Here is a 57,671-nt window from a genome sequence, read left to right on the forward strand (position 1 = left end):
TTTTATAAAGTTCTTCCTCTCCTATCGGTGTGGACCCCGCGGGCTTTTGCCCGGTTTGAGCGTTCTCAGCGGCAGTAGGAGTATTCGCTTGCGGTTTCACCCCTTTCTCTTCGCTCATAGGAGGGGAAAGATTGCTCGCGCAGATATTGATGAATTTCAAATTCAGCTTATTCTCGTCGATCAGAATGGCCAAATTGGTCTGATCCGGGGAAACCCCTAAGACCCGATCGGACAATCCGCCGACGACGAAGACGGTAAATAAGATGGCAAAGATTCTAAAACGATTCGGACCCATGGCGTACTTCCACCTAGACTATCGGTTAGAACGAAAAAATTGCCTACTTTTTTTGGGTCAAAGCGAAGAGATCCGACGGATCGCTTCCGCAACGTCTTCCTTTTTACCGAAGGCCGAAAGCCTGAAATACCCTTCTCCCGCCGGTCCGAAACCGGATCCCGGGGTCCCGACCACCTGTGCCTTGTCCAGCAGACGATCGAAGAAATCCCAAGAGCTGAGTCCCTCCGGAGCCTTTAACCAAATGTAAGGCGCGTTGACTCCTCCGAACACGTCATATCCCGCTTTTTGCAATCCTTCCCGGATCGCTTTTGCGTTGGACATATAAATTGCGATACTTTCCTGGATTTCTTTTTTTCCCTTTGCGGAATACACTGCTTCCGCCGCCTTTTGAGTCACGTAGGAAACCCCGTTGAACTTCGTAGTATGACGACGACTCCAAAGGGAAGCGATGGAGACTTCCTGCCCTCCTTTGGTCCTACCCTTCAACTCCTTCGGAATTACGATGTACGCGCAACGCAATCCTGTAAAACCGGCCGTCTTGGAAAAGGAACGGAACTCGATGGCGACTTCCCTTGCCCCTTCGATTTCGAAAATGGAACGCGGAACCCCCGGTTCGGATACGTAGGCCTCGTATGCGGAATCATACAATAGGATGCTTCCGTTCTTTTTGGCGAATTCCACCCAACCCTTCAAAGACTCTTTGGACGCGACCGTACCGGTGGGATTATTCGGATAACAGAGATAAATCAGGTCGGGGCGCTCTTTCGGAAACTCTGGTTGAAATCCGTTTTCCTTGGTCGCAGGCATATAGATCAGATTCGCATAACGTCCGTCCGGTCCCGCCTCGCCTGTACGTCCCGCCATTACGTTCGTATCCACATAAACGGGATACACCGGATCTCCGATCGCGATCTTCGCGTCGGTGGAGAAGATCTCCTGAATGTTTCCGCAATCGCATTTGGATCCGTCGGAAACGAAAATTTCGCTTTCGTCCAGTTTGACTCCGAGAGGAGCATAGTCGTTTTCCGCGATCGCTTTTAAAAGGAAAGAATACCCCTGTTCGGGACCGTAACCGTGAAATCCTTCGGAGGTTCCCATTTCCCGGGAAGCCTGAACCATCGCCTCCACCACGGAAGGTACTAAAGGAAGAGTAACGTCTCCGATTCCCAGACGGATGATTTTTGCTCCCGGATTTTTTTCCGAATAGGCTTTCACTCTCCTTCCGATTTCCGGAAAAAGATATCCTGCTTTTAATTTCAGATAATTTTCATTGATATTCGCCATAATCCTTCCGCTATTCCTTTTCCTCGTCGTTGTCCCGGATAGGCCGCCTTCCGGAAAAGCCTTCGTCGTAGCCGTGCTCGAACAAAAGATCCTCTTCCCCCAAATGCCAGCAATAATAACCGCGTCCGTTGTCGAAGTCTACGAGCCACAAACCCTTAACTTCTACTCCGAGATCGCGGATTTTTTCCGCCCAATCGATCAATAATTCCTCTAATTGCGCCTCTTTGGCTTCCTGCTCGTTCTCTCTCAGGATTTCATCCTTGAGTTCCCTGTGGAGCTCGTTTACGGAAGAATAATATTCTTCCGTAACGGAACGGACATAAGGCAGAATTTTACGGGCTTCTTCGTACGTCCAGATTTTACGTTCCATCTACGAATCCGATTCCCTATTAGAATTCCGACGAGGACATTCCCGACTTAAATCGCCGTACTAAAGCTTTATTCCGAGAGAAAGGCAGAGCAAAGTCATCCTACTCACCACTCCGTACTTAGCCTGTCGAAAATACGCGGCATTCGGAAGGTCGTCTACGTCGGTGGAGAGTTCGTTCACTCTCGGTAGAGGGTGCAGTATGGTGGTGTCTTTTTTAGAAGCGAGTATGAGTTCCTTGTTCACCTTGAAGGATTCTTTCAATCTCTCGTATTCCCGATGGTCCGGAAATCTTTCTTCCTGGATGCGGGTCACGTAAGCAACATCGCATTCCCAGACCTTCTTAATGTCCTCGCTTTCTTCGAACGTGATCGGAAATCCGGAAAGCCCTTTTTTATAGGACTCCGGCAGAGACAACTCGGGCGGAGAAATCAGATACAGATGCACCCGATAATGCCGGAGGAGGTTGATTAAGCTGTGGATGGTGCGGCCGTATTTTAGATCTCCGATAAAGGCCAGAGTCAAACCGTCCAGTTTTCCTTTTTCGGAAATGATTGTATATAAATCCAGAAGTGCCTGGGTGGGATGCTGCCCCGCCCCATCGCCGGCGTTGATGACCGGAATTTTCACCGCTCCTGCGGCAATGCGGGAAGAACCTTCCACAGGATGGCGGATCACGGCGATATCCGCGTAAGCTTCCACCATTTTCATGGTGTCATACAGAGTTTCTCCTTTCGAGATGGAGGAGAACTGAAAACCTACGGTCGAAATCACTCTCCCTCCCAAACGTTCCATAGCCGCTTCGAAGGAAAGTCTGGTCCGAGTGGAAGCTTCGAAAAAAAGCGAGGCCAGCAATTTTCCTTCCAGAATTCCGAACGCCTTCCCTGCCTCGATGAACCGTTCCATTTCACGGGTTTGGTCCACTAGAAAATCCAAGTCTTCTTTAGAGAATTGTTCCGTATCTAGAATATTCTTGTGATCGTACGCCATTCCGAAGGCCAGGATGCGATGGGCCGAATGGTACGCAAGAGATTTAGGTTTTTCACCTCGCTTCCCGATCCGTTTCCTTGCGCAGCAGAAAAGAACGACTTAGCGGTGGATTTTTCCTTTTTTGGAAAATCTCTGAAACACGGAAAGAACGATCGGAACGTAGATCAAGCTCCCCAAGGTTCCGAACCCGAGCCCCCAGCCCAAAGCCAAAGTCATCGGAACAAGAACGGGATCCGTTCCACCCAATCCGTACGCGGTGGGAAGGATCCCCGCTACGGTAGTCAAGGTCGTAAGAAGAATCGGTCGAAAACGTCTGCGACTAGCTTCCAAAAGTATGGAATCCAAGGAATCCTCGGATCCTTTTTGGATGGAATCGATACAATCCACCAAAACGATGGAAGCGTTTACGAGAACGCCCGCAAGTCCGATGATCCCGATCATAGCCAAAAAGCTGATCGCCTTCCCCGAAAGAGGAAAGCCGATCACGATCCCGGTAATTCCCAAAGGGATCGTACTCAGGATCAGGAAGGGACGCCAGAAACTCTGCATCGTCAACGCGAGAATCGCGAAAATTCCGAATAACGCCAAGATTCCGGCCTTACCCAGGGATTCCATGGAACGCTGGGTATCCTTCTCCTCTCCCCCGAAGGCGAGGGAAATCCCGGGATACTGCCTTTCGATCAGAGGCTTGAATTCCTGGATGATTTTGGAATTCGCCTCGTGAGCCGTGATCTTTTCCGTTTTTACGTCCGCATTGACCGTGATCGCTCTTTCGAAATCCCTGTGAGAAAGGAGTTCGGGAGAATCGACGAGTTCCATTTTGGAAATCTTAGCCAGGTGCGTGATGTTTCCGGCCTTATTCCGCAAAGGAATATGTTTGATTTCCTCCGGATCCTTTCTAAAATCCTGATCGTACTGGACTCTCAGATAAATCTTCGTCCTTCCCTTTCGAACCGTGCCGGCTCTTTCTCCGTCATAGGCCGCCCTCAGAGTGTTTGCCGCCGCAAAACTGGAAATACCCGTAAAACTTTCCAATCCTTCATCCAGACGAATTTGCATTTGCTTTCTTCCGTAACGATAATCGTCCCGGATAGAATGGACGCCCGGAATCGTCTTCAGAAAGTTCTGGAGTTCGAGGGAGACTTTTTCGAGCTGTCCATAATCTTTTCCTAAAATAGAAACCGTGATCGGTGCACCGATCGGAGGAGCCGCACCGAACTCCTCCATATAGACTCCGACCAACCCGGGAGTTTTTTTGAAATCCGATTCCAGAGAAGCCAGAATCTCGCTCGCCTTACGTTTCCGATCCGATTCCGGAGTCAGATATACCAGGACGACTCCCAAGTTTTCTCCGAATCTGGAAAGCGGATCGTCCGAATCCGTTTGTTGCACTCCTATCTTTATGGAGTAACTTACGAGTTCGTTTGCGGGAATCTTCCGGATCACCGTCTCCATATACTTCATTTTCTCTCTCGTTTGATAGATCCGGTACGAACTAGGAAACTCCGCCTTTACCGTAAAAATCTCGATGTCTTCTTTGGGGAAGAGAATGAATTTCATTCTACCCAAGGCAAAAAAGGAAAGTAGAATCAGAATTACGATAATTGCGAAAGAGGAAAATTTATGGCGCAGGCAAAACGCGATAAAATCGGAGAACTTCTCCTCCATCCGATGGAAAAAAGAATCCAGATTCTTCCGGAGACGGGACGATCGTTGTAACTCCTCCGGAGTCTTTGCGAAGACGCTGATCCTTGCCGGCAAAAACAGAAAGGATTCTAATAAACTCGCGGTCAAAGCAACGATTACTACGAGAGGGATCTGCCATACGAATTTCCCCATAATTCCCGTCATAAACAACATGGGAAGAAAAGCGGCTACGGTAGTCAGATAGGATCCGAAGATCGGAACCGTCATTTCCATCGTTCCCTTGACGGAAGCCGAAAAGGAATCCATATTTTTTCCCAAATAGGTATAGATATTCTCCGAAATCACGATGGAGTTATCCACCAACATACCCAAAGCGATGATCAATCCCATCATGGAAATCATGTTAAAGGAAACGTCGAAAAACGGGATCACCGCGAAAGTCATCAACATAGAAATGGGAAGAGAAAGAGAAGTCAGTGTGGCCGTTCTAAAATCCAAAAATAGGAATAGAATCCCGAAAACGATACAGAATCCGATGAGAGCGTTGGAGGAGACGACATCCAAGCGTTTCGAAGTCCGCTTGGCCTCGTCGCTTAACGTTAAGGTTTTTATTTCCGGAGGCACGGTTGCGGAGAGTTCTGACAATCTCTTTCTCACCTTGTCCGCCGTATCGATGGCATCCGACCTTTCCTTTTTCACCACGGACAGAATCAGTCCTTGCTCGCCGTTCGCGATCGCAAGAAAGCGAGGGTATTCGAAAGTATCTTCCACTCTTGCCAGATTTCCGAGAGGAATCTTGGAAAAGAAATCGTTGGTTCGGATCGGGACTTTGTAAATGTCCGAAGGCTCCCGAAATTCCCCGTCTATCCTAAGATCGAAGGCTACTTGCGTTTCGACCGAGCCGACAGGAAGGTTCACGTTTCGGTTTCGGATCGCGTTTGTAACGTCGGACAAATCCAATTGATACTGCTTGAGGCGATTCGCGTTGACTAGAATATGCCATTCTCGATCCCTCTTACCGAATACGTCCACGCGAGCCACTCCCGGAATTTTTTCGAGCTCCCTCTCGATAAACTCCGCCGTGGTGTGTAGCTCGATCTCGTTTTTTCCTCCAAAAACGGAGAATTCCAAAATGGGATAGGAGCTGGATTTGCGTTCTGTGATTTTCGGTTTTTCCGTGACTTGGGCGGGAAATTCGGACGTAGCACTGTCTACCGCCCTGCGAATCTCATCCAGAATTTTTTCGGGATCCTTCTCCTCCAAACTCACACGCACGTCTATGTCCGAAGCGGAATTCCGGGAAAAAGAACGGATCTCATCGATTCCGTCTATCTCCTTGATTTTTTCCTCGATCGGATACGTGACCCTCAATTCCACATCCGCCGGAGCAGCGCCAGGAAATTTCGTCGTGATCACGAGTTGCTTCATGTCCACATTCGGAAACGTATCCCGACGAAGTCCCAAGAGAGAGACCAGACCGGCAAGAAAAACGAAAGCAGTCCCTAAATATAAAAATAACCGATTTCGAATAAAGGATTCTATAATACCGCGCATTGCCTTTCGTCCAAAGGCCTAATTTCGGAAACTTGCCGTTCCAGTCAAGGGAAGAGAAAGAAATTTCAGTTCTCGACTTTAGTCGGAATACTGATTCCGACTAAAGTCGAGAAGAAGAAGTCGAGATGGGGTGTAGGTCTCCCCGCCCTTCCTGGGCGGGGGCCGGTGCGGTGGTACCCTCGAAGCGGCAACCGCACTCGCGTAACATATATTTTCCCCAAAGGAAAGTCCTTTTTAAAAAATTCCCTGCAGGACCTCCTACAACAAAGAAAATTGAAAAAAGGGCTTACAAAAACATCCTTTTTCCGATCGGCATTTCCACGACTCGGTCCTAAATCAGTCCCTTCCATTGACTCCAGGCTTGTCTCCAAAACCCTTTGTCCCAAAATTCGCCGACCGTCTCCATCTGTTTCGGCAGTCGATTCCACGGAACTCCAGGAAACCGATGATGGATTCTGTGATAGTTGAAATGCAAAAACCAGCGACTAAGACGATCCGGAAGCCGTAGGTTGTATGCCGAATTCTTATTGTCGATTTCCTTCGCATAATGATATGCGTTATCAAAGAAAGACACGAAGAAAGCGCGTAATAATAACAGAATCAAAAGAATCCAAAAATGGGTTCCATATAGCCAAAAAGAAACGGAATATAATAAAAACGTGAATAATAAATCTTTTCGAGCCTCCGAAAGGATCTCTGGCTTCAGCACCCATTTAAAGAAAGCATCTTCAATCGGATATCGAACCGTCTTCTGCGAGATTCTTTTCGACCAAGCTGAAGGAAGAAACAGAACGAAACCGATTCCTACTTCGAATAGGTACGTAGCGAACGTGATTCTGAAATAGTAGTTCAGACTTTGCATCCATCTCGGGCGACCGGAGTCTGCCTCGAAGAATTCGATTCTATCCCCCGCCTCGCGATTGAATTTATGATGCATCAAATGACTAGCCTTCAACACCACGAATTGTGTACCGAATAAGATTGAGAGAACTCGCCCCCAAAATTGGCTTTGGGATCGGTCGTTGGAAAAATTACCGTGAATACTTTCATGGATCAAATTCCAAAGCAGATAAGAGAAAGGACCGCTCACAACGGCGAAGAAGATCCCGATACCGACCATGCCCGGGAAGAAGTTCAGCAAGACAGGAATCGAAAAATGTAGGCTTCCGAAAAAAAGAATCAATCCCCACGCAATTCGAATGTTCTGCCGCGTTGGAAGCTCTCGAATTGGGTTCATGGTCGAAACAGACATCTATCGATCTAGATCCGGAAAAAGGCTTTGCAAAGCAATCATTTCGAAGGAAAAAATTCTCCCTTTTTCCGAGCCTCCCGTCCAATGATACAATATGATAAAAATGAAATCCGTCCTCTTGGTCGTTTCTACCATACTTCTGTCTGGTTGCTTCCCTTTGGATCCCGACCGGAATCTATCTCCCAGTTACAAGGACGGACGATTCAGAAATCTAGCTCCCGATGAGGAACTGAACGGTAAATCTTTCTTTTCCGTACTCAAATGGAAACTTCTCGGCCCTCGCGACCCCCTCGCCCTTCCGAATCTAGACAAAGAACCTCCTATGGTTTTGGAAAGAACTCCTTCCAGCCTTTTAGCCAAGGACGGAACTGTTAAAGTGGTCTGGTTCGGGCACGCCACGGTTTGGATTTCCGTGAATTCGGGAGGAAAAACGGTAAATATCCTCACCGACCCCATATTCGAATCTCCTCTCTTAGTGGACCGTTGGGTCCCCCTTCCGATATCGAAGGAAACGCTTCCTCCTGTGGATCTAGTCGTAGTCAGCCACGCACACCGGGATCATTTGGATCGACCCAGCCTCAGATATCTTCGGGAAAAGAACCCGGGGTTAAAGATTCTTCTGCCTTCCGGCATGAAGGCTTTTTCTTCGGATGAAAAATTGGGTCTTGTGCAAGTGCAGGAAATCGGACAAGTAACACGGCAAGATTCCGTAAAAGTCACCTTTCTTCCCGCGTATCATTGGAGCCGAATGGGAATCAATGATACGAACCAGTATTTCTGGGGAAGCTACTCGATCGAAGCCAACGGAAAACTTCTGTATTTCGCTGGAGATACCGGATATTCCGTTCATTTTAAAGAAATTGCAAAGATGTTGGGAAAGCCGATCGACTTAGCCCTGCTTCCCATAGGTGCATACAAACCTAGGTGGTTCATGAAATACGCCCACATAGGACCTGACGAAGCCTTAACTGCCTCCTTAGATCTGAACGCGAGATCCTTCGCGCCTATCCATTGGGGAACCTTTCCTCTCGGAGACGATCTTCCCCAGGAACCCTTAATGGATCTGAAAGGAAAATTGAATTTTCCCGAAATTCCGGATATTAAAGGACTAAACCCCCTCTATACGGGAATTTCTTGGGGGAATAAGAACGGAGTTCGAGTTCTACCTTGGACCATAGGCAGTGGGATAGATTTAGAATAATCAACATTCGGAAAATAAATAGCCGTCCTTTTCTTTCTCTGAATTCTGGTATTTTCACAACGGAGACGACGGTTGTAAGATATGAAAAATATTTTTTTCCCAAAAGTGAATTCAAAACCTTATTTCGCTTATTATATAAGCGCGATTTTCCTAGGGGCTCTGATATGCGTGCCTGGAACAAATGCGAAGGAATCCGATGCACCTACGGTTCCTATGGCAATAGCTGAGGAAAAACCCGAGGAAGACGTATCTAAAACGAAGAAGGCGGAAAGGCGGGTAGACGAACGCAAAGGAACCTGGACATTCCAATGGGGTTACAATCGAACCTCATTTTCCCAAAGCGATATCAACTTCCGGGGTCCCGGGTATCATTTCACTCTCAAAGGGGTGGATGCCAGGGACAAACCGCAAAGCGTGGATTCCAGCTATGTAAACATCAATCTATGGGAAACACCGCAGTTTAACTTCAAATTCGCGTACTACATTACGAATCATTTTTTCATCTCTTTCGGAGAGGATCATATGAAATACGTGATGACTCCCGGTCAGGCCGGGACCATTTCAGGATACATAGATCCGTTGGCGATCCAACGAGCACGGTTCGGGACTTCTCCGGAATCCGCCGTTTATCTCTATACCTTTCCGAATAACCTGAACCAGTTCGCCGGATACCACGGTGGAGGGCAGACTGTCAATATCACTCCGGATTTTTTGAAATTCGAACATACCGACGGATTGAATTTCTTCTTCATCGAACCCGGTTTTACGAATTCCTTCTGGGTTTCCAAGGACGGACAACACGCATTCAGCTTGGTAGGTTCCGCCGGCGGTGGGCCGGTGGTTTGCCGTAGCGATGTCCGTCTTTTCGGAGAAGGAAAGAACAATCACTTCCACTTGTCCGGTTACGGAGTCACGGCGTATGTCGGAACAAGACTCGACTTCTTCCGTTCCTTCTTTATCGAAATCGGAGGAAGAGGGGGATACATAGATCTTACGAACATCCTTACCAACGGTAGAAGTAAAGACAGAGCGACCCAGAATTTCGATTTTATGGAACTGATCGGGTCGGCAGGTATCAATTTTTAAGGAAGGGATCCGATTTGATTTCCGGTCTGCAAGGTTCTATTCGTAAATTGGAAGTGAATACCGTTCATTTGGACGTACAATCGATCACTTACGAAATTACAATTTCCTTTAAAACGTATCTGGAATTAAAGGAGAACTTTAAGGCCGAAAAAAAGGACGTGAGACTGCACATCTACCATTCGATGACCGAGCGGGGGCAGCGCCTCTTCGGTTTTCTTCACGAACGGGACAAGGAATTTTTTAAAGTGATCAAAGGATTGCACGGGATAGGAGAAATGACCGCCTTAAAAGTGCTTTCCTTCTTCACCCCTTGGGAATTGTACGGAATCGTCTCTTCCGGCCAGGCCAAAGATCTGGAAAAAATTCCCAAAGTTCGGTCCAAAACCTCGGAAAAGATCTTTTTCGAGGTGAAGCAGAATAAGAAAAAATTAGAACTTTTTTTGGAGGGAACTCCCACGGATCCGATTCCCTCGGAATTCGGACCGAGTGTCCTTCCCTCTCCTGCAGACCGCTTCAAGGAAACCGCAATCCAAGCATTAGTTCAGCTCGGGTTCGACGATAAATCCGCTGCAAAAGAAGTCGAAAAACACCTCAAAAAACAATCGTTTACCGACACCGGCGAGCTCATCCGGGAAATCTTAAAAAACCTTTGATCCTCAAATTCCGATAGATATAAAGCCCGGACTCCAAATCATCCCCAATCCGAAATACCTACCAAAGAGACAGAATCCCCCGACCTGGAACCCCTTCCTAGCCCCCCCTTTTTCAAAAATCGACAGGAGGAAAAGAAATGAGTTGACAAAATAGTTCAAATTCAAAGCATTAAAACATGAATCATTTCCCTTCTTGATAAGGAAAATGATAGGAGAAGAAACAATGTTAGAAGCGCTTCTTTCCACAAAGGAAGACTTAGTTCCTTTTTTACTTCGGATTATTTTGGCCGTGGTGATCTTTCCCCATGGAGCCCAAAAACTTTTCGGATGGTTTGGCGGTTACGGCTTCAAAGGCACATACGGATATATGACGCAGCAGGCAGGACTTCCTGGAATCATAGCGGTTTTGGTGATTTTAGGAGAATCTTTCGGATCGGTCACCTTGCTACTCGGATTCTTAACTCGTTTTTCCGCGATTAGCATCGGCATCATTCTATTGGGAGCAACCCTTCTCGTCCACAGACAACATGGATTTTTCATGAACTGGTTCGGGGCACAGCAAGGAGAAGGTTACGAATACCATATTCTTGGAATCGGAATTGCTGTCGTTCTCGGGATTACCGGCGGCGGAATCTATTCCTTGGATCTTTGGCTCCAGGGATTGCTCTAACGAGAAAGTTCGGAAAATCGCTTCGGAAAATTCCGTTGCGGGCATTGGGGTCTCCCCGCCCTTCCTGGGCGGGGGCCGGTGTGGCGGCACCCTCGAAGCGGCGGACCGAACGCGTATAGCACATGCTTTCCCCAAAAGAAAGTTCTTTTTAAAAAATTCTCTGGCGGAGCTCCTGCAACAAGGAAAACTGAAGAAAGGCTTACGAAAACATCCTGTTTCTGATCGACATTTCCAGGATTCTCCCAAGAGCCCACTTCCCTACCGGAACATGAGCGCGGGCCAAAACCCATATCCGGGAGCTCCTGCAGCACCGACTCGATCCTAAGCATCTCACTCCCGATTCCTGGCACCTAATAACGATAGACAGGAAATTCCGGGCGAAAATCCTTAGAAAAAGCGATTTTGTATCCATTCATCAACCCCAATAAAAAGGCCAATGCATGAAAATTCACGAGTACCAGGCGAAAGAAATCCTGAGACGCCATAACGCGAAGGTTCCCTTCGGCGTAGTTATCGATCAAAAATCAGACGGAGCAAAAGCATACGACGAAGTTTCCGGAAAAACCGGAACTCCAGTCGTTGTTGTGAAAGCTCAGATTCACGCCGGAGGGCGTGGAAAAGGCGGAGGAGTCAAGGTAACCAAAACCAAAGAAGACGCCCTCGCCGCAGTCGATAAGATCCTAGGAATGCAATTGGTAACTCCTCAAACCGGACCGGAAGGCAAAAAAGTCCTCAAAGTCTATTTGGAGCAGGGAATTAATATCGCAAAAGAATATTATATAAGTGTCCTGCTGGACCGTTCCATTCGCAAGACCATCATTATGGCGTCTACCGAAGGAGGAATGGAGATCGAAGAAGTTGCGGAAACCCATCCGGAAAAAATCCTGAAAATCGCCGTTGATCCGGGAATCGGACTGCAACCGAACCAGGCTTCCCAACTCGCTTTCGACCTCGGCTTGCCAGCCGAATCCCACAAATCCTTTAAGGCTCTTTTGACTTCCATATACCAGGCATACATCAAAGAAGACGCCTCCCTCTTGGAAATCAATCCTCTGATTTTGACGAAAGAAAACGAAATTATCGCCGGAGATTGCAAGATCGACTTGGACGAAAACGCTCTTTTCCGCCACCAAGATAACGCGGCTTTCAGAGATATCTCCGAAGAAGATCCGCTCGAAGTAAAGGCCAGCGAATACAATATCAATTACGTAAAACTGGACGGAAACATCGGTTGTATGGTCAACGGAGCCGGATTGGCGATGGCGACCATGGACATCGTAAAATTGGCCGGAGCGGAGCCCGCTAACTTTCTAGACGTGGGCGGTGGAGCGAACGTAACTACGGTTACGAACGGATTTAAACTCATCCTCGGAGATCCGAACGTAAAAGGAATTTTCGTAAATATTTTCGGCGGGATCGTACGTTGCGACAGAGTAGCAAACGGAATCATCGAAGCCGCAAAAGCGGTAAACATCAACGTTCCGTTGGTGGTGCGCCTAAAAGGAACGAACGCGGAAGAAGGAAAACGGATTTTGAATGAATCCGGCTTGAACATCATCGCGGAAGAAGACCTACGCACTGCGGCCAAGAAAGTGGGCCAATCGATTCAATAAGGAAACGGACAAAAAGGTTATAATCAAGAATGGCAGTATTAGTAGATAACAATACCCGAGTCGTAGTCCAGGGAATCACGGGAAAAGAAGGATCTTTTCACGCAACCCAAATGCTGGAATACGGTACGAACGTAGTCGCAGGTGTGACCCCCGGAAAAGGAGGCACAACCACTGATTTGGCAGGCAAGGCGGTTCCCGTATTTAACAGCCTCAAAGATGCGATTGCAAAAGAAGGTGCCAACGCCTCCATTATTTTCGTCCCCCCTCCCTTTGCGGCGGACGCGATCTTAGAAGGAATTTTTAACGAAATCCCTCTGGTCGTTTGTATTACGGAAGGCATTCCTACCCATGACATGCTCAAAGTGTACAGCGCTCTTCGCAGTTCCAAAACCCGTTTGATCGGACCGAACTGTCCGGGGATCATCTCTCCGAAATATAGCGTAAAAATGGGAATCATGCCCGGATTTATCCACCAAGCTGGAAATATCGGAATCGTTTCTCGCTCCGGAACCTTGACTTACGAATCCGTAGCGCAGTTAAGCCAGCATGGACTGGGACAATCCACCGTAATCGGAATCGGAGGGGACCCTGTTCCCGGAATGAACCACACCGAAGCGATCAAACTTTTGAACGAGGATTCCGAAACCAAAGGGATCGTCATGATCGGAGAAATCGGCGGAACCTCGGAAGAAGAAGCGGCAGCTTATATCAAAAACAACGTGAAAAAACCCGTCGTAGGGTTTATCGCAGGCCAAACGGCTCCACCGGGCAAAAGGATGGGGCACGCGGGAGCGATTATCAGCGGTGGAATGGGAACGGCATCATCCAAAATGAAAGCCATGACCGAAGCGGGCATCCATGTCTGCCAATCCATCGCCGAAGTGGGCGAAAAAATGAAGAAAGCGATCGGTTAATACCGGTCTAAATTCGGGATCAGAATCGGAGGTCTACATGAACCAGCGCCAAAAAAATTCGAAACGTTCTTCCCTCGGCTTGGCCGGTCGGGTTTTCGCGTATGGAACGATTCTGATCCTATCCCAACTCGGGATTTCCGCCCAAACGGTCACGAAGCAGTTGAAGCTTTCCACAGAGGAAACGGTAAAACGTTCCCTGGAAAGCAACTTCAACCTGCAGAATCTTCGTTATGAATTGGTAAAATCGGATTCCGGTTTTTTAAAGTCCGAATCCAAGTATTCTTGGAAAATCGTGAGCGATAACTCCTTCAACCAGACGATCTTACCGTTCAACCAAAACAACGTCTTTACCGGTAACAAAATCTCGAACGATACGATCAAGGGCGGGATCGAAAAGACCATCCGGACCACAGGGACATATTTCAAACTCGAAGCGGGAAACACCCGATTCGACTCCAACGCGTTCGAGGACAAGAGCAACCCGTTTACCGCGAGTTTCTCCGGATTAGGCCTTCCCCCTTTGTATACCGGCTTTATCCGACTCACCTTTAGCCAGGATCTGCTGAAGAACTCCTTCGGATTACAAAGCCGGAACGAGGAAAAAATCCTGACCAAGCAGGGAGAAATCGCGAGAAACCAGGTTTCTCAGCAGATTTCACAAGCGATCGTGGACGCACTCCTGGACTTTTGGGATTATTCCATCAAATTGCATTCTCTAAAAACGTACAGGAAACTTCAAGAAAACGTAAAAGACATACGTAACCTCACCATGCGTAAGCAAAGCTTGGGATTGTCCGAATCCTTCGAGGTAAACCAATGGAATTCCCTTCTGGCCCAGGCGGATAGCCAGTTGGAAACCGCAATCGTGCAAAAGGACGAAGCGAAGAGAAAGCTGGCTCGTAACTTAAGACTGGACGATAATACCGAACTTTCGGAAGAAACCGACCTCTTAGAAGACATACCTTCCAAGCCGGATTATACCGCGGACCTCACGGTCGCGTATCAAAAAAGAGCGGATTACCAAAACGCTCTCCGACAAAAGGAAATTGCGGAAGTTCTCTTAAAGAACGCAAAGAACGACCAGCTTCCTAGCTTGACGGTTTCCGGTTATGCGGCTTCCCAAGCACAGACCCTCGTTTCTCCGGAAAAAAACTATAGCGATCCGGCGGATGGGGTCGGCTCCTTAAAATACAAGGATTACCAGACCAAGGTGGCTCTCTCTTATCCGATCTTCGACAAAGGAGTGTATGCCGGTCGCCGGGATTCCGAGATCGGAGTAAAGCAAGCCAATCTTCAGGAACTGGATATCAAGAATCAAGTGCGGGACGATGTCCGCACCAGGATCGATTCCCTCGAAGCGAGCTACCGGATTTATAAGAATTCCATCATTACGGAACGGGAATCGCAGAATTATTACAACGGAGTTCTAAGATCTTTCCGCCAAGGAAGGATGGATGCCGTTTCCGTAAAAAACGCATTGGACACTCTGGTAAGAGACCAACTCAGCCTGACCCAAGCGAAAGTGAACTTCAATATCGATCTGATGCGTTATTACATCGCGAAAAATACTTTGTTGGAACGCTTCGATTTGGACGTGGACAAACTACTTCCGAATCTTCAATAAACTGGAAGAACCGAAACCACTTTTGAAGCGCGGATTTTTCCTTTCACTCTTCGGGATCGCGGCCCTTATCCTTCTGATCGTCTTGGCTTGGAAGTTTTGGCCCAAGCCTTCGGACACGATCTACGAGAATTTTAAAAAAGGAAAATGGGAAAAAGTGGTCCGTTCCGTAGGAACTCTTTCCGAACCTTCTCCTTACGATCTATTCTACGCTTCCCAGTCCCTTGTCTCCTTCAACTCCGAGCTCAAAAAATTGGAACCCGCGGAACAAAACAAGGAAGCGACCCGATTCTCTAATATTACAAAAATCGGATTCCTTTCCGTAGGAGAAGGTGCCGGCTTTCCTGTCTTCGAGGACGTTTTTTTAACCAAGCTCCCGCGCGGGGGATTTTTACGGGAAAAAGCTCTGGCGTTCCGACTGGAATCCGCGTCCGATTGGGAAGAAGAATCGAATTTTCTAAAATACCTGAAGGAATTCCTAAAATCCGATCCTCTCGTTCTCGGTGCGAAATATTCGGTTACACTTAGGAAAGCTCTAAAGCGTGAAATTCCTCTGACCGAACCGGACAAAAAGGAAGCCGAAGAGCGACTCGGATTTTTGAGCTCGCAGGAAGATTCCGTATTTTTTACGGGAAGACTGAAAAACACCGGAGAAAACACCAACCTTCGGACCGGGCCCGGAACGGAGAACCCTGGCCGCGCCCGATTGAAAAAAAATCTGACTCTGTACGTGTTGGATAGGGATCCTCGTTCGGAAACGATCGGAGGGAAAAAAGGAAATTGGCTTCAGATCTATGTTCCCGAACTCTCCGTCACCGGTTGGATTTTCTCCACCTTTACGGCGGAAGATCCCTATCCTCAGGAAAAAGCGGAGGCCATGTTGGCCGGATTTTCGCAGTCGGAAAAAAGTACAGCATGGGATTTCGCGTTCTGGGAGCCGAACCAACCGCCGCCCGGATTTCACGGAGAATATTTGAAAACCGACAAGATCGCACTCGATGGAGATTACGGAATCGTACTATATAGATCCCAAAACGGAAAATATACGGAGATCTGTAGATTGGTCGAAGAACCCTTCCGTTCCCTGGAATTTGTCTCAGCCAGCCTCAGCGGAGAAGAGCCTGTTCCTATCTTTCGACTTTATGCCGGACAACCTGGATCCTGGAAGCCCGGATTTCAGATCGACTTGGAACGGGATAGCATTTCGATTAACAGAAATAGATACGTTACGGGAAATTCCTCCGGCAAACGCCGTTTCCGGATCGCGATTTCATCTTCGAACTCCGGATCCGCCTCGGCCTCTCTGCTCCTCGGAGAAACCGTGGCATTGCAAGGGATCCGCCCGGAAGAGGATTTTTCTCCGGAGGAAGAGACCCGATACAAACTTTGCCTTCTTCAACCGGAAAAACGTTCCGATTCCAATCTAGCGGCCTTTCGGTTCGAATTTCATTTCTAAGGGCAGGAATTATATTAGGAGATTCAACTATGCCTACTTACGACTACCGCTGCAAAAACTGCGGCCAAACTTTCGAATACTTCCAATCCATGAAGGACGATCCGATCAAGACCTGTATCCTTTGCGGTAAAGGGGAAGTCGAGCGTCTGATCTCGAACGGAGGTGGAATCATCTTCAAGGGTTCCGGATTCTACGTCACGGATTATAAATCTTCCGGGAATTCCTCTAACTCTTCTAACTCCTCCAATTCCTCGTCCGGTTCGTCCGAATCCTCCGGCTGAACTTGGGCCGTTTAGGAATTTTAGCGGGAGGAGGAGACCTTCCGCAAATCGGAATGCGCGAAGCCTTAGCGGCCGGAGAAGATCCGCTGTTTCTTTCCATCGCGGAATCGGATTTTACTCCCGGCGACTATCCGGACCGGGTCGTACCCATTCGCATCGCGAAGATAGGAGGATTGTTAAAATCCTGTAAAGCGAACGGAATCGATCGCCTCCTTCTATTAGGAAAGGTCAAAAAGGAAATCATATTCAAAAGTATGAATTTCGATCTGAAAGCCATCGCTTTATTGGCGAGAATGGTAAACCGGCACGATTATTCCATTTTCAAAACGGTGGCCGAAGAATTCGAAAAAGAAGGGATCCGGATCCTCTCCCAAAAAACGTATCTGAAATCTCTTCTTCTCCCGCAAGGTAGGTATACGAAAAAAGCCTTGGACAAAAGACAGTTGGCCGATGTGGAATTCGGAATGGAATATGCGGAGAAAATCGCTCATTTGGACATAGGCCAGACGGTCGTCGTATTGGATAAGTCCGTATTGGCGGTGGAAGCCGTGGAAGGAACGGATTTGGCGATTCGACGCGGAGGCTCCTTTGCCAAAAAGGACAAGGCGGTCGTATGTAAAAGTTCCAAACCTAGCCAGGATGACCGGTTCGATCTTCCCACCGTTGGCGTGGAAACCCTGAAAACGATGAAGGAAAGCGACTGCGAAATCCTCTCCTTGAGGGAAGGAGAAACCATCGTGGTGGATCCTCCGGAATTTATTCGCCTTGCCGAAAAACTAAAAATACATATCTTGAGTATCGGCCGTGGTAACCTCTCGAAAATCAATAGCACCCAAAAAAGACTCCCCGAAATCCAAAAAGTCCCCCGCAAAGCCTAGAGTTGGCGCGGGGGATTGGAGCCTCGATTCGTCACCCTCCTTCTTATTTTTAGCCGGAGAACATTCGGGGGATCTACTCGGAGGAGAACTCATCCACGAGTTGAAAAAGACCTACCCCGACTCCCCCTTTTTCGGAGTAGGCGGACCTAGGATGATAGAAGAAGGATTCGACTCCATCGAAAACATGGAGGAGCTCTCTGTGATCGGATTCACCGCAGTGCTGTTCAAATATAAGTTCCTGAAATCTCTGATGGAAAAGATCGTAGAAGAAGCTACGTCCCGCTCCTGCACTCATGCGGTCCTTGTCGATTATCCCGGATTCAACCTAAGATTAGCCCGCAAACTGAAGGCATTGGGAATCAAAGTGATCTTCTATGTTTCTCCCCAGCTTTGGGCTTGGAAATTCGATCGGATCTATGGGATCCAGGAATGCGTGGACTTGATGCTCGTCCTTTTCCCTTTCGAAAAGGAACTGTACGATAAATACGGAGTAAGAAGCGTTTTCGTCGGACACCCGATCGCTCAGAGAATCAAGGAGAAGATCAAGAAAGAAGCGGTTTTTCCGGAAACCGGAGAAAACAAACCTTCCTCTACGTACATCGTCACGCTTATGCCCGGTTCCAGAAGCGGAGAGATCCGACGCATCCTGCAAACGCTTTTACAGACCGCAAAATTGCTTCATGAAGCTTTGGAAAAAGAAAAGAAACATGTCCGCTTCCTAATCCCGAATATCAACGCGAAAGAGGAGGAGTTTATCCTTCGTTCCATCGAAAAAATCTCGGCCCTTTCCCCGAACTTGAACGTGGAGTACAGTTTCGATCGATCGTTAAGGGCGATAGAGGCTGCGGATTTGGTCTTGGTGGCTTCCGGAACTGCGACTCTGGAAGTGGTCTATTTCGAAAAGCCGATGATCATCCTCTATAAAGTCAGCTTTCTGACCTACTTCATCGCTTCGCAGGTGATTCGGACTCCGTACATAGGTTTGGTGAACATCCTTTCCGGTAGGGAGACTGCGCGGGAATTGATACAAGCGGAATGTACTCCCGAAATGGCCTTCGAAGAATCCTTAGCCATCCTAAAGAATAAAAAATACAGACACGCAATGATAGAGGATATCGCCTCCGTAAAACGATCCTTAGGCGACGAACCTACTTCTAAAAATGCGGCAAAAGCCGTCGTTCATTTCATTAAGGAAAAACGCACCGCCGGCTAAGGAACATGATCGGAATCATTCCGGAACGCAGATCTCTCTTGTTTCCCGGAACTTGGAATAGAACGGGACCGAGCTGATCGTAAAAGCGGAATCGCTGGAAGCGGTTTGAGTGAAACCCGTGACGGAATAACGAAGATCGGAATTTTCTTCCCCGTAGGCGTTTCCGGTCCCGTTGAAATTTCCGGATTTCCAGACTAGGTTTTTCAACATGGGATTTCCGGGATCTCCGTATTCGAATTGCATATCGAATCCCGGTTGCAACGGAAGAGGAAAATTCGCATTCCCGCTCCAATGTACGCCCTTAAAAAGGACTTCCTGCAGATTCATATAAAAATGATCGCGAAAGTCCAGGAAATTATTTCCGAAGAACCGAATCGTTCCCTTGGTGGAAATTTTCTCGGGAGTCAGATCCTTTCCGCAGAATCTAAAGGAGGCGAGTTTCCACGGAAGATCGCTCCCTTCGAATTCGAAATTGAAATACGGGTTATCGCTTCCGTAGGTAAAATAGGAAGAGATCTTACCTTCCCCGACTCCCGACAATTTTCCTTCCAATCTAGATTGAGATGGCGCGAACTTGAGATTTAGAGCCAAAACCCCCAAATTCGGAAGGTCGGATTTCAGACGCATCTCCTTCGCATCTACCTTGAGATTTCCGGTGGAAAACTCCAGGAAGTATTTATATACCGGCGTGCGAACGAAATGAATTTCCGGGATCAGTTTCTCCATTCTGGTGCGGACTTCTTCCCTCACCTCCTGCCTCATCCGTTTGTACCAAGGAAGATAATTCTCCAACACGATGGAATCCGTTTTCAACTCGGTGTCGAAATCCCCCTGAACCTGATAATACGGAGTGCCGTCCCCCTTAAAAGCCTTGCGAAACCCAGCTTTGCCTCGCGAAGTCCAGCGAGCAGGAAAACCGAATTGGGAGCCGATCATTTCCATACGGAAAGAACCGTTCCGATCCCAATTTAGATTTCCTTCTTTCACCTCAAGATCCAGTTCCGGATCTTTCCAACGGAAATGCTTCAGAGTAAATCCGCTTTCTAGCTGGACCCAATCGTTGGAATTACCGGTTTCTTTTCCCTTGCAAAGTAACCTTAGGCTCCCTCCGAAAGACTCTAATTGCTCGGAAATCGGTAAAAAATCGCGAACCCTATCCAAGTCGGACACGTCCAGTTTCAATTCCCAATTTCTCAATCCCTTGGTCCCTTTTTCGCGGGAAAATTCCAACGAATCTTCGTTATTTAAAAGTTTATGATATTCTTTATATGTTCCTTCTTTCCCGTTGGAACGAGCCCATTCGTGTTCGAGAGATACGTTTCTCCATTCCCACGGCTCCTCCTTAAGAGGAAGTTCTTGCATGACGATTCCGCTTACCGCGGAAAATTCGGTCTTTCCATTTCCCTTTAAAATTCCGTCCTCCACTTCCAGAAACGCTTTGCCGGAGATGCGGCCGTTCTGCGGTAAAAAAGGGGACAGCTCGGAATACAATCCGCCGATCGCTTTCGCTCTTGCGTTCCTAAAATCCAAAGCCAAAGACATCCCTTTGGATCCGACGTCGGTGGAGAAAGTACCGTTTACGTAACGCAACCCGGGCCAAGGAAATACGGAGTCCGAAATTCCGACGGAGATCCGATTTCCGTCCTTTCGAATCAAAAAATCCACTCCCCTCACCTCTTCCAGAAGAACCTTTCCTCCTCTAACCAAAGTCACTGTGGTGTTTTCGAGCAGGATTTCCGGGATATTGATCTTATGGATATAGCCTAGGATTTCTCCCGAAATACGATCTTCCAGATCCAGGTAAATCTGTGCGTTTCTGACTCGGATCGCCTTCACCGAAGGGGTCCCTTTCCAAAGTCCGCGCAAAACCAATTCGATCTTATTTGCCCTCAGGATCAGATGCTGCGCCGCAAAATCTCCCTCGCTCGAAATCTTGAGATCTTCTATAAAAACGTGGTTCGGAAATTCGAACTCTACGACTCCCAAAGCTACGGCTCTTCCCAGCTCGCCGTTGATGAAATTTCGGGAAAGCTCCTTGATTCCTCTCAGATCCAAAACTCGGTGTACAAAATACCATTCCGCTCCTTCCTTAACGGCAACGGATAAAAGAAGAAGCGTCACTACAAGAACGGATATCTTGCGGAAGTACGGCTGCTCCGCGACCGTCTTTGCGCGAAGATACAATATTCTGGAATACTTATAAATATAAAATGGGACCGGAATCTGAAACTCGATTCGGTCCCTTTTGATAAACGGATTTTTAGGAAACGGAAACGAAAACCGGATTATCGCGGTAGGAGTTGCGCGATCTTTTCCGAAGTCTCCCGTAGAACGGCGCTCTCTGGATATTTCTGCAATCCTTCTTCCAGAACCATCTGGCATCTTTTGTATTCCTTAATCCGATAGAAGCTGACGACGACGGTCTCATAATAGAATAGATCCTTCTCGAAATTCTTATCTCTGGCAGCGCGCCCGAGAATCCCGAGAGCTTGGCCGTATTTCTCGTCTTCGAAATAAGCTTTGGCCCACATCTTTCTGCGGTTCGTAGATTCGAAATCCCTGTCTATATTATCGGATTTACGAAAGTGAACGATTGCATTTCCGTAATCGTTGATTCCCAAGTAAGCGGACCCGAGGTAATGGTCCAAATGGAGAAGATTCTTGCCTTCCTTGGAATTCTGGAGCTCTTTCAGAACGAGAGAGGCTTCCTTGAAGGATTCGATTTTAAGTAATAACTTTGCTTTCTGGAGGAGGAGTTCGGAACGCCTTTTGTCCTCCATACCGATCCCTGGTAATTGCGAATCGATGATTTTGATTTCTGCTCTGACCTGGGATTCAAGGTTTGCAGACACTGCACTTTCTCTTTGCGCCGTTGCACACGAAAAAGAAGCTAAGCTCCCCAGCACCAGTATAGCGAGATATCTCTTCATTTTTATTATCCCGTTTTCAATTTTTCGAGTTCTTGGAGGAAATCTTCCGTCTCTTGTTGTCTTGTTTCCTCGTTGGAAAGCCAGTCTAAGGTCTCGGGAGAGATCTCTTTTAAGAACCGAGAAGGCTCTGAACTCAATTGCTCCCCAAATTTGCGTCGATTTGCGGCTCCTGTCAAGCATAAATGGACCTTGGCTCGGGTCATGGCCACGTACATCAGACGCCTTTCCTCGTCAACGGAGTTTTCTTCGGAAGAAATTCGGCCGTTGGGCAGGATCCCTTCTTCCAATCCGACCACATACACCGATTCGAATTCCAGCCCTTTGGATTGGTGAATGGTAAGCAGTTGGATCCGATTATCCTCCTTTTCATCCGAAGGCTCGTCTTCCATCAACATCGCCAAACGGTTGATAAAGTCGAAAAGCGTAGGTTTTTCACCCGTTTCGTTGTTTTCCTCGAAAAATGCGAGCATATTCACCAATTCGGACATGTTGTAAATCCTAGCTTTGGCGACCTTTTCCTCCTTCTCCTCCAGGATGATTTCCTTTTCCAAGCCCAGCTCTCCGATGAATTCCCGCAAGGCGAAAAAGAGACGCGGAGAGGAGGAAAATTTCTTTTTGGATTTTTCGATCAGATTCACGAAATTATAGATTTCGGAGGCGACCTTACGGTTCAGATCCGGAAGAAAATCGGGGGATTCGCAAACTCTAAACAAGGTTTCGTAGAGCGATTCCTTATTCTGTCCCGCCTTTTCGTGCACCAAGGAAATGGACCCGGGACCGATCCCTCGTTTCGGATAATTGATGATGCGCAAAAGGGACGCGTCGTCTTTTTGGTTTGCGATCAAACGAATATAGGAGATCAAATCCCGAACTTCCTTTCTGTCGAAGAAGTTATAGCCTCCTACCACCTTGTAGGCCATGTCTCTCGCGCGGAGAGACTCTTCGAAAGGTCTGGATTGAAAATTCGTCCGGAAAAGGATCGCGATTTGGCTTCCCTTACGCGCTTCCTTGATGATCTCCTCCCGAATATTCTCTACCACCCACTCGGCTTCGTCTTTTTCATCCGTGCGTTCCACGTACTTCACTTTCCTGGCCCCGGGAACTCTGGAATAAAGTTCCTTTTCCCTGCGCGAGGAATTATTCCGGATCAAGGAGTTCGCCGCGGAAACGATGATGTCCGTCGATCGATAATTCTCGAGAAGACGAATCACGGTAGCTCCCGGAAAATCCTTTTCGAATCCTAGGATCAGACTCACATCGGAACCTCGGAACGCGTAGATGGACTGGTCGTCGTCTCCGACCACGCAGAGATTGTCGGAGGAACCCATCAGAGCTCTCAGGAATTCGTACTGAGTCCGATTGGTGTCCTGAAACTCGTCCACGAGAAAATACTGGAACTTCTTATGATATTCTTCTCTCACTTCCTCGAAGTCTTTCAGAAGTTTAGAAGGAAGAAGAATCAGATCGTCGAAATCGATGCAATTCTGTTCTTTTAACGCGTCTTGGTATTGCTGGAAAAGGGAAGCGGCGGAAAGATCCCCTTCATTGATCGAACTTTGAAAGGTCTCGAGTAGCTCCGGCCCCGTGTTTTTGATCCGGGAAATCTTCCCTAAAATCTCGCTCACCTGGGCTCGTTTCGGTTCGATTTTCTGAGCCACCAACATTCCCGTGATGAGACCTTCCTGATCGGCTTGGTTCAATAACAGAAAAGGATGTTTGTATCCTAATTTTTCGATATGCTTTTTTAGGATTCCCAAACCCAAGGAATGAAATGTGGAAAGTACGATTCCTTTGAGAAGGTTCCTAGATACGAGCTTTCTGACCCTTTCTCCCATTTCCTTAGCGCTTTTATTCGTAAAAGATAAGGCGACGATCCTGGAAGCCGGAATGGAATGGTCCTGGATCATATGGGAGATCCGATTCGAGATAACCCTGGTTTTTCCGGAGCCTGCTCCGGCAAAGATGAGAAGGGGGCCTTGTACGGTCCGGACCGCTTTTTCCTGTTCCGAGTTCAGCTTCATGGAATCATGGGACATAATTCGGGAGTTTCGCTTCTTGTCAACCTCGTACAGGCAAAGGTTGCGAATCAAACGGGTTTCCCGAATTCTGGAAGAAACGCCAATCTATGCAAGAATTTCAACCCGACCTGTACCGCCCGGACCAAAACCTTTGGAAGCGAGACCGACCAAAATCTTTGGTCCAAACTCCTATTTTCGATTTAGTTTCCTGTCATACGGAATCTCCGGACGGGAAAGTTTCCCGCGATTTCTTCCATCTGGTTTCCAAGGATTGGGTAAACATCATCGCACTGACCCCGGAAAATAAAATCCTGCTGATCGACCAATATAGGCATGGGCTGAACCGTTACTCTCTGGAAATCCCGGGAGGAATCGCGGAAAAAAACACCTTACTGGAATCCGCCCAAGCAGAGCTTCGCGAGGAAACCGGCCATATTTCGGAAGAATGGGAATATCTGGGAAAAGTTTCGGGAAATCCTGCGGTATTCGATAATTGGTGTCACACCTTTTTGGCAAAAAACGTCCATCCTGACGGTCACGGCCAGGAACTGGACGAAAGCGAACGCATCGAAGTTTTTGAATATTCTTTGGAAAAGATTCCCGAGCTGATAGAACGGAATATCCTCCACCACGGAATGATGGTCGCCGCCCTAGGAATGTTCTTCATCAAAAACCCTCCCAAAAAATAAAACGGATCACACATGAAAAAAAAGCTCTTCTCAAAATCCCCTTTCGAATCCTTGCTGATTCCCGATTTCAGGAATTTCGTACTGGGAAAATTCCTGATCACCACTTCGTTTATCCTGCAATCCACGATCGTATTCTGGCAAATCTACAAAATCACCGGAGACGCTCTCAGCCTCGGCCTGATCGGACTCACGGAAGCCATTCCCTCCATTTCGGTTTCCTTTTTTTCCGGTCTGGTCGTGGACAAGGTTCCCCGCAAAAAAGTGATCGTTTGGTCCCTTCTTCTTCTCACTCTCTGTTCCGTGCTCTTATTTATTTTCACGTTAGGTGAATTCGAATGGGTGATTTCGAAATTCGGAACTCTGCCGATCTACGGAGTCATTTTCATCTCGGGCATCTCTAGAGGGTTTTTGAGTCCGAGTGTGGCCGCGTTCCAAACCCAATTGGTACCCAAAGAAGTGTTTCCTAACGCGGCGACTTGGAGCGGAATCGCCTGGCAGACTTCCTCCGTATTGGGACCGTTTTTAGGAGGACTCCTGATCGGGTTCAGCGGAATCCAGATCGCTTACTTCACGGATATGGCCCTGATGTTCCTGGCCTTGGGACTACTACTGTTCATTCCTTCCAAACCATTACCGGAAAGCGGTCCGAAAGAATCGATTTTGGCCTCTCTCGCGGGAGGTTGGAAATTCGTATTCAGCCACCAGATCATTCTCGGGGCCATCTCTCTGGATCTGTTCGCGGTTTTGTTCGGAGGAGCCGTGGCTCTTCTTCCCGCATTTGCGGAAAACATACTCTCTCTCGGTCCGGAAGGATACGGAATCCTGAGAATGTCCCCGGCGGTCGGAGCGGTACTCTGCGCCCTATTCATAGCGGCAAAACCTCCCCAAAAAGATTCCGGAATCCTGCTCTTGGCCTGCGTATTCGGATTCGGACTGAGCATGATCGTATTTGCGATTTCTAGAAATTTTTATCTTTCGGCCCTGGCATTAGTCGCGAGCGGAGCCTTCGATATGGTCAGCGTAGTCATCCGACAAACCATCGTACAGTTATACACTCCGGAACATATGAGAGGAAGGGTTTCCGCAGTGAACAGCATCTTCATCGGCTCCTCGAACGAAATCGGAGCGTTCGAATCCGGAGTGATGGCAAAATGGATGGGCCTTGCACCTTCCGTCGTGTTCGGAGGAACCATGACGCTTCTCACCGTGGGCTTGGTTGCCGCGATCACACCTAGACTTCGAAAACTGGATTTAAAAGACGTGACTGGCTGAAGCAAAGGCAAGATAAGGTTCCATCCGGGCGAAAGTCGAATCGAAAGGGGATAAATTATGGATAACGTATTGACCCAGCAGGAAGCGCTTCTCCGCTCCAGTCAGATCTCCGAAGTTTCCTATTCCCTGAAACTCGAATTGGAATCCCGATCCCAGGAATACGGCGGAGACTCGGTGCTTCGCTTCGTATATTCCGGAGGAAAAAAAGGGCGACTCAAAGTCGATTTCGTTTCCAAAAAGATCGAAGTCCTTTGGTTGAACGGTAAGGAAGAAACCGGATACGAAAAACAGGAGTCCAGTCTCGTCCTTCCTTCCGAACTTTTGCAATCCGGAAAGAACGAACTCAGGATCAAATACCGGAACTCCTTCGACCACACAGGATCCGGATTTCACAAATTCAAGGATCCCGCCGATTCCGCGGAATACATGCACACGGATTTCGAGCCTTTCGAAGCGCACAGACTTTTTCCGTCCTTCGACCAACCGGACTTGAAGGCCACTTACGACCTGGAGGTAACGGGCCCTTCCGAATGGACTTACATTCATAACACCCTTCCCGCAAAGGAGGAAACTTTAGGAGAAGGGAGAAAGAGGATCCGCTTCGCCCAAACCAAGAGATTTTCCACTTACCTCTTCGCACTGATCGTCGGACCTTACGCGGTCTGGGAAGATAGATCTGGAGAGATCCCGCTACGGATCTTTTGCAGAAAGTCCCTTGCCAAATACATGGACGCGCAAAACGTCTTCGCGATCACGAAGGAGGCCTTCTCCTTTTTGCAGAACTATTTCGGGGTCCCCTACCCTTACGGAAAATACGACCAGATCTTCGTCCCGGAATTCAACATGGGCGCGATGGAAAACGTGGGAGCGGTTACGTTTTCGGAGAGTTACATTTTCCGAGGTCCTAGAATCTATTCGGAATACCTCAATCGGGCCAACACGATCTACCACGAGATGGTACACATGTGGTTCGGAAATTTAGTCACGATGAAATGGTGGAACGATCTCTGGCTGAACGAAAGTTTCGCGGACTATCTTTCCTATTATTCGATGTCTCACGGAAAACTTTTTTCGGACGCGCTGGAACATTTCTACGTCCGAGAGGAATGGGCCTACCGGGAAGACCAGTTGTCCACCACTCACCCGATCGCAGGCAAAGCGGAAAATACTCTGGAAGCGATCAGCAATTTCGACGGCATCTCCTATTCCAAGGGAGCGTCCGTTTTGAGACAACTGATGTACTACGTGGGAGAGGACAAATTCCGGGATGCCATGAGATTGTATTTCAAAAGGCACGCGGAAAAAAACACGGTCTTAGAGGACTTCTTAAATTGCATGTCTGAGGTCAGCGGAATCGATGTCCGAGGATGGAGCCGGGAATGGTTGGAAACGACGGGAGTCAATACTCTGATTCCTTCCGCAAAATCCGGAAAAGCGTTTTTATTGCAGAGCCCTTCGGAAAAGAACGGGCTCTTCCGAACCCATGCGTTACAAGCCGCCCTGTACCGCGAAAGTAACGGCAAGCTAACGGAATTAAAACGCAAACGAATCCTGATCAAAGGAAAGGAAACCGTAATGGAGGAGGATCTTCTGCCTGCAAAGGACGATCTACTTCTCTTAAACACCGAAGACTTCGCGTACGCTAAGACCTACCTTCCGCGGGAATCTCTTCCCTTACTCAAAAGAAGTTTAAGCACCTTGCCCGACCGTTTTTCCCGCAGAATCGTTTGGGGAAGTCTCTGGCAGATGGTCCGGGACGCGGAATTTTCTCCAAGAGAATTCCTGGATCTGGTCTTCGAGCAAGGCTTGAAGGAGCCGGACCTTTCGGTGCGGAACAGTCATATACTGACCAAGGCCATGACCGTGATTTCGAATTACCTTCCGGAGATGGAAAAAAGAAATTGGTCGGAAAAATTGAACTCCGTCGCCAAAGCGGAGTTGGCCAAAACCTCCAATTCCGAACAGGAACAGATCCTATGGTACCGGATTCTGGAAGGAACATCCCGAAACCGTTCCCAATTGGACGCCTTAAAATCCCTGTTCAGCGGAAAGGAAAGCATCCCGGGCCTACCGATAGACCAGGAAAGAAGATGGGGAATCTTAGCAAGACTCTGTGCGTTCGGAGACAGAGAGGCCTTTGAACTCCTTTCGGAAGAGGAAAAAAAGGACGGTTCCGATCTAGGAAGCAAAAAGGCGTTTTTAGCCAGGGTTTCGTTTCCGGATCCGAAAACGAAAAAGGAAGCCTGGGAAAGATTTCTTGCCCCACGGGAAGGGGACTCCACTGATTATCTGCGCTTCGGAATGAGAGGATTCCAGTGGGACCACCAAAAGGACCTCCTAATACCGTATGTAGAGGAATATTTCCGTTCCGTAATTTCGATTTATGAAAAACGGGATCCGCATTTTTCGGGCGCCTTCGGTCACAACCTATTTCCCTCTTTCGAACCCGACACGACTTTGTTGCGCAAGACCCAGGATTTTTTAGATGCCCACCCGGAACTCCCGGAGTTGCTAAAAAAGGATCTGCAACAACAACGGGACGACCTCGTACGTACACTCAGGATCTTGGAAAAGTTCGCGAAATAAAAAATAAAAGAGATCCTTTTCGGACCTCTTTTCTGGACCCCTCTTTCGATGGAATGATACAAAGGAATTCGTTTAAGCGATAACGACCTTTCTTCCCTTCGCTTTTCCGTCTTCCTGTGAGCCGTAATATTTACTCTCCCACTCCTCCAATCTCCAATCCATGATCTTATACCAAAGCGCCGGAACCAAAGCGACCAATATCATCACTTCGTATCCGTACGGAAGTTGCGGACTCTCCTCGAAATGTCTCAGACTTTGGTAGCGACGACCCGCATTCGCGTGGTGGTCCGAGTGTCTTTGTAACTGAAATAGGAACGCGTTGGAAACCGAGAAGTTCTGGTTCCAAGAATGGATCGGAAGTACCTTTTCGAATTTTCCGGGGTAAAGCTCCTTTCTTTTCAAGCCGTAATGCTCTATATAATTCACGAGTTCCAGTAGGGAAAAAGCGATCCAGCTCTGCACCAGGAAGAAACCCAAAACGCTCCAGCGAAGCTCGCCGGTAATCGCATAAAAAACCCCCATCACGGAGCCGATGAATAGAATGGGAACGATCATGGAGGTAATCATTTCGTTTTCCAACGCCCAAGCCGATTTCCCTTTTTTTTCCAAACGTTTCTTTTCCAAGAGCCAAGCGTCCTTCAGGCTTCCCCAAAGAGTGCGAGGATAAAACGAGTAAAAGGATTCTCCCTTTCTGCTGCTGGCGGGATCCCCGTCTGTGGAGACGTTCACATGATGGCCGCGGTTATGCTCAATAAAGAAGTGCATATAACAGACCGTCATCAGAATGAATTTGGAATACCATTGTTCTATCTTGGTATTCTTGTGTCCCAATTCATGAGCCACTGTAATTCCGATGCCTCCGGTATTAAGTCCGATCGAAAGAACGAAAGCGAACCATTCCAAATCGGAAAGAATTTTGGTTTGGACTTCCCATAGGGCCCAAAGAACCAATGCAATCTGAGTCCAAGCCCAAACATAGGTGATCCAACGATAATAGGATTCCTGTTGCAACGCCGGAACTTCGGCTTCGTCCGGATTCGAAGGGTCTGAACCGATCGTCACGTCCAAAATGGGTAGAGCGCCGAATACCACACCGAAGGTGAGAAAGTTCCATCCACCACCCAACCAATAGCCGACGACCGTCATGGCCGGAACAGTGAACGCCACCAGGAACGAAAGCTTCTTCCAGTACTTCATAGATTCTCCCTCAATTCGCTCAGATCCGCTCCAAGGCGGATTTATTTTATTTCGAACGTTTGATATTTATATCTAAAAACCGGAAACCCCGCAAGAAAAAAATCCAGGGAAGGAGGAATTTCACATGTTTTTTCTGGATTTTCCCTTCCCCATACAGGAAGGTCGTACGAGTTTTAAAATGGTTCAGCCATTTTGGCAGAACCCTCCAAAAGGGTTCCGGAGGAAAGAACTACCCGAAAGAAACCTGGAAGAGACCGACCGACTGCCGCCTCTCCCCGATTCTTGACCCATCGCAAGTCCCGGAAAACCGGGGAATAGAAATGATTTGAACGCCTTCTAACCATTAGAATCCCGAATCGGGATACCACAAAGTGAGTAAGCCGGAAACCATACTCGACAGGTCAGGAAATTTTTTATCTTGTGATCGAATCAAATCCGGAAACGATGGCTTCGGAACAGGTTCTGTTCCGCTAAACGAAAAAGCCAGAAAATCGATTCGAAAATCAAAACCAAATCGCTCGAGGTATTTGTGAATCATTTTCGGGATTTTAGTCTTTATTCTTTTTTCAACCGAATCCGCTTTTTAAAATCCTATTCCAGTAAGATCCTGTCCGTCGCCTTTTTAGGCATGCACGTACCGTTAGTCGCATTGATCTTGTTCGCGGCGATCTACCGTTCCTCTCACGAGGAAGATACGGTCCGAATGCTTCTGACCGCTTTTTTTTCCACCTTCATCGGAACCTTACTCGTTCTCTTCATTTTGAACAAATTGCTGGACCCGATCGCTTATACGGCCCGTTCTCTGAATCGGTACATAACCGAAAAAATATTGCCGGAACTCCCGAACCATTACAAGGACGAGGTGGGAATCCTGATGAGGGACACCGGCAGAGCGGTAAAGAAATTGGACGAACTCGTACATTATCTTACGGATTACGACGGGTTAACGGGACTTCCGAACAGGAACCTCTTTTTGGAACGTTTTTCCGGAGCCCTAAAGGAACTCTCCGAAAAGGAAAGCGCCGCGAGCCTTCCCGTACTTTCCCTGGAAGTCACTCGGATCAAAGAAATCCGTTTTAATTTCGGTCTTCACACCGGAGACCTATACCTGAGGGCCCTCGCTCAAAAGCTGGAAGTGCTACTCGGGCAAGACACGGTGATCGGTAGGACAGGCGACGGAGGATTTTCCTTTTATCCGGTACTTCCGGACTCCAAGAGTCTAGTGGACGCGGAGGAATGGGCGAAGAAAATCCAAGAAACTGCATCTACGGGAATCCAAATCCAGAACCAAACCATTTCTTCCGAAACCAAAGCGGGCATCGCGGTCTTTCCGTTCGACGGCAAATCCTCGGACCAACTTCTTTTCAAATCCGAAACGGCGCTGAACCAAGCGAAACAGTCCGGAATCGCAAAAGTACAATCCTACTCCTCGGAATGGAAAACCAGGATGAAGGAAAAATACCTCATGGAAAAGGATCTCGTGCAATCGATCTCCAAAGGACAACTATTCCTGAATTACCAACCTAGGATCGACCTGCAAACCGGAAGAACCGTTTCTGCGGAGGCCTTGGTACGATGGCAACACCCCGATCTCGGAATCGTTTCCCCGTCGGTATTCATTCCGATCGCGGAAGAATCCGGTTTCGTAATGGAGATCGGAGAATTCGTATTGGAAAAGGCGCTGGAGGACCTGTCCAGATGGAGGAAGGCGAAATATTCCCCTTTACGGATCTCCATCAACCTTTCCGCCAAACAATTGGAAGACCCTCAGATCCCAAAAAAAGTCCTGCGTTCCATCGATCAATTCGGATTGGAAGTGGACGATTTAGAATTGGAAATCACGGAGTCCAGTTTGATCACGAACATGACTTCCGCCATGGAGCTACTCACCGAATTGCATTCCTGGGGCATCGCGATTTCTCTGGACGATTTCGGGACAGGTTACTCCAACTTGGCCTACTTAAGTCGGCTTCCTCTCCGAACTTTAAAAATCGACCAGTCTTTCGTAAAAAGAATTCTCTTGGATTCCAACTCCCTTGCGATTTCCAGAACCATCGTAGCCTTGGGAAAAAGTTTGGGATTGAGAATTACTGCGGAAGGAGTCGAAACGGAGGAGCAACTTCGGAAAGTTCGGGACCTAGGGTGCGACGAAGTCCAGGGATTCTATTTTAGCCGCCCGATCTCCTTCGAAAATCTGATAGAATTCGCGAATCAATGACCGGATATCGTCTGTTTCAATTCCGAAAAAAAGAGATCCTCGACCGAATCCGAAAGCATAGGACCCCATAAAAAGAAAATCCAACCGAACCAATGCCTCAGACGATCATCTACCGTCGGAAGGGGTACTTTTCCATTTTCACCCGTCGTTTTAGAAGCACGGAAATCGAGTCTCTCCTGAAAATAGCCGGGAAATACCAGCAGACTAAACGAGGAAAGATACAAAGACCAATGCATCTCACGGTCGAATCCGTCTATTTTGATTTCTATTTTGCTCGGAACCTCTTCGAACCCGCTCGAATATTTCGACGTTCTGTACGTGCAACCATTGCTTTCATCCCGGCAAAATTCAGCCAAACGTCCGGACAATCCGGATAGAAATTCCCATTTTCGTTTGGGATAATATTGGCGGAAGGAAAACCGAGCCTGATCCACGAACTCTTCCGCTCGGAACCAGCCTGTGACCGCCTGTTTGCAATCGGAAGGCTTAGTACACGAGTCGGATCTCTCCGTTTGTCCGCAGAATTCCGCACAAGTATCCCCTTTCAAGAGCAGGACCAATTCCGTCTTTTTCTTCCCGAACGGGGAATCTTTCCGGATTTGCCCGGAGCTTTGCACGGATCGGTACGTGCATCCTGCAAATAGAAATAGAAGAAAAAGAATCCGACCTGTTGGAAACTCCGTCATCGTTCAAACAAGGAGAGGCTCATAATGTTTCCGCAAGAAGCTCTACCTTTTCTTCGGATTCTTGTCCGGCACTTTCTCTATCTGATTTTCCGAAGGGAAAATTTCCTTCTTTTCCGAATCGTTCAAATCCGGAAATTCCCGGCGAATCTCTCGGATTTCCGCCGGATGCAGGATCCTGTCCGCAGTATTTAGAAGATAAAGTTTCCTTTCCTGTTCCGAAGTGAAATTTAGGGAACGTGTTTTTGCAAGATCATCGTATAGTAAGTCGAAGGTGAAGATTCCTGCAAGGAAATCGAAGAATTCCAACCAGTGCACTTCCACCTCAAGCCCTCCCATGACTACTCCCGCTTTTACACCCATGCCCCAATAATCCCTGTAGTTCTGATAGATCTTTTTTCGGGGGCTGTGGAAGACAAAAGATTCATACGCGTCCTTACTTCCAGTCCCCATAGACCTACCGGAAATGGAAATCGGAACGACCGGCCCAAGCCCTGCCTCCGCAGACAATTCCTCCGTATAGCCTAGGTTTCTCTTTTGGAACCAACCCAGCTGGACCGTATTTCCGGTATAAAGAGTAACCTGAAACCCTCTCGTTACCCAAGCGCTCACTCCGAACTGAGGCCCTACTTTCACGTTCACGCTGAGGATGTCCAGAAGATCTAAAATTCTATCCGGAAGATACCAGGCAAACTTGGCCAAAAGACTACTTTCTTCTGCTTCTCGTTTTCCTCGGTTCGGCCCGAGATAGGAAATTTCCGAAACTGCTTCCTTAGATTCTGGAGGCAATTTTTCGTACAAAGCCTTGGCCCTCTCGTTTTCAGGGTAAACCTTCAACACTGCGCGAAGGAGCTCCGCTGCTTCGGCGTTTTTTTTCTGGGAGAAAAATACCTCTGCATCGTTCAACGAAGATTTTGCCGAAGCCTGAACCTCTTCGTATCTGGGAACGGTCGCACAGTTGAACACTGCGATCAAAAAAATACATACGGATGCGCTTGCGAAAACTCTTACATTGGATCCTGTTTTCATGTTCTCCCTCCTCGGTCAGTATCTGAAACCGAATTCGATCCCGATCTGGGACCTCGTATCTCGAGCGCTCGTCTTCGTTCCTACACTTGAGATAAAATTACCGGCCATAAAATTTACTGCGAAGAGCATAGGATCCAGAGTTGATAATCCGTGCGAAGTCGAATGGGTTGCACTACTAACCGCTCCGGAAAAACGTACAAACAAGGATTCGTTGAAATTCCACAAATAACCCAGTTGGAACCTGTTCCCTTCTATTTTTCCCTGAGACGTTATTTTCACATGACCGTTAAGAGGCAGAAGCTTCGACCCGATTGTCGCCAACGTGCGACTATGATCGTCGAAACGATTATCTCCGTAGAAACTGGAAAAGTATTCCACTCCGACATCGATTCTGCCATTCCCCAATGCGATCGCATAATTCAATCCTGCAACGGCGCTTCCGAAGAATTCCCGATAATCGATCCGATCCCGCGTAACCGGATCCACCCCGCCGCCAGAAAAAGGAGGATTCTTTGCAATGGTTAGGGAATCGTAATACATATTAGAACCCGAAACCAAGCGTGTTTGATTTTGATACGCTTCCAATCCGAATCGGAGCGCGAAATTTTCTAGATATTTGTTCTTAAAGCCATTAAAAATCAGGAAGTCCCCTCCCCAACTGGCTCTCATGCTGTCCAGTTTATTTTTAGAATAGTCCCAAACCGTAAAATCTTGTAGGAGCGTCGGAGTTCCGGGACTGAGAACAGTACCTCCGGATTGGGAGGAACTGTAGGCTGGAGATTGTATATGTTCCGAACCGAGAGCGGAATACGAGAGCAGGTAATTGCTCCGAAAGAGTCCCGTATGGCGAACCGACGTTTCCCATTCGACCCCCTTCCCTCGAAATGTCGTAGGAGAAGGTAACGTTATGCTATAATTTCCGGTTGCGACTGCCCACTGGCTGCTATTACTCCCCAATGTCAATGCGTTGCTTGCCGTCGCGGAATGTACGGTATTTTCTGTAATTCTAAACCCGACTGCTCCCGTTTTGTCGAAGAAGGAACCTTCCTCCGCTGTCAGTGCGGAAAAAGACGCCAAACAAAGAGATATTAGATATTTTCTCGATTTCAAGGATAACCTTCTCGAATCTATATGATCTTTCCGAAATTCCGGTCCGACTTCCTTCAGGAAAACCCATGCCGTTCCATAGATTGCATTTTTTGCCATACTTGGAAAAAAGAAAAATCATACAATCATTTTATAAATATTTTTTATATCTTTTTTGAAAATCATTTCCCTGATTTTGTGCGAAGGAACTCAGATTTGCAGTTGATTGTGAGAGGAATGGCTGGATGTTTCAGCCCATTCTTTCTGAAGGAAAGAAAATTCAGTATAAAACCAGCCGATTTGTCAGGAATTTCGGAGCTCGATTCCAAGATTTCTAGAAATTTCTCTATTTTTAGAATTCCATCTTTTATTCCTGGAATACTAGACATTCCCGTTTTCAATCCCGAGAAAATATTGGAAAAATGAAAAAGTCCAATATTTGGAATTTTTTTCAGAAAATTTTGGACTTCGTGATGGAATGCTAGCTGATTCGTAATCCAAGCGTAACCCTTTGCCTCCATTCTCCTCTTATCAAAGACCGCCTCCCAAAACGGGGTGTAAAAAAAAGCAAATGGTAACTCTACATGAAAAACAAAAGAAGCACTGGAGGAACTCTCCCGTCTTTTAGTCGTTCCTTTCTCCATTTCCTTCTCTTAGGATCCGTTTTCGTAGGATTTTCCTCTCTCTTCAGCCAAGGAACCCCTGTTCCAGCGGCCGAAGGACAGGCAACTCCTGCTCCGACAAAACCTCCGGAAGAGAAACCGAAAGAAAAGGAAGAGTTTACGATCTACGAAGACCAGGACGGACAACTATTTACGAAACCGGGAGTCGGACGGACTCCGAGTAAGTTGAATAAGGGAATCAACAAACATGATCCTAAATTCAATCCGTATCCGAATCACCTGACCAGTAGACCTTCCGAACCCCAAAAGGAAAAATTGACCATCACGGGTCGAATCCAGTTCCGAGGAGTGTCCGCTCAGGAAGGATCGAATTTCAGCAACGGGCATTCCGATTTCAGTTCCGTGGATTGGAACTTCCGGCGTTTGCGTTTGGGCTTTCAGTACCAGGGAAGTTCCTGGTGGGGAGCCGTTCTGAACGTCCGTGGGGAAAACATGTTGAATAACCCACAGTTGAACAGCACCACGAACGCGGCAGGACAAGTAACCTCCGTTTCTCTGAAAGACGCCAGAGGATTCATCCAAGAGGCGGCCATATTCTTTAACCTGCCGTTCTGGGGGGCGAGAATCAGTCTCGGGCAATTGCCTACGCAATTCCAGAGAGAATACCTGATGTCCTCGGCGAACTTCATCGCGCTGGAACGTTCCTATACCACCCAGGCGTATCCTCAGTTCGATGACGGGGTCGGGATCCAACTCTCCCCTTTAAAGGATTATTTCGACGGAAAGTATGAGAAACACCTGACCGTCAACCTAATGGTAGGGAACGGCAAAGGAGCCGGTGGAGACTTCGGAAACGGGCGCCGCCAAGACCTGACCTATACGTTCGACGGAAACCAGCAGTTAATCACCTCGCCTACTTACTACGCGAGAGCTCAATGGAACGTCTTCGGCGGATTAATGAAACCGAATGGAGCGAATGTGGGTTGGCAAGAAGGCGAAGAAATCTTCTTGAGAGAAGCCAAACTTTCCATAGGAGCGGCCAGAATGCAGACCAGAAACGCGGCATTCAGTAGCTCCCCCGGATCCACCCTCGCTATCGACGGTGCCGTTCCTCGAGGATACGGAAACGTCACGATGCTGACTCCTCAAACCACTCCGGATTGCGGGACCAACGGAAACTACAACGTCCAAAGCAACCAGACCACCCCCGGTCGTTGTCGAATGGACCTGACGGGAAATACTGTCGATTATACTTTCAGCTGGAGAGGTTTTTACCTCAGCGGGGCCTATACGAGATTCACCGGAGCCGCTTCCAACAATATGATCGGATGGCAGCAAACCGTAGGTTACAATATCCCGATCACGGAACGTTTTTGGCTCATGCCGGTCTTCCGCTACGATTACATGCAGGGTGATTTTAACCGAAACGGCCACATGGATCCGAGCGACTATAGAAGATACTATTGGGCTGGGTTGAACTTTTTCGGCGACAAGCATTTGTTCAAGGCACAACTCTTTTACCAGATCCCGGTATTGGAATTGGGCGTGAATCCGAACAACGGCTCGGCGGCCCGGATCAACAACCAGACGGTTTATTTTCAACTACAAGCTACGTTCTGGACCGGCGTCACATCTCCTGATCACTTGGACACCCGTTTAGAATAGATGGAAAGGTTTACACTTATGAAATATCTTAAATTGCTAATGTTAACCCTGGTTCTCGCTTCTAGCTCTTTTTGCAAAAGCCACCAGGAGGACACCAGCTCTCTTTTGCTCGCTTTAGCGGGAGCGCAGACTGCCGACGGAAAAAATTCCATCGTCGTATTCGATACTACGGACGGAATTTCGTACACCGGAAAATGCTACGATACCTTTACGGCGGGAGGAGCCAGCGGACCTGCCATTTCCCCCACTGCGTACTTCAATATCGTTCTGGGAGGAACCGCGGCAAACAACGACTTCCACAAGCAGAATACGAGTTCTAGCACCTGTGCATCCGGAACTTCCAACTTCGGATTTACGGGAGGGGGAGTCCCTGCAATCGGATCCGATTTCGCGTTTAAAGTATATTACTGCGACCCGAACTATTCTGCTTGCAAACAGGCACAATGGAGAGCTGCCGGATTTCCTTGAAGATCTCCTTTGCGGAAACCCAGAAATCCGAATAAAAACAGATTCATTTTCTGACCTAAACTTGAGCCCTTCGGGGCTCGATTTTTGACTCATTCTTTGTCGACCCTGCTTTTTCGGGTTGACGCCAAGCCGGATCGGATAACGGGTGTACTCCGAACGTCCTTTCCTTTAAAACAGCAAGAAATGCCGATTTCTGCGAGAATTCTGGTGCGTAATATCATCTTAATTCCTCGGAAATCAGTTTGTAATAAAATCGATGTAAGTTACACTGCCATCAAGGAGAGCCCATTTTTTAAATGAAAAATATCTTCCAAAAAATAATAGCAATCACCGCAATCCTAGTCTCGGGCTCGGTATTTGCCGAAGAGAAAAAAACGATCACCATCAAGGGATCGGACACTATGGTCATCCTCGTCCAGAAATGGGCGGAAACGTATCCGGATAAAAAAGTTCAGTTCCAAGTAACAGGCGGTGGATCCGGAACCGGAATCGCAGCTTTGATCAACGGAACCACCGACATCTGCTCCTCTTCTCGTCCTTTAAAGCCCCAAGAAATTCACCAGTTGAAGGAAAAATACAATTCCAATGGTGTGGAAATCAAAGTAGCCGTGGATGGATTGTCTCTCTACATCAATAAAAAGAACCCGGTTTCCCATCTTACCCTAGCTCAAATCCGGGATATTTTCACCGGAAAAGTGACGAATTGGAAGGATGTAGGCGGAGAAGATCACAAAATCATACTCTACAGCAGAGAAAACAATTCCGGAACATACGAATACTTTAAGGAACACGTCCTGGAGAAAAAGGATTTCGATCCTGCTGCACAGCACATGGTCGGAACTGCCGCTCTTGTAAATGCGGTCGGTAAGGACAAATGGGGCATCGGATACGGCGGAGCTGCATACGCTTCCGAAGTAAAAGAAGTCGCCGTTGCCATAGATGATAAATCCAAACCGGAGCTTCCTACGGAAACGAATATCCTTTCCAACAAATATCCGATTTCCAGATACCTATATTTTTATCTCAGAGAAGTACCGAAAGACGATACGAAGAAATTCGTGGACTGGGTGATCGGCAAAGACGGCCAGAAAGTGGTTCACGATGTCGGCTACTTTCCTTTGAAAAAGAAATAAGATAGTCGTTAGGTTTTAATGAGCAAATTCGAATCTCTTTTGAGATATCTACTCCATCCGCAAAAGCGAAGAGTGGATAGTTTTGCGGAATTTACGATCAAGGTCGTGGCCGCGACTTCGATTTTGCTCATTTTGCTGATCTTCTTATTCGTTTTTAAAGAAGCCTCTTCCCTCTTCTTTTCTCCTCCCAAAGCAAAAATCTCAAGCGAAACCCAAGTGCCCTCTTCTTATGGAGAGGCTCCGACCTCCTATGGATCGGATGCTCCGAGCGAGTACAACCCGGACGGTGGCGGACAAATCCATCTGGGACCGAAACCTACCGCGAAAGAGGAAGTTCCTAACGAAGAACCTTCCCTTTGGGAAAATCTGATCGGGACAATTTGGCAACCGATTTCCACCATTCCGAAATTCGGCATTCTTCCTCTGATCGTCGGAACCGCAAAGACCACTTTTATCGCGATCTTAATCGGCGCTCCTCTGGCCATTTTGGCGGCATTAAACGTAACCTTCTTTTTGCCCATGCGAATCCGTGAATTCATAAAGCCTACCATAGAATTGCTAGCCAGCTTTCCTTCCGTGGTGATCGGATTTTTCTGCCTCATGGACGTGGCAACGGTGGTAAAGTCGGTGTTCGATTTGGACTTTCGACTGAACGCGATCACGGGAGGAATCGGCCTCTCCATAGCCGTAATCCCGATCATATTCACCGTAGCCGAAGATGCTTTAAATACAGTGCCCCAATCTTATAGGCAAGCCTCTCTGGCCTTAGGAGCTACGGAATGGCAGACCGCTTACAGAGTCATGCTTCCCGCCGCACTACCCGGAGTTTTTGCGGCGGTTCTTTTAGGCATTGGCCGTGCCTTCGGAGAGACCATGATAGCTCTCATGGCTACCGGGAACGCTCCTTTGATGTCCTTCGGAGTGTTCGACCCTTCCAGAACCTTTGCCGCAACGATCGGAGCGGAAATGGGAGAGGTCATCTGGGGATCAAATCATTATAATATTCTATTTTTATTAGGCGTTCTTTTGTTCGTATTCACTTTTTCGCTGAATGCAGTCACCGAATTGTACGTCAAAAAACGGTTAATGAAAAAATTCCACGGCTCCTAACGAAAATCCCTGAACGAATCCGGTTGTTATCCCATTGAAATGGAAAAAAGTCCGCTTAAACCGCAAACGAAGACTGAAAGATAGAATCGCCACGATCGTAGCCGAAGGTATTCCGATGCTTTCGACGATCCTGATCGTATCCTTGATCCTACTCATGCTCGGCAACTTCATATTCCGCGGGTTATTAAACGTAACCTGGGAATTCCTGAGCGCGGCTCCGAAAAATAACAACCTCGAAGGAGGTATTTTCCCTGCGATCTACGGAACGGTATATCTTGTTTTTATAATGATTCTTTTCAGTATTCCTATCGGCACTGCGACGGGAATCTTTTTGGCGGAATACACGGATCGCGACTCCAGATTTACGTCGACTCTACGATTTGCGATCAACACGCTTGCCGGAGTACCTTCTATCGTATTCGGATTATTCGGTGTGGGCTTTTTCATCCAATTCGTCGGAAAAGGGATCGATTCCGTAGCGGGACATAGCGCTCCGGTTTGGGGAAAACCCGCGATTCTTTGGTCTGCGGCTACCCTCGCCGTACTGACCTTACCGGTTATCATCATTTCCGTGGAAGAAACCATGCGTAGCATTCCCCGAGAGATGCGCGAAGCAAGCCTGGCGTTAGGCGCCACCAAATGGCAGACGATTTGGAACCTGGTTCTTCCGAATTCGGTCACCGGAATCTTGACCGGTGCCATACTCGCGATCGGGAGAGGGGCCGGCGAAGTCGCGCCTATCATGTTCGTGGGAGTGGTCTATTCTCTCCCCGACCTCCCCACGAAATTGACTGACCAATTCATGCATTTGGGCTACCACTTATTCGTGCTTGCAACCCAATCCCCCGACGTGGACAAAGCCTTACCGAAACAGTACGCTACTACTTTGGTGCTTTTGGCTCTCACGTTCGGAATGAGTTTTTTCGCGACTTATATACGATTCAGAATCCGAAAAAACAAGGGCCGTCTAGGCGCTTAACGATTGTATAAAAAAGAACGACGACGCGAGGAGAAATTCGCAGGTGAAAGAAAGCCATAAAGTAAAAATAAAATCCCGCCACTTCGATTTTTTCTACGGAGAGAGTCAGGCCCTGCATGAAATATCCCTGGACATCCACGCTAAAAAAGTGACCGCTTTCATCGGGCCCTCCGGTTGCGGAAAGTCTACGTTCTTAAGATCCATCAATAGGATGAACGACGTCATCGACGGAACCAGCGTCGGCGGGAAATTGGAGATCGACGGGATCAACATCTACGATCCGTTAATGAATGTCGTCGAATTACGCAAACGTGTCGGAATGGTATTCCAGAAATCCTTTCCGTTTCCGAAATCCATTTACGAAAACATCGCTTTCGGCTTGAAAATGAATTTTAAACTTTCCAAAAGCGAGATGGACGGAGTTATCGAGGAAAGTCTAAAGAAAGCGGCGATCTGGAAAGAAGTCAAGGATCGTCTGAACGATAGCGCCTTGGGGCTCTCCGGCGGGCAACAGCAAAGGCTTTGCATCGCCAGAGCCATAGCGATGAATCCGGAAGTGATCCTGATGGACGAGCCTTGTTCCGCTTTGGACCCGATTTCCACCAAGAAAGTGGAGGAATTTATCGCGGAATTCAAGGATTCCTATACCATAGTCATCGTAACCCATAACATGCAACAGGCGGCCCGGATCAGCGATTATACCGGATTATTCTATATGGGAAAACTGATGGAGTTCGATACTACCAAAAAGATCTTCAATAACCCTTCCAAAAAAGAGACCGAAGACTATATTTCGGGAAAATTCGGCTGATCTTTCCCATTCCGTTACATTAGGATTTTATTCCGAAACCCCGACGAAAATCGCTTTTCAGCCGGAGATGTGTAACCTATAAATTAGCTCGGACGAATCTTGTTTCGATGCTGACAGAATCTTCACACTTAGTCGAGTCCCTCTCCGGAGTCCTAACGCAACTTGCCGACATCGTCTCGAAAGTACCCGTTGAACCTTATACCAGACCCTTGCCCATCCTTTCCGGCTCTTCCGTGGGCAAGCATGTTAGGCACTCCATAGAATTCGTGGAGGCTCTTTTAAGGGGACGGGAAAACGAAACGATCTCCTATGATCGGAGAGAAAGAAATCCTTTGTATGAGGAGTCTCCTTCCGCCGCCTCCGGCCGCCTCGGTGATTTGGCCTCCGTGATACGAATTTGGAACTGGAGCGGCCCTGTGTCTCTCTCCTACATCGCCGATCCTTTTTCGGAGAAGGAAGGATCGACGGACACCTACTGGGAAAGGGAATTATTGTACGTACAGGAACATACCATACACCACGATGCGATGATCCGGATCGGATTGGAATATGGATTATGTTTTTCTAATATTCCTAGCGCTTTCGGATTCGCATTCTCGACGATCCAATTCGAACGTTCGATAGCCTTACCTATGGGTTGGGATCCGGTGATTTAGGACCGGAATGAAACTCGAAGATGCGAACGAAACTTCTCTTTTAAGACTTTTCGACCCTATGGAGTTTTGGCCCGCTTGGAAATTGTATCTTCCCGTCGTTCCTTGGATCGCCTTCCTCAGCTTCCGTTCCCTAAGGCCTGGATCCTTTTCCTCTTTAGGCTTCGGAACGATCGCAGCCGCGAATCCGGGAATTCCGTTGGGAGGACTCGTCGGAGAATCGAAGTTCGACATCCTTTCCCGACTTTCTCCGGAATACGTCCTAAAAAATTTCCGAGTAGATGGGGATTCGCGCAACGAAGAAAGCGTAGAAAGGGAAATGCGGAAACTTGGTTTGGACTTTCCCGTCATCATAAAGCCCGACGCAGGTCAACGCGGACAAGGAGTCCGGATCGCCCGTCGAAAAGAGGATCTCCGAAGTCTTCTTGCGGAATCGAACGTTCCTTTGCTCGTACAGGAATTTCACCCTGGACCGTACGAGGCTGGAATTTTTTATTATAGATACCCCGGTCAGAAATCCGGAAAAATTTTCTCCATTACCCGAAAAGTATTTCCTCGAGTGACCGGAGACGGTAAATCCACTCTCGAAAATCTCGTATTATCCCATCCCAGATTCAGAATCCAGAAAGAGGTATTCCAAAATAGATTCCCAGAAATTTGGAAACGCGTACTTCCTTCCGGAGAAACCCTGCCCCTCACCGAAGCCGGAAACCATTGCCAGGGAACCCTTTTCCTGGACGGAAAAGAATGGATGAGTCCCGAATTGGAGGATGAGATACAGAAAGCCACTTCCCCTTTCGAAGATTTTTACTTCGGAAGATACGACGTCCGTTTTTCTTCCCCGGAGGAATTAAAACTCGGAAAGAAATTTAAGATCGTGGAATTGAACGGCGTTACGTCGGAGTCCACGAACTTATACGATCCTAGGTTCAGCGTCCGGGAACGATATACGATCCTTTTTAAGCAATGGGAAATCCTGTTCAGAATCGGCCGCGAATCGAAAGGGAAGAAGGCGGGACTCTTTCCCATACTGGCGGCATTATGGAATTTTTATAAAGGGGGAAGAAAAATTTCCGATCTTTCCGTTTAAAACCCGTGGAAAAAGTCCTTTCTTCCGCCGACGGGTATGCGAATAGTAATACCTTTCGATCGTGAGGAGGTCCGCGTGAAATTCAGGTTTTTAAATTTCGTCTTCTTCCTTGTAGGGGATCCTAAAAAGAACTCCATGGAGCATAGGCTTTTCAATTCGGTCGCTTTAATCAACGGATCTCTGAATATTATCGGATCCGTTTTTCTTCCTCCGAGCGAATATTACCTAAGAATTCTGCTCTTAAACTCCGTTTCGGGAGTCGCGCTCTTGGCCATGTACTACCTCTCCCGGGTGAAGAGTATCTACTATTCCTTATATTGGCCCTTCAATCTGACCATCCTGATGTATCTCTCTTCCGTTTGGTTTTTGAACGGAGGATCGCAAGGAGGAAATCATTACTATTTCATTCCCGCCTTGGTCATAGCGACAGTGCTGCTCCGCGACCAGAACGTTTTCCTGGTGTATGGACTCTACGCTTTGTTCACGATGACTCTCTACGGATTAGAGTATTTTTATCCGAACTTCATCGTTCAGACGAACGATACAAGAGAATTGAGATACGGCGATCTCGCCGGGAATTATTTATTCGTACAGATCCTGACCGGAATCCTGATCTTTATTATGGCCAGAAACCTGAATGTGGAAAGAGGAAAATCGGAGAATCTCCTCCGGAACATTCTACCCGAAACGATCGCGGACGAACTGAAGAAGAACGAACGAGTGGCTCCGATTCGTTATGAAAACGTTTCGGTCCTTTTTACGGATATGGCCGGCTTTACTCGAATATCCGAAAGCATGACTCCCGAGGAACTCGTGGGAGAACTGGATCTTTTTTTCAAATACTTCGACCGCGTCACCAAACGCTACGGTCTTGAAAAGATCAAAACCATAGGGGATTCCTACATGGCAGCGGGAGGTCTTCCCGTTCCGAACTCTACCCATGCGGTGGACGCTGTCCTTTGCGGATTGGAATTTCAGGAATTCATGTTGAAAAATAAAATCGAAAGGGAACAAGCGGGACTTCCGTCTTGGTCCTTGCGCCTGGGCATCCATTGCGGCAGCGTAGTGGCGGGAGTCATTGGAACCGAAAAGTTCGCATACGACATTTGGGGCGATACCGTAAATACCGCTAGCAGAATGGAAAGTTCCGGACTTCCCGGAGAAGTGAATATATCCAAGCAGACGTACGAATTGGTAAAGGACTTTTTCGATTGCGAACCGAGAGGCCTAGTTAAGGCGAAAAATAAAGGAGAAATAGAAATGTATCTAGTCAAAGGAATCCGACCGGACCTTGTGGATCCCGGAACCAAAGACACTCCGAGTCATTCCTTCTGGCGCCTCTATTCCGCCCTCGAAGGACAGGAGAAACAAGAGATCAGTTAGGAAGATTCCAGCCGCCTAAAATCCGGGAAGGATCTACCTGAGCGTCGTACGGAACCGTGTCTTCGGCCCCGGGGTTCCTTTCCTTGTATCTGTTCCTTTCGTTAATCTCCTCGGAGAATCGCTCCGAGACGTTTTCGGAAAGTGTGGCCGGCGGAAAGCGGTCCGGGTTCTCTTCTATATAACGAAGATACGCGCCTAGAATATTCAAAAGGAGGTCTAACTCGGTGGAAAAGACTCCGAAAATATTTCCGAGCGCGGCATTGCCGCATCTGTAAGAGAAAACGGAGGCGAGAGAGAATAATTTTTTAGGGGCGAGAATCTCCAAACTTCTCCAGGCTTGGTCTCCTTTGGTTGCCAGGGCGAAGGAAAGGAATTCCGCGTTTATTTTTGAAATCGTTACGATAGGAGCGTTTTGACCGATGTACGGTTGGTGAGAACGGACAATACCGTCGATTTCGGAGGGATCTTCTAGGATAAAAGAAAGGCAGGCGCTGGAATAAGCTTCGTCCAATCTTCTTGCGATTAAGCCGGCAAGGTAAACGCAGATTTCCCCTCCCGGTTTCGAGGACAAAGGACTGAGAAAATTCTCTAGCAGTAAAACATGGCTCCGGAACGTTCCGTTCCAGGAACCTTTAGGAAGTCTGGACAGGTCCATGCGATCCTCCTACTCTCTTCTATTAAGAACGATCTATTTTGGAAAAAGTTAAGCAATTTTCGGATTTTTTTAAGATGTACACTAAACACTTCCCTCTAGTTTTATCCTTATGTTTCCTTGCAGGCTGTACTTCATTTCCGGAATGGAAAATGACGGAGGCGGAAGCTCTTCAGGATTTTTCCCGAGCCGGCGTGGCTTACAAAGAAATCGATACGAATCAAGGGAGCGATTCCGCCATCCACTCCGTTTCGGTAGGGTGCCTCGGAAAGACCGATAAGGATCTGCTCGTTTTTATCCACGGCTCTCCCGGAAATTGGATTCATTTCTGGAGATACATGAAGGACCCGGATCTACTTTCCGCCTTCTGCATGATCGGATTGGACAGACCCGGATTCGGATCTTCCCCAGGTCCGTTACCTGACGTCGACAAACAAGCGAAACGCATTCTAAATTCTTTATATTCCATTTCTCCGAAGTCCCCAAAAAGAAAATTCGTACTAGTAGGACATTCTTACGGCGGACCGGTGGCCGCGAGAATCGCCGCCTTAGAAGGGAACAGCGTGACTCATCTGGTGCTCCTCGCTGCCGCACTGGATCCCGAAAAAGAAGAACTAAAATGGTACAACCGCGCGGCAAATACCGGGCTTGCAAGATCTGTTTTACCGGCCGATCTTCTTACCAGCAATCTGGAAATGCTTCCGATGAAGGAACAGTTGTTGGCGATCGAGCCCGATTGGAAAAAACTGAAGGCGGAAGTCTATATCATGCAAGGTGGGAAAGACAGCCTCGTTTCTCCGGAAAATCTGAATTTCGCACGGCGCACGTTCCCGTTGCGATCCATCGTAAAGGAAATTTACCTGCCGGAAGAAGGCCATTTTCTACCATGGAAAAACTTTTCGACGGTGAAAGGACTCCTTTCGGAGATTTCCGGAAAACGAGACTAGTTACTCCATCAAAGACGGATGGAGTAACCGAAGGACCAGATCACGCTGTGAAGCGGTATTTTTTGGGCTAGATGATGGTTGACTAAGGCCTGCTTGATGTTCGGATCCAAGTTCGAGTTCGCGATGGAATTAAGTACGATCTCGTTGGATGTTCCGTAACTTTTGGAAGGGTTCACGGTCAACCCGTCGTTGGAATTCGCGGGGAGAGGCTGGACCGTACTCGCTCCCGGAACCACTCCGACCGTCTGTCCGCCGACTATATTCGGATAATAATAATTGTTATCTATCATATAAGTGTTCGGACGATATACGTCGGTCAAAGAGGCGAAAAACGAGGAATAACGCACCATCAGCTTGAAATCCAAATTCTTGAATCCCGATCTCCTGTCTATGTTATCGTTATAATATTGGTAACCTAAATCGATCCCGGGTTGTACCTTGAAGTCCTTGGTTATATCGTATTCATGGTGGATCGAAAACCGATGAAACGTGCTACCGTTGAACGCGTTCGTAGGATAACCGGAGTCCATATCGTTTTGGCCGCCGATCGACGCCCCGCCGATCCTTTCGGAAGTGAATCGAATATTAAAGAAATAGGAAGGGTTCAGATACGTCAAAAACGGAAGATTCCAACCTGCGGTGAATAGCCCTAAGGCGAAACCGGGTTGCGTGTTCGCATAATAAATCATTCCCGTGTTAAAATCTCCGAGCCGGTTCGTTCTCCACCTGTACATCAGGACCGCGGCCAGAGCATCCCGGAGACCGTTCGTTTCCTTTCTCTGTTTGTACACCCCTGGATTTTGCAGAGCCTGGCTTAGGCTAACGTCGGGTGCAAACGGGGCGGCCTGGAATCCTCCGTCTACGTCCCGATTCGAACGACCGTTCAATGGAGAAAGTTCCCGAATGGTCAGATTCAACCCTTCCAGATTCGTGGGGATATTGACCACCGTATCCAGGATCAAGGACTTGGGAAGGCTGGAGTATTTCAGGTCTCCTCGTCTCGCATAAGCGTTTCCGAAGAAGCTATTCCCGTTGATGAACACGTCGTTGGTCAGAGATTGGCTCCAGGTCAGATCGAAATCCCTCTTTTTTTCCGGACCTGCGGAGACGGAAATTTTATTTATGATCTGATCCTTGGTCAACATTTCGGAAGACTTCTCTTCCTTTGCCGGAATGTTTTGGTTCCGGATATGCTGGACGATTTCAGACTTAGGAATCCGAATGGGAATCCCCTCCGAAAAGCTGAAAATGAAATCGTCGGGTCCTTCTTTTTCCAAGGTCAGGTCCGAAAGCCTTCTACCTGACCGCAACACGACCTCGTCCGCGTCCAAGTCCAATTGAAGCGGAAGAGAAATCGAAAGGAATAAAACGGAAAAAACCCGTTTGAACGGGAACCTTCTAACATTTGGATTCATTGTCGTCTCCTAAACAATTCGATCCACCACCCTCCAAGGGCGGTTTCTCTTAGTTTTATAGTTCAAGAACTATTGAACTTTTAAAAAATCCGACGGTCCAAGTAGATAAATAGTTCAATAGTTCTTGAATTTTTATACTATTTCGTCAAAAAAGAACAGAGATCCCAATGTCCAAAACTCCCCCGCACCCGACCTTAGACCAAATCCAGCTTTCGACGATTTTCGAAGCGGTGAGTGATCCGATCCGGAGAAAAATCCTACTGAAATTGCTCGAAGTCGAGGAAGCAAACTGTTCTGCATTTTTGGAATATGCTTCGAAAACGAATCTTTCCTATCATATAGGAAAATTGAGAGAGGCGGGGCTTACCAAAACCAGATTGGAAGGAACGCAAAAATTTCTATCCTTACGCAACCGGGATCTTGAAAAAAAATTTCCGGGCCTACTCCGTGCGATCCTCGAAAGTTCCAGAAAAGAAAACAAATGATCGGAAGGCGGAAAAATCCGCTCGCGTAACTCCGGGCTACTGGAAATATATACCTCTGGAATTCTAATATACGCTTCCGTAATAACAGGTAAAAGACATGTCCGACCCATCGATCGTATCCGTCCAAAATGTTTCTAAAACCTACGCAACCGGTTTTCAGGCGTTGAAAAACATAAATCTCGAGATCAAAGAAGGAGAGATTATCGCTCTCTTAGGCCCGAACGGAGCCGGTAAAACCACTTTGATCTCCTTGGTCTGCGGTTTAGTGAATGCGAGCGAAGGTTCCGTTACGGTAGGTGGCTACGATATTCTGAAGAATTATCGTCGGACCAGATCCATGATCGGGCTGGTGCCTCAGGAACTGGCGGTGCATTCCTTCGAAACGGTGATAGCTACCGTAAATTTCAGCCGTGGTCTGTTCGGAAAAGCGCCAAACAGCGAATATGTGGAAAAAATTCTACGATCCCTCACGCTTTGGGAAAAGAAAGACCAGCCGATTATCACTCTTTCCGGAGGGATGAAACGCAGGGTCATGATCGCCAAAGCCCTATCCCACGAACCTTCCGTGCTATTCTTGGATGAGCCGACTGCGGGAGTGGATGTGGAGTTGAGAAAAGATATGTGGAACATCGTCCGCTCCCTTAGGGACAACGGGGTCACGATCATTCTTACGACTCATTACATCGAAGAGGCGGAGGAGATCGCCGATCGGATCGGAATCATCAGCAAAGGGGAATTGATACTGGTAGAGCGCAAGGAAGAGCTGATGAGAAAGCTCGGGAAAAAACAGATGACCATAGATCTAACTTCTTCCATCGATTCCATACCGGGTCCCCTTTCTCGATACGAATTGGAGATCGGAGAGGAAGGAAAGCAGCTGATTTATACTTACGATAGTCACGGAAAACAGAACGGAATCATATCCCTTCTAGACGATCTAAAACTCACCGGTATAGGATTTCGGGATCTGAATACTTCCCAAAGTTCCCTGGAAGAAATCTTCGTTCGATTAGTCAAGGAGTCCAAATGAATTTTCACGCAATTAAAGCGATCTACGTATTGGAAATGGCGAGAACAAGACGTACCTTGATGCAAAGCATCGCCTCTCCCGTCATCTCCACTTCTCTGTATTTCGTGGTCTTCGGCTCCGCGATCGGTTCCCGGATCCAGGAAGTGGAAGGGGTTCCCTACGGCTCTTTTATCGTTCCCGGCCTCGTGATGCTCTCTCTCCTGACGGAAAGTATATCGAACGCTTCTTTCGGAATCTATTTCCCGAAATTCACGGGAACGATCTACGAAATCCTCTCCGCTCCCGTCTCGAGTCTTGAAGCCGTTCTAGGATATGTCGGGGCCGCCGCCACGAAGTCCCTCATTCTGGGAACCATCATGCTACTAACCGCCTCCTTTTTCGTTCCTGTACGCATCGCTCATCCGGCCTTAATGATCCTTTTCCTGATTCTCACTGCCGTTTCCTTTAGCTTGTTCGGATTTATCATCGGAATCTGGGCGGACAATTTCGAAAAACTTCAGGTGATCCCTCTTCTGGTCATCACTCCCCTCGTATTTTTAGGCGGAAGTTTTTATTCCGCGAGCATGCTTCCCCCGTTTTGGCAATCGGTCACATTGTTCAATCCTGTTCTCTATTTGGTCAGCGGCTTTCGCTGGAGTTTTTACGAGATCTCCGATGTAAGCGTGGAAGTGAGCCTCGCGATGATCCTACTCTTCCTTACCGCCTGCCTCCTCGTAGTGGCTTGGATCTTCCGAACGGGATATCATATCAAAAAGTGAGCCGATAAGCTAAGCGGCTTGACTTTTCCGTTATTTCGGTGATGCTTAAGCCCCGCTATGCACGAATCCATCCTATTTTCTCATCATTCCATAGGTGTTTTTTCGCTTTTTCTTCTTACTTGTGTTCTCTCCGCCTTCCTGATCTTCAAAAAGGATAAGACCCTTCCGACATATTATCTAATCTTAATGTATCTCGGATATGCGATGATGTTTTTCGGGTATTTCATATCCTATTCCGTCTTCGATCCGATCTCCGCCTACCATAGGTATTTTACCGTATTCGTAGTCTTTGCCATCGTGTCTTTGATCGGATTCTGCTATCATTTTCCCAAAAACGTACATCCGAAAGAATCCAAAATCGTAATTGCCGGAACCTTTCTGCTGGCACTAGCCGCCTGGGTTCACTTCATCGTCAAAACGTACCGGATGGAAAAGACGTTCTCCTTTACCGCCCACCAATTCAGCTTCGATTTCGGTAAGGAATCGGGAGCGACCATCCTATTCTGTTTTTGCGTCAGCATTTTCATTCTGATCAGAAAGATAAATTACTACTCCGATTATCGTGGAATCCTAAAAACCTGGTCCGATTCTTTATCGGAGAAGAAGTCCGTATTTCGAATCCCCGCAAAAATATCGCTAGGAATCCTGATCGGATTCAAAAAAATCCTGTTTCCGATCGGAAAGGAAGCCGTCGCTCTGCGAGCGTTTCTGCTGACCGCTTTCCTGAATATTCTGAATGCGTTTAATAACCTGCTAAACAAATCCGGCTCCATAGATTTCGATACGTATGCGATCGCCTACTTTATTCTTTCCGTGATGACAATGTTCCTGGTTCAAAACGCGTATTTGGATCATTCTCCGGAACCCACCAGTTTTATGACCAAGATCCTATCCAGCGCCGTGGTCACCATCATGTTAGCGTTGAGTGCCATCAGTTATATCACTATGTTCGCTCTGGATAAGTCCATACAAAGCAAGAATATTTCCGAAGTGAATTCCGTAAAAACTTCGCTCAGAAACGGAGAAAAAGATTTTCCCCAGGACGTAAAATACCTTCTGTCCGGACCTACGGGTCCGGGGCTGTTCGGAAGAGATTATGAAATCGTTTTTAAGAAAAATTCCGATATCGGACCGGATTCTCTAAAAAGCGGAGAGGCGCTTTATAAAAAACAGGAGCTTCACGAATTCATCGAAAAAAATAGGAAGAAGTACAAGGGAAAAACTCCGGAAGAAACGGAAGCCTTGGCCTCTCAGGAATTCGAAAGAACGAATCCACCTTTAGAATCGAGAATGTACCGTATGGCGGATCATTTTTATACCCATTACGATTTCGAGATCGGCAAGAAAAGGTACGAGGTCGGCTTCGGATATCTGGAGTTCAGACAGGCGATACATAACGTCGCCAAATGGTTGGTTCTGATCCAGTTAGGTACTTCCGTCTTTATCCTGATCGCGTTTCCAATCCTTCTCCGCGTAAGTCTCGTAAAACCTTTGAACGATCTGTTATCCGGAGTGGAAAAAGTGAACCATGGGAACTTGGACGTAAACGTTCCCATTAAAACCATGGACGAGGTCGGTTTCCTTTCCCTTTCTTTCAACTCCATGGTGGATTCCATACGTAGCGCCAGACAGGAACTCCAGAACTACGCGGATCACCTGGAAGAAAAGGTGGAAGAAAGAACTAGGGAAGTGCAGGAGAAAATGCGGGAGGTCCAGCAACTCAAGATCCAGCAGGACGGGGATTATTTCTTAACTTCCCTACTTGCAAAACCCTTATTTTATAACGCCAATAAATCCGCTAACGTAAACACGAACTTCCTGATCAGACAGAAGAAATATTTCGAATTCCGTAATAAACATGGGGAACTCGGAGGGGATATTTGCCTCACCGGGAATCTCCGTTTGGGAACTCCGGAGAATTTTAAGAAATACACGATGGCCTTAAACGGCGATGCGATGGGAAAATCCATGCAAGGCGCCGGAGGATCCTTAGTCATGGGAGTCGTCATGAATTCGATCATGGCTCGCTCTGCGGCAAACAAACGTGTCCTAGAAAAAACTCCCGAAGAATGGCTTACCGAAGTATACCACGAAGTGCATTCCGTCTTCAAAAGCTTCGACGGAAGTATGATCATTTCGGCCACACTCCTGTTGGTGGACGACGAAAGCGGGGAGACATTTTACTGGAATGCGGAACACCCTTTTTCCGTTTTGTATCGGGATGGAAAAGCTTCGTTCATCGAATCGGACTTGGAGCTAAGAAAATTGGGGTTGGATTCGGAATATCCTTTTAAAGTCAAAAAATTCCAACTCCATCCGGAAGACGTGGTCATACTTGCTTCGGATGGAAGAGACGACCTAATGCTCTCGAACGTGAACGGCAAACGGATCATCAACGAAGACGAAAACCTATTCCTGCAAATCGTCGAAAATTCCCATGCCGAAATATCCGCGATAGAACGTGCGATACGGGAAACGGGAGAAGTCATAGACGATCTTTCCATCCTGAGGATCGGCTTCCGAGAAACCGGAAGACCTGCGACTGCAGGTCTGCTTCCCGAGGAAGAAGAGCAGGAAGACAGAATTACGATCAGAAATCTTTACAAAGAAGGTAAGGAGCTTTACAAGATCGGCGAAGTGCAAAAGGCGATCGGGATCCTTATGGACGCTTACGCCGCCGATAATTCCAACCAAAGATTGAACAAACTTTTAGGATTGCTTAGCTTTAAGGAAAAGGATTATCCGTTAGCGGTACAAGTGCTCAGTAAATATCTTTCCTACGACCCGGATACGGCGGAACTTTGGTACTATCTGTCTATCGCGGAAAAGAAACTCGGAAATCTGACCCAAGCCTTACAAGCGGCAAAGATGGTGAACCAGCTCCAACCCATGAACGTGCAAAATCTTGTAAATCTTTCCGATCTCAACCGTCTCCTAGGTCACAAAGAAGAGGCGATCCAATACACGAAAAACGCGGAAGAAATCGACCCGGAAAATAAGAATATCCGCAAATTGAAAAAGTTGCTGGAAATAGACTGAAAGATTCCTAACAAGCGCTCTTAACGCAGTATGATAAGAGCGCTGGAAGGACTCATCTACTTAGGGCAACCGGTTCCTTCGAAGCAGTCCTGAAAAAGGATTTGTAGAAACCTTTACGGCCGGCAGGAGGTTTTCCTATGTCGATTCCCGCCTTTGCCAGGTCGGATTTCAAATCCTTCCGAAATCCGTGATAATCGACTTCGACCGCATGCCTCTGGCCGCCTCCGAAACTGAAATGAGGATGGTCGATTTCGTATTGGATCTCCGCTTTTAGATTTTTAGGTCTTTCGTATTTTCCTAATATCTCCATACAGGCCAGTTTCGCCTGATAATCCGCCATAGGCCAAATGCAACCGACAGGCTGAAAAAGACCGATAAAATACAGGTTCCGATAATCCGGATGCATCATCTTCCGATACAAGGGGATCTTCTCCGCATATTGAAAATCGATAAACGACTTGTCAAAAAACGGGAAGGTAGTCCAAAATCCGGTACAGGCGCAAATGATATCGAACTTTTCCTCCGTTCCGTCCGCGAACTCGACGGACTTTCCGTGAAAAGCCTTGATCGCAGGTCTCGGTTTGATCCTGCCGTGCCGAATAAAATCCAGAAGATCCGAATTTAAGGTGGGGTGATGGCTCAACGCCGGAGCGGTGTTGACCGGTAATCCGTAATTTTTATACGATCCTTGTAAAACATAGAGCAACTTCGTGAGAACGTATTGCTTGATCTTGGCCGGGATCCAGGAGGGAGTCATTGCGGCGAATACGTCGGAGGGCATCCCGAACAGAAACTTCGGAAAAAACCATTGCGGACTCCTCATGGATAATTTCACGCTTTTCGCAAGGCGGGCGGATTCCACCGCTACGTCGCAGGCGGAATTTCCTCCTCCGATGATCAGCACGTCCTTTCCTCTCCAATCCTCCGTTACTCCCTTAAAATCATGGGAATGAAGGAACTTTCCTGTGAATTTTCCTTCGTATTTAGGATATTTCGGATCCCAATGATGACCGTTTGCGACCATTAAAATATCAAAGTTTTCTACTTTATTTTTCTCTTTTGAATCCGTAAATTCCACCTTCCAATCCCCGCCCTCAGTACGAGAGATCTTTTTGATCGAATGATTGAATCTAATCTTATGATAAACGCCGAAATGTTTGGCGTAGGATTCGAAATAAGCCTGCAATTGCTTATGATTCGGATAATCGGGATATTCTTCCGGCATGGGAAAATCCTCGTATTCCGACCATACCTTGGAACTGATGATATGAGTATTTTCGTAAACGCTGGAATGACCCGTTTTGGAATTAAAGACCCAATTCCCTCCTACCTTATCGTTTTTTTCGAAGACTACCACGTCGATACCGTATTCCACGCAATTCTTCGCGGCTGCAATTCCGCTCGGCCCGGCTCCGACCACGCAAACTCGTTTGTTCGATTTCATAAAACTTCTCACCCGATTTTCAATCTTTCCATTGGGAAAAAAATCCGACAAATGTCACATTTTTACAAAATCTTACTTTCCTTGAATTTAGGGACAAGGAATTTTTCATGAACATCGACCCTGCTCGGAGATATATAACAAATGTTAGATTTTGAATCCAAAAAGTTCGACTCGAATCTCGGCGGCGAAAACCGGAGGACCTATAAATCCAAACCGCCCTTGCAGGAGAGGTCCCAGCAACGAGTGACTCTCGTTTTGAAGGCAACGGAGAATATGCTAAAAAAAATGGATCCGGAAGAAATCTCCATCCCCGATATCGCGAAGGAATCCGGAGTTCCCCGAGGTAGCATTTACCAATTCTTTCCGGACAAGTACGTCTTATTTACGAAACTAGCGGAGTTGCATCTTGCAAGAGTCGGAGAAATTCTGGCCGAGAAATCTTCCAAGAACCGAAAATTATCTTGGAAAAAATTAGTAGGCCTCTGGGTAAACGCTGCCTCCGACTACTACGATTCCACTCCGGCCGCGAGTGCATTGATTTTGGGCGGCCCCTTGAGTAGGAACGCATATTTAGCTCAGGAGGTTACGATTGATCATATCGGAAAAGGAGTTCGGACCCGCCTGGAAAATCTCAAAGAACCCTTGTATCTCCCCCGAAAACCCGACGTAGCCACATTGGGCGTGGAAATCGCATTCGCTTGTATGAAACGAGGCTATTATCAGGAAAATAGAATATCCGAATCGATCCGCCGCCAAGCCGTCCGAGCCGTCACGGCATACTTTTCCGAATGGGAACGCTAAGGAGCGGCGCTTGTCTACTTGGAATTTTCGCCGGTTGGTTTCGACTTTGAATCGAAAATCATCCGATCTAATTCTCGTCCCCCCACCCTATATCGTTTAGAAAATCGTCGTAGGTACCGTCGAAGACCCGAATCGTATCTTGATCGAACACGATCAGCTTCGTCGCGACCGCTTTCAGGTGCATTTCGTTGTGGGTTACCATGATTACCGATCCTTCGAACTCGTCGATGGCTTCGATCAGGGAATCGCAGGATTGCATGTCCAAATGGTTCGTCGGCTCGTCCAAAAACAAAAGATGGCAGGGAGTGACTAGGATTTTCCCGAGCAGAACGCGACTTTTCTCTCCGCCCGAAAGAACTTTAATCTTCTTTAATGCAAGATCATCGGAGAACATCAATCCGCCGGCGATCGTTCTGGCCTGCCATTCCGTACAGGACTTTTCGGCGCTCATAATCTCTTCGACGACTGTCGCGTTTTCGTTCAGATTCGATTTGTTCGTTTGGCCGAAATACCCTTCCTTCAAAATCGGATGCTTGCGGACCGTTCCGGCGGAAGGTTCCAATTCCCCCGCAAGAAGTTTCAACAGAGTGGATTTTCCTTTTCCGTTCTTACCTATAATGCAGATCCGATCGCGATTTCCCACGCTGATGGAAAAATCGCGGATTAAAAACGGCTCCTTTCCGGTATAAGAAAACGACAGATTCTCCGCGGATAACATCTGGCTAGCCGCAAAAGGAGCGCTATTGAAATAAAGTTCCAAATCCGGAATCGCGTCGAGAGCCTTCATCTCCCCCTGCTTTTCCAATCTTTTCACCCTCGATTGGGCCCGGCTCGCAAAACTGGCCTTGGCCTTGAACCTAGCGATAAAGATCTCTTCCTGCTTCCTTTTTTTGGCTTCGTTCAGCCTGGTTTTTTCGTAAATTTCTTCGGCTTGGTTGATCTGAGAATACAATTTATCCGTATCCCCTTGCACCTTAATAGCCTTCGTTCTATGAATTGCGGCTGTATGCGTAACCACGCTGTCCATAAAACTTCGATCATGCGTGACGAGCACGATCTCCCCTTCCCATTCCCTTAGGAATTCCTCCAGCCAGCGGATCGTGACTATGTCCAGATAGTTGTTCGGTTCGTCGAGCATCAATAGGTCGGGACCCGATGCCAACAGCTTCGCCAAATTCATCCGAATTTGATATCCGCCGGAGAATTCGTTCGGATTCCTTTCCATATCCGCTTCGGAAAAGCCCAGTCCGAAAAGAATTCTCTCCACCTGCCAGGTTTCGTATTCTTCTCCCTCCGGTAATCCGAGCGCGCATTCTTCCAAAACCGTGGGTTTGGAGAATTTCAAATGTTGTTCCAAATGGCCGATCTTGTAACCTTTAGGAACGCTGATATTGCCGGAGTCGGGTTCGGTTTCCCCCAAGATCATCCGAAATAGAGTAGATTTACCGTGCCCGTTCCTTCCGACAAGACCGAGTTTTTCCCCTCGGTTCATGCTCAGATTCAAATCGTCAAAGAGGACCTTGGATTGATAGGATTTGTTTAAATTGGAAATTTTGATCATAGAGGGTGAAAAATGCCGTTTCTAGCCAAAATTGTTCGAAGAGATTAATTTTCTATTCGGATTTGGATTCTTTTGTCGGCAACCTAGGCCCGATCCGTTCGCAGATTCCGTTCCGCCGGAGCTCGTCTGCGACAACGCGCGGATTTCGCCCCTCCATGACGGATTTTTAAGGCAGCAAAACGAATTCCGATAAGGGAGAATACGATTCGCTCTGAATCATATTTCGGCGAGGACGTAAAAAAAGATTGATTTTTTCATCCTTTAAATAACCAATTAGTTATATAACCAATGAGATATAAAAAAAGCACCTCCGATCAATTGGACGCGACGTTCTTCGCGTTGGCGGATCCTACGAGAAGGGCGATCCTAAAAAGATTGGCTTCCGGAGAAGTCGCCGTAATGGATCTGGCAAAACCTTTCGCGATGAGCCAACCGGCGATTTCCAAACATTTGAAAGTATTGGAAAAAGCGGGACTCGTTTCCAGGGTACAAGACGCACAAAAGCGTCCGTGCAGATTAGAAGGCAAGCCCTTAGAGGAGGCGAACCGTTGGTTGGAAGAATATCGAAAATTCTGGGAAATCAGATACGGTCACTTGGACGAATTGCTGGAAGAATTGAAAGCGACACGACGTCCGAAAAGGAATTCGTCCAAGCGGAAAAAGGAGTAAAGAATGAGTTTATCTAAAAATGTGAAAGTAGTCGCCAAAGGTGAAAAAGAGATCGTCATGACCCGTTCTTTCCAGGCGAATCGGGAATTGGTCTTCGATTGCTTTACGAAACCGGAATTATTGAAGCGATGGCTTTTCGGACCCGACGGATGGATCCTATCCTTATGCGAAGTCGATCTCCGCATCGGCGGAAAATACCGTTACGTCTGGAAACGCGAAGAAAACGGAACGGAAATGGGAGCGGGAGGAGTGTATAAGAAAATCGATAAACC

At 47.5% G+C, this 57,671-nt stretch carries 50 protein-coding genes (2 of these 50 only partly in view); 32 read left to right on the forward strand and 18 right to left on the reverse strand.

From position 1 onward, the window contains the following. The 6 genes from EHO60_RS01720 to EHO60_RS01745 all read right to left on the reverse strand — a co-directional run. Window positions 1–295 carry the start of an adhesin OmpL37 family surface protein gene (locus EHO60_RS01720; RefSeq protein WP_135766429.1) on the reverse strand. It extends 761 nt beyond the left edge of the window, so only the first 295 of its 1,056 coding nucleotides appear in the window; it begins with the start codon at window positions 293–295; its stop codon lies off the left edge, out of view. Window positions 296–352: 57 nt separating this feature from the next. Continuing rightward, complete coding sequence (locus tag EHO60_RS01725; protein WP_135766430.1) at window positions 353–1,579, reverse strand: LL-diaminopimelate aminotransferase; 1,227 nt, start codon at window positions 1,577–1,579, stop codon at window positions 353–355. 10 nt (window positions 1,580–1,589) lie between these two features. After that, the gene (locus EHO60_RS01730; protein ID WP_135766431.1) at window positions 1,590–1,949 is read right to left on the reverse strand and encodes a DUF2203 domain-containing protein; all 360 of its coding nucleotides are present in this window, start codon (window positions 1,947–1,949) and stop codon (window positions 1,590–1,592) included. A 60-nt stretch (window positions 1,950–2,009) separates the two neighbouring features. Then, window positions 2,010–2,936 carry an aspartate carbamoyltransferase gene (gene pyrB, locus EHO60_RS01735; RefSeq protein WP_135766432.1) on the reverse strand — a complete coding sequence of 309 codons (927 nt, stop codon included), beginning with the start codon at window positions 2,934–2,936 and terminating at the stop codon, window positions 2,010–2,012. A 99-nt stretch (window positions 2,937–3,035) separates the two neighbouring features. Next, window positions 3,036–6,137 (reverse strand): efflux RND transporter permease subunit, encoded by a 3,102-nt coding sequence (locus EHO60_RS01740; RefSeq protein ID WP_135766433.1) that lies wholly within the window; start codon window positions 6,135–6,137, stop codon window positions 3,036–3,038. 331 nt (window positions 6,138–6,468) lie between these two features. Then, window positions 6,469–7,227 (reverse strand): fatty acid desaturase, encoded by a 759-nt coding sequence (locus tag EHO60_RS01745; RefSeq protein ID WP_246028089.1) that lies wholly within the window; start codon window positions 7,225–7,227, stop codon window positions 6,469–6,471. A gap of 265 nt (window positions 7,228–7,492) precedes the next feature. Here EHO60_RS01745 and EHO60_RS01750 point away from each other — a divergent pair, with 265 nt between their 5' ends. From EHO60_RS01750 to lpxB, 11 genes are all read left to right on the forward strand, one after another. Next, window positions 7,493–8,590: an MBL fold metallo-hydrolase gene (locus tag EHO60_RS01750; RefSeq protein ID WP_246028090.1), complete on the forward strand. Its 1,098-nt coding sequence runs from the start codon at window positions 7,493–7,495 to the stop codon at window positions 8,588–8,590. A gap of 81 nt (window positions 8,591–8,671) precedes the next feature. Next, window positions 8,672–9,676, forward strand: coding sequence for a hypothetical protein (locus EHO60_RS01755; RefSeq protein ID WP_135766436.1), 1,005 nt, complete (start codon window positions 8,672–8,674; stop codon window positions 9,674–9,676). Window positions 9,677–9,690: 14 nt separating this feature from the next. Then, window positions 9,691–10,329 (forward strand): Holliday junction branch migration protein RuvA, encoded by a 639-nt coding sequence (gene ruvA / locus EHO60_RS01760; RefSeq protein ID WP_135766437.1) that lies wholly within the window; start codon window positions 9,691–9,693, stop codon window positions 10,327–10,329. Window positions 10,330–10,552: 223 nt separating this feature from the next. Continuing rightward, window positions 10,553–10,999 carry a DoxX family protein gene (locus EHO60_RS01765; RefSeq protein ID WP_135766438.1) on the forward strand — a complete coding sequence of 149 codons (447 nt, stop codon included), beginning with the start codon at window positions 10,553–10,555 and terminating at the stop codon, window positions 10,997–10,999. Between the two features lie 440 nt (window positions 11,000–11,439). Then, on the forward strand, window positions 11,440–12,612 hold the full coding sequence (sucC, locus tag EHO60_RS01770; RefSeq protein WP_135766439.1) for an ADP-forming succinate--CoA ligase subunit beta: 1,173 nt from the start codon (window positions 11,440–11,442) through the stop codon (window positions 12,610–12,612). A 29-nt stretch (window positions 12,613–12,641) separates the two neighbouring features. Beyond that, the gene (gene sucD, locus EHO60_RS01775; protein ID WP_135766440.1) at window positions 12,642–13,526 is read left to right on the forward strand and encodes a succinate--CoA ligase subunit alpha; all 885 of its coding nucleotides are present in this window, start codon (window positions 12,642–12,644) and stop codon (window positions 13,524–13,526) included. 37 nt (window positions 13,527–13,563) lie between these two features. After that, window positions 13,564–15,150, forward strand: a complete 1,587-nt coding sequence (locus EHO60_RS01780; protein ID WP_135766441.1) for a TolC family protein — start codon at window positions 13,564–13,566, stop codon at window positions 15,148–15,150. A 22-nt stretch (window positions 15,151–15,172) separates the two neighbouring features. After that, window positions 15,173–16,603 carry an SH3 domain-containing protein gene (locus tag EHO60_RS01785; RefSeq protein ID WP_135766442.1) on the forward strand — a complete coding sequence of 477 codons (1,431 nt, stop codon included), beginning with the start codon at window positions 15,173–15,175 and terminating at the stop codon, window positions 16,601–16,603. Between the two features lie 29 nt (window positions 16,604–16,632). Next, window positions 16,633–16,884: an FmdB family zinc ribbon protein gene (locus EHO60_RS01790; protein WP_135766443.1), complete on the forward strand. Its 252-nt coding sequence runs from the start codon at window positions 16,633–16,635 to the stop codon at window positions 16,882–16,884. Between the two features lie 2 nt (window positions 16,885–16,886). Further along, the gene (locus EHO60_RS01795) at window positions 16,887–17,762 is read left to right on the forward strand and encodes an LpxI family protein (protein ID WP_135766444.1); all 876 of its coding nucleotides are present in this window, start codon (window positions 16,887–16,889) and stop codon (window positions 17,760–17,762) included. Next, the gene (lpxB, locus tag EHO60_RS01800) at window positions 17,689–18,975 is read left to right on the forward strand and encodes a lipid-A-disaccharide synthase (RefSeq protein WP_135766445.1); all 1,287 of its coding nucleotides are present in this window, start codon (window positions 17,689–17,691) and stop codon (window positions 18,973–18,975) included. Before EHO60_RS01795 ends, lpxB begins: the two co-directional genes overlap by 74 nt. A 15-nt stretch (window positions 18,976–18,990) precedes the next feature. Here lpxB and EHO60_RS01805 read toward each other — a convergent pair whose 3' ends face one another. The 3 genes from EHO60_RS01805 to EHO60_RS01815 form a co-directional block, all read right to left on the reverse strand. After that, window positions 18,991–21,159: an LIC_12586 family protein gene (locus EHO60_RS01805; protein WP_135766446.1), complete on the reverse strand. Its 2,169-nt coding sequence runs from the start codon at window positions 21,157–21,159 to the stop codon at window positions 18,991–18,993. A gap of 101 nt (window positions 21,160–21,260) precedes the next feature. After that, a complete protein-coding gene (locus EHO60_RS01810) occupies window positions 21,261–21,905 on the reverse strand; it encodes a tetratricopeptide repeat protein (protein ID WP_135766447.1) in 645 nt (214 codons plus the stop codon). Window positions 21,906–21,910: 5 nt separating this feature from the next. Next, window positions 21,911–23,926, reverse strand: coding sequence for an ATP-dependent helicase (locus tag EHO60_RS01815; RefSeq protein WP_135766517.1), 2,016 nt, complete (start codon window positions 23,924–23,926; stop codon window positions 21,911–21,913). A 104-nt stretch (window positions 23,927–24,030) separates the two neighbouring features. Here EHO60_RS01815 and EHO60_RS01820 point away from each other — a divergent pair, with 104 nt between their 5' ends. The 3 genes from EHO60_RS01820 to pepN are packed head-to-tail and all read left to right on the forward strand — an operon-like array spanning window position 24,031 to window position 28,470. After that, complete coding sequence (locus EHO60_RS01820; protein WP_135766448.1) at window positions 24,031–24,612, forward strand: NUDIX hydrolase; 582 nt, start codon at window positions 24,031–24,033, stop codon at window positions 24,610–24,612. 12 nt (window positions 24,613–24,624) lie between these two features. After that, on the forward strand, window positions 24,625–25,884 hold the full coding sequence (locus EHO60_RS01825; protein WP_135766449.1) for an MFS transporter: 1,260 nt from the start codon (window positions 24,625–24,627) through the stop codon (window positions 25,882–25,884). A gap of 57 nt (window positions 25,885–25,941) precedes the next feature. After that, complete coding sequence (pepN, locus tag EHO60_RS01830) at window positions 25,942–28,470, forward strand: aminopeptidase N (RefSeq protein ID WP_135766450.1); 2,529 nt, start codon at window positions 25,942–25,944, stop codon at window positions 28,468–28,470. A gap of 72 nt (window positions 28,471–28,542) precedes the next feature. Here the strand turns inward: pepN and EHO60_RS01835 are convergent, their stop codons facing one another. Further along, the gene (locus EHO60_RS01835; RefSeq protein ID WP_135766451.1) at window positions 28,543–29,667 is read right to left on the reverse strand and encodes an alkane 1-monooxygenase; all 1,125 of its coding nucleotides are present in this window, start codon (window positions 29,665–29,667) and stop codon (window positions 28,543–28,545) included. Between the two features lie 529 nt (window positions 29,668–30,196). Here EHO60_RS01835 and EHO60_RS01840 point away from each other — a divergent pair. Further along, complete coding sequence (locus tag EHO60_RS01840) at window positions 30,197–31,885, forward strand: putative bifunctional diguanylate cyclase/phosphodiesterase (RefSeq protein WP_210409306.1); 1,689 nt, start codon at window positions 30,197–30,199, stop codon at window positions 31,883–31,885. Here EHO60_RS01840 and EHO60_RS01845 read toward each other — a convergent pair. The 4 genes from EHO60_RS01845 to EHO60_RS17065 all read right to left on the reverse strand — a co-directional run bounded on the left by EHO60_RS01845 (window position 31,879) and on the right by EHO60_RS17065 (window position 35,204). Continuing rightward, window positions 31,879–32,502 carry a hypothetical protein gene (locus tag EHO60_RS01845; RefSeq protein ID WP_167880125.1) on the reverse strand — a complete coding sequence of 208 codons (624 nt, stop codon included), beginning with the start codon at window positions 32,500–32,502 and terminating at the stop codon, window positions 31,879–31,881. The two genes, EHO60_RS01840 and EHO60_RS01845, sit on opposite strands and share 7 nt — an antisense overlap. Before the next feature lie 111 nt (window positions 32,503–32,613). Next, window positions 32,614–33,597 carry a hypothetical protein gene (locus EHO60_RS01850; protein WP_135766453.1) on the reverse strand — a complete coding sequence of 328 codons (984 nt, stop codon included), beginning with the start codon at window positions 33,595–33,597 and terminating at the stop codon, window positions 32,614–32,616. Between the two features lie 15 nt (window positions 33,598–33,612). Further along, window positions 33,613–34,707 carry a hypothetical protein gene (locus EHO60_RS01855; protein ID WP_167880126.1) on the reverse strand — a complete coding sequence of 365 codons (1,095 nt, stop codon included), beginning with the start codon at window positions 34,705–34,707 and terminating at the stop codon, window positions 33,613–33,615. 158 nt (window positions 34,708–34,865) lie between these two features. Next, complete coding sequence (locus EHO60_RS17065) at window positions 34,866–35,204, reverse strand: hypothetical protein (RefSeq protein ID WP_167880127.1); 339 nt, start codon at window positions 35,202–35,204, stop codon at window positions 34,866–34,868. Between the two features lie 63 nt (window positions 35,205–35,267). Between EHO60_RS17065 and EHO60_RS01860 the strand changes: the two genes are divergently transcribed. From EHO60_RS01860 to EHO60_RS01900, 9 genes are all read left to right on the forward strand, one after another. Then, entirely contained in the window at window positions 35,268–36,971 is a 1,704-nt protein-coding gene (locus EHO60_RS01860; protein WP_135766455.1) for a hypothetical protein, read from the forward strand. 18 nt (window positions 36,972–36,989) lie between these two features. Further along, complete coding sequence (locus EHO60_RS01865; protein ID WP_135766456.1) at window positions 36,990–37,439, forward strand: LA_3150 family lipoprotein; 450 nt, start codon at window positions 36,990–36,992, stop codon at window positions 37,437–37,439. Window positions 37,440–37,735: 296 nt separating this feature from the next. Further along, on the forward strand, window positions 37,736–38,572 hold the full coding sequence (locus tag EHO60_RS01870) for a phosphate ABC transporter substrate-binding protein (RefSeq protein ID WP_135766457.1): 837 nt from the start codon (window positions 37,736–37,738) through the stop codon (window positions 38,570–38,572). Window positions 38,573–38,590: 18 nt separating this feature from the next. Beyond that, window positions 38,591–39,682, forward strand: a complete 1,092-nt coding sequence (gene pstC, locus EHO60_RS01875; RefSeq protein WP_135766458.1) for a phosphate ABC transporter permease subunit PstC — start codon at window positions 38,591–38,593, stop codon at window positions 39,680–39,682. A gap of 34 nt (window positions 39,683–39,716) precedes the next feature. Continuing rightward, window positions 39,717–40,661, forward strand: a complete 945-nt coding sequence (pstA, locus tag EHO60_RS01880; protein ID WP_135766459.1) for a phosphate ABC transporter permease PstA — start codon at window positions 39,717–39,719, stop codon at window positions 40,659–40,661. A gap of 43 nt (window positions 40,662–40,704) precedes the next feature. After that, entirely contained in the window at window positions 40,705–41,472 is a 768-nt protein-coding gene (gene pstB / locus EHO60_RS01885; protein WP_246028091.1) for a phosphate ABC transporter ATP-binding protein PstB, read from the forward strand. A gap of 107 nt (window positions 41,473–41,579) precedes the next feature. After that, the gene (locus EHO60_RS01890; protein WP_135766461.1) at window positions 41,580–42,128 is read left to right on the forward strand and encodes a hypothetical protein; all 549 of its coding nucleotides are present in this window, start codon (window positions 41,580–41,582) and stop codon (window positions 42,126–42,128) included. 7 nt (window positions 42,129–42,135) lie between these two features. After that, window positions 42,136–43,215: an ATP-grasp domain-containing protein gene (locus EHO60_RS01895; protein WP_135766462.1), complete on the forward strand. Its 1,080-nt coding sequence runs from the start codon at window positions 42,136–42,138 to the stop codon at window positions 43,213–43,215. Between the two features lie 36 nt (window positions 43,216–43,251). Further along, window positions 43,252–44,598: an adenylate/guanylate cyclase domain-containing protein gene (locus EHO60_RS01900; protein WP_135766463.1), complete on the forward strand. Its 1,347-nt coding sequence runs from the start codon at window positions 43,252–43,254 to the stop codon at window positions 44,596–44,598. Here the strand turns inward: EHO60_RS01900 and EHO60_RS01905 are convergent. Continuing rightward, the gene (locus EHO60_RS01905) at window positions 44,591–45,253 is read right to left on the reverse strand and encodes a hypothetical protein (protein WP_135766464.1); all 663 of its coding nucleotides are present in this window, start codon (window positions 45,251–45,253) and stop codon (window positions 44,591–44,593) included. The two genes, EHO60_RS01900 and EHO60_RS01905, sit on opposite strands and share 8 nt — an antisense overlap. A gap of 149 nt (window positions 45,254–45,402) precedes the next feature. On the opposite strand from EHO60_RS01905, the gene EHO60_RS01910 reads away from it, so the two are divergent. Next, a complete protein-coding gene (locus EHO60_RS01910) occupies window positions 45,403–46,197 on the forward strand; it encodes an alpha/beta fold hydrolase (protein WP_135766465.1) in 795 nt (264 codons plus the stop codon). Between the two features lie 8 nt (window positions 46,198–46,205). Here the strand turns inward: EHO60_RS01910 and EHO60_RS01915 are convergent, their stop codons facing one another. Beyond that, entirely contained in the window at window positions 46,206–47,612 is a 1,407-nt protein-coding gene (locus EHO60_RS01915) for a hypothetical protein (RefSeq protein WP_135766466.1), read from the reverse strand. A gap of 167 nt (window positions 47,613–47,779) precedes the next feature. On the opposite strand from EHO60_RS01915, the gene EHO60_RS01920 reads away from it, so the two are divergent. From EHO60_RS01920 to EHO60_RS01935, 4 genes are all read left to right on the forward strand, one after another. After that, window positions 47,780–48,097 (forward strand): ArsR/SmtB family transcription factor, encoded by a 318-nt coding sequence (locus EHO60_RS01920; protein WP_135766467.1) that lies wholly within the window; start codon window positions 47,780–47,782, stop codon window positions 48,095–48,097. A gap of 97 nt (window positions 48,098–48,194) precedes the next feature. Next, complete coding sequence (locus tag EHO60_RS01925; protein ID WP_135766468.1) at window positions 48,195–49,127, forward strand: ABC transporter ATP-binding protein; 933 nt, start codon at window positions 48,195–48,197, stop codon at window positions 49,125–49,127. Beyond that, window positions 49,124–49,885: an ABC transporter permease gene (locus EHO60_RS01930; protein WP_135766469.1), complete on the forward strand. Its 762-nt coding sequence runs from the start codon at window positions 49,124–49,126 to the stop codon at window positions 49,883–49,885. The genes EHO60_RS01925 and EHO60_RS01930 overlap by 4 nt, the downstream gene beginning before the upstream one ends. A 57-nt stretch (window positions 49,886–49,942) precedes the next feature. Then, on the forward strand, window positions 49,943–52,924 hold the full coding sequence (locus tag EHO60_RS01935) for a PP2C family protein-serine/threonine phosphatase (protein WP_135766470.1): 2,982 nt from the start codon (window positions 49,943–49,945) through the stop codon (window positions 52,922–52,924). Between the two features lie 52 nt (window positions 52,925–52,976). Here EHO60_RS01935 and EHO60_RS01940 read toward each other — a convergent pair whose 3' ends face one another. Then, window positions 52,977–54,368 (reverse strand): flavin-containing monooxygenase, encoded by a 1,392-nt coding sequence (locus tag EHO60_RS01940; RefSeq protein ID WP_135766471.1) that lies wholly within the window; start codon window positions 54,366–54,368, stop codon window positions 52,977–52,979. 141 nt (window positions 54,369–54,509) lie between these two features. Between EHO60_RS01940 and EHO60_RS01945 the strand changes: the two genes are divergently transcribed. Next, entirely contained in the window at window positions 54,510–55,169 is a 660-nt protein-coding gene (locus EHO60_RS01945; RefSeq protein WP_135766472.1) for a TetR/AcrR family transcriptional regulator, read from the forward strand. A 67-nt stretch (window positions 55,170–55,236) separates the two neighbouring features. On the opposite strand, the gene EHO60_RS01950 is transcribed toward EHO60_RS01945, so the two are convergent. Next, window positions 55,237–56,730, reverse strand: a complete 1,494-nt coding sequence (locus tag EHO60_RS01950) for an ABC-F family ATP-binding cassette domain-containing protein (protein WP_135766473.1) — start codon at window positions 56,728–56,730, stop codon at window positions 55,237–55,239. Window positions 56,731–57,018: 288 nt separating this feature from the next. Here EHO60_RS01950 and EHO60_RS01955 point away from each other — a divergent pair, with 288 nt between their 5' ends. Both EHO60_RS01955 and EHO60_RS01960 read left to right on the forward strand, forming a co-directional pair. Beyond that, window positions 57,019–57,399 carry an ArsR/SmtB family transcription factor gene (locus tag EHO60_RS01955; protein ID WP_135766474.1) on the forward strand — a complete coding sequence of 127 codons (381 nt, stop codon included), beginning with the start codon at window positions 57,019–57,021 and terminating at the stop codon, window positions 57,397–57,399. A 3-nt stretch (window positions 57,400–57,402) separates the two neighbouring features. Continuing rightward, window positions 57,403–57,671: the 5' portion of an SRPBCC family protein gene (locus EHO60_RS01960; protein WP_135766475.1), read on the forward strand. The gene runs 238 nt beyond the window's last position; the window shows 269 of its 507 coding nt (coding positions 1–269); its start codon is at window positions 57,403–57,405; its stop codon lies beyond the right edge, outside the window.

The sequence above is a fragment of the Leptospira fletcheri genome (assembly GCF_004769195.1).
GTDB classification, from domain to species: Bacteria; Spirochaetota; Leptospiria; order Leptospirales; family Leptospiraceae; genus Leptospira_B; species Leptospira_B fletcheri.

Coding starts and splice junctions, on each gene's coding strand:
- EHO60_RS01725 (WP_135766430.1), bottom strand. CDS start 1,579: ATGGCGAATATCAATGAAAATTATCTGAAATTAAAAGCAGGATATCTT.
- EHO60_RS01730 (WP_135766431.1), bottom strand. CDS start 1,949: ATGGAACGTAAAATCTGGACGTACGAAGAAGCCCGTAAAATTCTGCCT.
- pyrB (WP_135766432.1), bottom strand. CDS start 2,936: ATGGCGTACGATCACAAGAATATTCTAGATACGGAACAATTCTCTAAA.
- EHO60_RS01740 (WP_135766433.1), bottom strand. CDS start 6,137: ATGCGCGGTATTATAGAATCCTTTATTCGAAATCGGTTATTTTTATAT.
- EHO60_RS01750 (WP_246028090.1), top strand. CDS start 7,493: ATGAAATCCGTCCTCTTGGTCGTTTCTACCATACTTCTGTCTGGTTGC.
- EHO60_RS01755 (WP_135766436.1), top strand. CDS start 8,672: ATGAAAAATATTTTTTTCCCAAAAGTGAATTCAAAACCTTATTTCGCT.
- EHO60_RS01765 (WP_135766438.1), top strand. CDS start 10,553: ATGTTAGAAGCGCTTCTTTCCACAAAGGAAGACTTAGTTCCTTTTTTA.
- sucC (WP_135766439.1), top strand. CDS start 11,440: ATGAAAATTCACGAGTACCAGGCGAAAGAAATCCTGAGACGCCATAAC.
- sucD (WP_135766440.1), top strand. CDS start 12,642: ATGGCAGTATTAGTAGATAACAATACCCGAGTCGTAGTCCAGGGAATC.
- EHO60_RS01780 (WP_135766441.1), top strand. CDS start 13,564: ATGAACCAGCGCCAAAAAAATTCGAAACGTTCTTCCCTCGGCTTGGCC.
- EHO60_RS01790 (WP_135766443.1), top strand. CDS start 16,633: ATGCCTACTTACGACTACCGCTGCAAAAACTGCGGCCAAACTTTCGAA.
- EHO60_RS01810 (WP_135766447.1), bottom strand. CDS start 21,905: ATGAAGAGATATCTCGCTATACTGGTGCTGGGGAGCTTAGCTTCTTTT.
- EHO60_RS01815 (WP_135766517.1), bottom strand. CDS start 23,926: ATGAAGCTGAACTCGGAACAGGAAAAAGCGGTCCGGACCGTACAAGGC.
- EHO60_RS01820 (WP_135766448.1), top strand. CDS start 24,031: ATGCAAGAATTTCAACCCGACCTGTACCGCCCGGACCAAAACCTTTGG.
- EHO60_RS01825 (WP_135766449.1), top strand. CDS start 24,625: ATGAAAAAAAAGCTCTTCTCAAAATCCCCTTTCGAATCCTTGCTGATT.
- pepN (WP_135766450.1), top strand. CDS start 25,942: ATGGATAACGTATTGACCCAGCAGGAAGCGCTTCTCCGCTCCAGTCAG.
- EHO60_RS01835 (WP_135766451.1), bottom strand. CDS start 29,667: ATGAAGTACTGGAAGAAGCTTTCGTTCCTGGTGGCGTTCACTGTTCCG.
- EHO60_RS01850 (WP_135766453.1), bottom strand. CDS start 33,597: ATGAAAACAGGATCCAATGTAAGAGTTTTCGCAAGCGCATCCGTATGT.
- EHO60_RS17065 (WP_167880127.1), bottom strand. CDS start 35,204: ATGGAGGCAAAGGGTTACGCTTGGATTACGAATCAGCTAGCATTCCAT.
- EHO60_RS01860 (WP_135766455.1), top strand. CDS start 35,268: ATGAAAAACAAAAGAAGCACTGGAGGAACTCTCCCGTCTTTTAGTCGT.
- EHO60_RS01865 (WP_135766456.1), top strand. CDS start 36,990: ATGAAATATCTTAAATTGCTAATGTTAACCCTGGTTCTCGCTTCTAGC.
- EHO60_RS01870 (WP_135766457.1), top strand. CDS start 37,736: ATGAAAAATATCTTCCAAAAAATAATAGCAATCACCGCAATCCTAGTC.
- pstC (WP_135766458.1), top strand. CDS start 38,591: ATGAGCAAATTCGAATCTCTTTTGAGATATCTACTCCATCCGCAAAAG.
- EHO60_RS01890 (WP_135766461.1), top strand. CDS start 41,580: ATGCTGACAGAATCTTCACACTTAGTCGAGTCCCTCTCCGGAGTCCTA.
- EHO60_RS01895 (WP_135766462.1), top strand. CDS start 42,136: ATGAAACTCGAAGATGCGAACGAAACTTCTCTTTTAAGACTTTTCGAC.
- EHO60_RS01900 (WP_135766463.1), top strand. CDS start 43,252: ATGCGAATAGTAATACCTTTCGATCGTGAGGAGGTCCGCGTGAAATTC.
- EHO60_RS01905 (WP_135766464.1), bottom strand. CDS start 45,253: ATGGACCTGTCCAGACTTCCTAAAGGTTCCTGGAACGGAACGTTCCGG.
- EHO60_RS01910 (WP_135766465.1), top strand. CDS start 45,403: ATGACGGAGGCGGAAGCTCTTCAGGATTTTTCCCGAGCCGGCGTGGCT.
- EHO60_RS01915 (WP_135766466.1), bottom strand. CDS start 47,612: ATGAATCCAAATGTTAGAAGGTTCCCGTTCAAACGGGTTTTTTCCGTT.
- EHO60_RS01920 (WP_135766467.1), top strand. CDS start 47,780: ATGTCCAAAACTCCCCCGCACCCGACCTTAGACCAAATCCAGCTTTCG.
- EHO60_RS01925 (WP_135766468.1), top strand. CDS start 48,195: ATGTCCGACCCATCGATCGTATCCGTCCAAAATGTTTCTAAAACCTAC.
- EHO60_RS01930 (WP_135766469.1), top strand. CDS start 49,124: ATGAATTTTCACGCAATTAAAGCGATCTACGTATTGGAAATGGCGAGA.
- EHO60_RS01935 (WP_135766470.1), top strand. CDS start 49,943: ATGCACGAATCCATCCTATTTTCTCATCATTCCATAGGTGTTTTTTCG.
- EHO60_RS01940 (WP_135766471.1), bottom strand. CDS start 54,368: ATGAAATCGAACAAACGAGTTTGCGTGGTCGGAGCCGGGCCGAGCGGA.
- EHO60_RS01945 (WP_135766472.1), top strand. CDS start 54,510: ATGTTAGATTTTGAATCCAAAAAGTTCGACTCGAATCTCGGCGGCGAA.
- EHO60_RS01950 (WP_135766473.1), bottom strand. CDS start 56,730: ATGATCAAAATTTCCAATTTAAACAAATCCTATCAATCCAAGGTCCTC.
- EHO60_RS01955 (WP_135766474.1), top strand. CDS start 57,019: ATGAGATATAAAAAAAGCACCTCCGATCAATTGGACGCGACGTTCTTC.